General features: G+C 70.7%; 53 protein-coding genes and 1 other RNA gene (2 of these 54 running past the window's edge). 24 read left to right on the forward strand and 30 right to left on the reverse strand.

Annotation, left to right across the window (positions count from 1 at the left end; all coding sequences use genetic code 11):
* The 7 genes from KAK03_RS15040 to KAK03_RS15070 all read right to left on the reverse strand — a co-directional run.
* Positions 1-771, reverse strand: the 5' portion of a protein-coding gene (locus KAK03_RS15040) for a UDP-N-acetylmuramoyl-tripeptide--D-alanyl-D-alanine ligase (protein ID WP_375140986.1). Its footprint begins 612 nt before the window's first position; 771 of the gene's 1,383 nt are visible here — the first part of the coding sequence; the start codon lies at positions 769-771; the stop codon falls past the left edge of the window.
* Positions 768-2,279, reverse strand: a complete 1,512-nt coding sequence (locus KAK03_RS15045) for a UDP-N-acetylmuramoyl-L-alanyl-D-glutamate--2,6-diaminopimelate ligase (RefSeq protein ID WP_210854807.1) — start codon at positions 2,277-2,279, stop codon at positions 768-770. Before KAK03_RS15045 ends, KAK03_RS15040 begins: the two co-directional genes overlap by 4 nt.
* A 1-nt stretch (position 2,280) precedes the next feature.
* Positions 2,281-4,059: a peptidoglycan D,D-transpeptidase FtsI family protein gene (locus KAK03_RS15050; RefSeq protein ID WP_310738617.1), complete on the reverse strand. Its 1,779-nt coding sequence runs from the start codon at positions 4,057-4,059 to the stop codon at positions 2,281-2,283.
* Entirely contained in the window at positions 4,056-4,352 is a 297-nt protein-coding gene (ftsL, locus tag KAK03_RS15055) for a cell division protein FtsL (protein ID WP_210854808.1), read from the reverse strand. The genes KAK03_RS15050 and ftsL overlap by 4 nt, the downstream gene beginning before the upstream one ends.
* Entirely contained in the window at positions 4,349-5,302 is a 954-nt protein-coding gene (gene rsmH, locus KAK03_RS15060) for a 16S rRNA (cytosine(1402)-N(4))-methyltransferase RsmH (protein ID WP_210854810.1), read from the reverse strand. The genes ftsL and rsmH overlap by 4 nt, the downstream gene beginning before the upstream one ends.
* Position 5,303: 1 nt before the next feature.
* On the reverse strand, positions 5,304-5,732 hold the full coding sequence (locus KAK03_RS15065) for a division/cell wall cluster transcriptional repressor MraZ (protein WP_210854961.1): 429 nt from the start codon (positions 5,730-5,732) through the stop codon (positions 5,304-5,306).
* A gap of 326 nt (positions 5,733-6,058) precedes the next feature.
* Positions 6,059-6,964, reverse strand: coding sequence for a LysR family transcriptional regulator (locus KAK03_RS15070; RefSeq protein ID WP_210854811.1), 906 nt, complete (start codon positions 6,962-6,964; stop codon positions 6,059-6,061).
* 74 nt (positions 6,965-7,038) lie between these two features.
* Here KAK03_RS15070 and KAK03_RS15075 point away from each other — a divergent pair, with 74 nt between their 5' ends.
* Complete coding sequence (locus KAK03_RS15075) at positions 7,039-8,031, forward strand: sodium-dependent bicarbonate transport family permease (RefSeq protein ID WP_210854813.1); 993 nt, start codon at positions 7,039-7,041, stop codon at positions 8,029-8,031.
* 16 nt (positions 8,032-8,047) lie between these two features.
* Here the strand turns inward: KAK03_RS15075 and KAK03_RS15080 are convergent, their stop codons facing one another.
* Positions 8,048-10,747: an alpha-1,6-glucosidase domain-containing protein gene (locus KAK03_RS15080; protein ID WP_247661186.1), complete on the reverse strand. Its 2,700-nt coding sequence runs from the start codon at positions 10,745-10,747 to the stop codon at positions 8,048-8,050.
* A 155-nt stretch (positions 10,748-10,902) separates the two neighbouring features.
* Between KAK03_RS15080 and KAK03_RS15085 the strand changes: the two genes are divergently transcribed.
* Genes KAK03_RS15085 through KAK03_RS15095 form a run of 3 tightly spaced genes read left to right on the forward strand, consistent with a single transcriptional unit; the run spans position 10,903 to position 13,441 of the window.
* Complete coding sequence (locus tag KAK03_RS15085; RefSeq protein ID WP_210854816.1) at positions 10,903-12,480, forward strand: alpha-amylase family glycosyl hydrolase; 1,578 nt, start codon at positions 10,903-10,905, stop codon at positions 12,478-12,480.
* 14 nt (positions 12,481-12,494) lie between these two features.
* Positions 12,495-12,962: a hypothetical protein gene (locus tag KAK03_RS15090; RefSeq protein ID WP_210854819.1), complete on the forward strand. Its 468-nt coding sequence runs from the start codon at positions 12,495-12,497 to the stop codon at positions 12,960-12,962.
* The gene (locus tag KAK03_RS15095) at positions 12,959-13,441 is read left to right on the forward strand and encodes an ASCH domain-containing protein (RefSeq protein ID WP_210854822.1); all 483 of its coding nucleotides are present in this window, start codon (positions 12,959-12,961) and stop codon (positions 13,439-13,441) included. The genes KAK03_RS15090 and KAK03_RS15095 overlap by 4 nt, the downstream gene beginning before the upstream one ends.
* A 10-nt stretch (positions 13,442-13,451) precedes the next feature.
* Here KAK03_RS15095 and KAK03_RS15100 read toward each other — a convergent pair whose 3' ends face one another.
* Entirely contained in the window at positions 13,452-14,675 is a 1,224-nt protein-coding gene (locus KAK03_RS15100; RefSeq protein WP_210854825.1) for an esterase/lipase family protein, read from the reverse strand.
* Positions 14,676-15,007: 332 nt separating this feature from the next.
* Here KAK03_RS15100 and KAK03_RS15105 point away from each other — a divergent pair, with 332 nt between their 5' ends.
* From KAK03_RS15105 to KAK03_RS15115, 3 genes are all read left to right on the forward strand, one after another.
* Entirely contained in the window at positions 15,008-15,199 is a 192-nt protein-coding gene (locus KAK03_RS15105) for a hypothetical protein (RefSeq protein ID WP_247661197.1), read from the forward strand.
* 146 nt (positions 15,200-15,345) lie between these two features.
* Positions 15,346-15,558, forward strand: a complete 213-nt coding sequence (gene cspE, locus KAK03_RS15110; protein ID WP_210854828.1) for a transcription antiterminator/RNA stability regulator CspE — start codon at positions 15,346-15,348, stop codon at positions 15,556-15,558.
* 130 nt (positions 15,559-15,688) lie between these two features.
* Positions 15,689-16,699, forward strand: coding sequence for a trypsin-like serine peptidase (locus KAK03_RS15115; RefSeq protein ID WP_210854830.1), 1,011 nt, complete (start codon positions 15,689-15,691; stop codon positions 16,697-16,699).
* Positions 16,700-16,709: 10 nt separating this feature from the next.
* Here KAK03_RS15115 and otnI read toward each other — a convergent pair whose 3' ends face one another.
* The 10 genes from otnI to KAK03_RS15165 all read right to left on the reverse strand — a co-directional run bounded on the left by otnI (position 16,710) and on the right by KAK03_RS15165 (position 26,306).
* On the reverse strand, positions 16,710-17,513 hold the full coding sequence (gene otnI / locus KAK03_RS15120) for a 2-oxo-tetronate isomerase (RefSeq protein ID WP_210854833.1): 804 nt from the start codon (positions 17,511-17,513) through the stop codon (positions 16,710-16,712).
* Between the two features lie 27 nt (positions 17,514-17,540).
* Positions 17,541-18,209, reverse strand: coding sequence for a class II aldolase/adducin family protein (locus KAK03_RS15125; RefSeq protein WP_210854836.1), 669 nt, complete (start codon positions 18,207-18,209; stop codon positions 17,541-17,543).
* Positions 18,206-19,507 (reverse strand): 3-oxo-tetronate kinase, encoded by a 1,302-nt coding sequence (gene otnK, locus KAK03_RS15130; RefSeq protein WP_210854838.1) that lies wholly within the window; start codon positions 19,505-19,507, stop codon positions 18,206-18,208. Before otnK ends, KAK03_RS15125 begins: the two co-directional genes overlap by 4 nt.
* A gap of 14 nt (positions 19,508-19,521) precedes the next feature.
* A complete protein-coding gene (gene denD, locus KAK03_RS15135; RefSeq protein ID WP_210854840.1) occupies positions 19,522-20,526 on the reverse strand; it encodes a D-erythronate dehydrogenase in 1,005 nt (334 codons plus the stop codon).
* Position 20,527: 1 nt separating this feature from the next.
* A complete protein-coding gene (gene ltnD, locus KAK03_RS15140; protein WP_256441010.1) occupies positions 20,528-21,454 on the reverse strand; it encodes an L-threonate dehydrogenase in 927 nt (308 codons plus the stop codon).
* Entirely contained in the window at positions 21,451-22,737 is a 1,287-nt protein-coding gene (locus KAK03_RS15145) for a TRAP transporter large permease (RefSeq protein ID WP_210854847.1), read from the reverse strand. The genes ltnD and KAK03_RS15145 overlap by 4 nt, the downstream gene beginning before the upstream one ends.
* A 2-nt stretch (positions 22,738-22,739) precedes the next feature.
* Entirely contained in the window at positions 22,740-23,252 is a 513-nt protein-coding gene (locus KAK03_RS15150) for a TRAP transporter small permease (protein ID WP_210854850.1), read from the reverse strand.
* Between the two features lie 79 nt (positions 23,253-23,331).
* Positions 23,332-24,315: a TRAP transporter substrate-binding protein gene (locus KAK03_RS15155; RefSeq protein ID WP_210854853.1), complete on the reverse strand. Its 984-nt coding sequence runs from the start codon at positions 24,313-24,315 to the stop codon at positions 23,332-23,334.
* 198 nt (positions 24,316-24,513) lie between these two features.
* Entirely contained in the window at positions 24,514-25,338 is an 825-nt protein-coding gene (locus KAK03_RS15160) for a FadR/GntR family transcriptional regulator (RefSeq protein ID WP_247661187.1), read from the reverse strand.
* A gap of 80 nt (positions 25,339-25,418) precedes the next feature.
* Positions 25,419-26,306, reverse strand: coding sequence for a LysR family transcriptional regulator (locus KAK03_RS15165; RefSeq protein WP_210854854.1), 888 nt, complete (start codon positions 26,304-26,306; stop codon positions 25,419-25,421).
* 103 nt (positions 26,307-26,409) lie between these two features.
* Here KAK03_RS15165 and KAK03_RS15170 point away from each other — a divergent pair, with 103 nt between their 5' ends.
* From KAK03_RS15170 to KAK03_RS15180, 3 genes are read left to right on the forward strand one after another with little or no spacing between them, the layout of a single operon-like run.
* Entirely contained in the window at positions 26,410-27,180 is a 771-nt protein-coding gene (locus tag KAK03_RS15170) for a type 1 glutamine amidotransferase domain-containing protein (RefSeq protein ID WP_210854857.1), read from the forward strand.
* A gap of 17 nt (positions 27,181-27,197) precedes the next feature.
* Positions 27,198-27,824 carry an NADPH-dependent F420 reductase gene (locus tag KAK03_RS15175; protein ID WP_210854860.1) on the forward strand — a complete coding sequence of 209 codons (627 nt, stop codon included), beginning with the start codon at positions 27,198-27,200 and terminating at the stop codon, positions 27,822-27,824.
* Positions 27,821-28,795: a low temperature requirement protein A gene (locus KAK03_RS15180; RefSeq protein ID WP_210854863.1), complete on the forward strand. Its 975-nt coding sequence runs from the start codon at positions 27,821-27,823 to the stop codon at positions 28,793-28,795. The genes KAK03_RS15175 and KAK03_RS15180 overlap by 4 nt, the downstream gene beginning before the upstream one ends.
* Before the next feature lie 6 nt (positions 28,796-28,801).
* Here the strand turns inward: KAK03_RS15180 and KAK03_RS15185 are convergent, their stop codons facing one another.
* From KAK03_RS15185 to KAK03_RS25050, 3 genes are all read right to left on the reverse strand, one after another.
* Positions 28,802-29,059, reverse strand: coding sequence for a hypothetical protein (locus KAK03_RS15185; RefSeq protein WP_210854866.1), 258 nt, complete (start codon positions 29,057-29,059; stop codon positions 28,802-28,804).
* 118 nt (positions 29,060-29,177) lie between these two features.
* Positions 29,178-29,612: an MmyB family transcriptional regulator gene (locus KAK03_RS25045; RefSeq protein ID WP_310738620.1), complete on the reverse strand. Its 435-nt coding sequence runs from the start codon at positions 29,610-29,612 to the stop codon at positions 29,178-29,180.
* Complete coding sequence (locus KAK03_RS25050; RefSeq protein WP_247661188.1) at positions 29,585-29,914, reverse strand: helix-turn-helix domain-containing protein; 330 nt, start codon at positions 29,912-29,914, stop codon at positions 29,585-29,587. Before KAK03_RS25050 ends, KAK03_RS25045 begins: the two co-directional genes overlap by 28 nt.
* Before the next feature lie 109 nt (positions 29,915-30,023).
* On the opposite strand from KAK03_RS25050, the gene KAK03_RS15195 reads away from it, so the two are divergent.
* Entirely contained in the window at positions 30,024-30,308 is a 285-nt protein-coding gene (locus KAK03_RS15195) for a DUF2834 domain-containing protein (protein WP_210854868.1), read from the forward strand.
* On the opposite strand, the gene malQ is transcribed toward KAK03_RS15195, so the two are convergent.
* From malQ to KAK03_RS15215, 4 genes are read right to left on the reverse strand one after another with little or no spacing between them, the layout of a single operon-like run.
* A complete protein-coding gene (gene malQ / locus KAK03_RS15200; protein WP_210854870.1) occupies positions 30,305-31,819 on the reverse strand; it encodes a 4-alpha-glucanotransferase in 1,515 nt (504 codons plus the stop codon). The two genes, KAK03_RS15195 and malQ, sit on opposite strands and share 4 nt — an antisense overlap.
* Before the next feature lie 16 nt (positions 31,820-31,835).
* Positions 31,836-33,941, reverse strand: coding sequence for a glycogen debranching protein GlgX (gene glgX, locus KAK03_RS15205; protein ID WP_210854871.1), 2,106 nt, complete (start codon positions 33,939-33,941; stop codon positions 31,836-31,838).
* A gap of 19 nt (positions 33,942-33,960) precedes the next feature.
* A complete protein-coding gene (gene glgB / locus KAK03_RS15210) occupies positions 33,961-36,150 on the reverse strand; it encodes a 1,4-alpha-glucan branching protein GlgB (RefSeq protein ID WP_210854873.1) in 2,190 nt (729 codons plus the stop codon).
* A 14-nt stretch (positions 36,151-36,164) separates the two neighbouring features.
* Positions 36,165-38,624 (reverse strand): glycogen/starch/alpha-glucan phosphorylase, encoded by a 2,460-nt coding sequence (locus KAK03_RS15215; RefSeq protein WP_210854875.1) that lies wholly within the window; start codon positions 38,622-38,624, stop codon positions 36,165-36,167.
* 262 nt (positions 38,625-38,886) lie between these two features.
* Between KAK03_RS15215 and KAK03_RS15220 the strand changes: the two genes are divergently transcribed.
* From KAK03_RS15220 to KAK03_RS15250, 7 genes are read left to right on the forward strand one after another with little or no spacing between them, the layout of a single operon-like run.
* On the forward strand, positions 38,887-40,002 hold the full coding sequence (locus tag KAK03_RS15220) for an ABC transporter ATP-binding protein (protein WP_210854877.1): 1,116 nt from the start codon (positions 38,887-38,889) through the stop codon (positions 40,000-40,002).
* Complete coding sequence (gene malE, locus KAK03_RS15225; protein WP_210854879.1) at positions 39,999-41,189, forward strand: maltose/maltodextrin ABC transporter substrate-binding protein MalE; 1,191 nt, start codon at positions 39,999-40,001, stop codon at positions 41,187-41,189. The genes KAK03_RS15220 and malE overlap by 4 nt, the downstream gene beginning before the upstream one ends.
* A complete protein-coding gene (gene malF, locus KAK03_RS15230; RefSeq protein WP_210854881.1) occupies positions 41,186-42,688 on the forward strand; it encodes a maltose ABC transporter permease MalF in 1,503 nt (500 codons plus the stop codon). Before malE ends, malF begins: the two co-directional genes overlap by 4 nt.
* Complete coding sequence (malG, locus tag KAK03_RS15235; RefSeq protein ID WP_210854883.1) at positions 42,688-43,578, forward strand: maltose ABC transporter permease MalG; 891 nt, start codon at positions 42,688-42,690, stop codon at positions 43,576-43,578. Before malF ends, malG begins: the two co-directional genes overlap by 1 nt.
* Positions 43,575-44,486, forward strand: a complete 912-nt coding sequence (locus KAK03_RS15240; RefSeq protein WP_210854885.1) for a DUF2268 domain-containing putative Zn-dependent protease — start codon at positions 43,575-43,577, stop codon at positions 44,484-44,486. The genes malG and KAK03_RS15240 overlap by 4 nt, the downstream gene beginning before the upstream one ends.
* A gap of 17 nt (positions 44,487-44,503) precedes the next feature.
* A complete protein-coding gene (locus KAK03_RS15245) occupies positions 44,504-46,060 on the forward strand; it encodes an alpha-amylase family glycosyl hydrolase (RefSeq protein ID WP_210854887.1) in 1,557 nt (518 codons plus the stop codon).
* Between the two features lie 10 nt (positions 46,061-46,070).
* Positions 46,071-47,597: an alpha-amylase family glycosyl hydrolase gene (locus tag KAK03_RS15250; protein ID WP_210854890.1), complete on the forward strand. Its 1,527-nt coding sequence runs from the start codon at positions 46,071-46,073 to the stop codon at positions 47,595-47,597.
* Positions 47,598-47,654: 57 nt separating this feature from the next.
* Here the strand turns inward: KAK03_RS15250 and KAK03_RS15255 are convergent, their stop codons facing one another.
* Positions 47,655-48,716, reverse strand: coding sequence for a carbonic anhydrase (locus tag KAK03_RS15255; protein ID WP_210854892.1), 1,062 nt, complete (start codon positions 48,714-48,716; stop codon positions 47,655-47,657).
* Between the two features lie 147 nt (positions 48,717-48,863).
* On the opposite strand from KAK03_RS15255, the gene yiaA reads away from it, so the two are divergent.
* Positions 48,864-49,298 carry an inner membrane protein YiaA gene (gene yiaA / locus KAK03_RS15260; RefSeq protein WP_210854894.1) on the forward strand — a complete coding sequence of 145 codons (435 nt, stop codon included), beginning with the start codon at positions 48,864-48,866 and terminating at the stop codon, positions 49,296-49,298.
* Positions 49,291-49,596 carry a TfoX/Sxy family protein gene (locus tag KAK03_RS15265; protein WP_210854896.1) on the forward strand — a complete coding sequence of 102 codons (306 nt, stop codon included), beginning with the start codon at positions 49,291-49,293 and terminating at the stop codon, positions 49,594-49,596. Before yiaA ends, KAK03_RS15265 begins: the two co-directional genes overlap by 8 nt.
* 16 nt (positions 49,597-49,612) lie before the next feature.
* Here the strand turns inward: KAK03_RS15265 and KAK03_RS15270 are convergent, their stop codons facing one another.
* The 3 genes from KAK03_RS15270 to rnpB form a co-directional block, all read right to left on the reverse strand.
* Positions 49,613-50,062 carry a rhodanese-like domain-containing protein gene (locus KAK03_RS15270; protein WP_210854898.1) on the reverse strand — a complete coding sequence of 150 codons (450 nt, stop codon included), beginning with the start codon at positions 50,060-50,062 and terminating at the stop codon, positions 49,613-49,615.
* Positions 50,063-50,104: 42 nt separating this feature from the next.
* Entirely contained in the window at positions 50,105-51,313 is a 1,209-nt protein-coding gene (locus KAK03_RS15275) for a multidrug effflux MFS transporter (RefSeq protein ID WP_210854900.1), read from the reverse strand.
* Between the two features lie 21 nt (positions 51,314-51,334).
* Positions 51,335-51,783: RNase P RNA component class A (gene rnpB / locus KAK03_RS15280), an RNA gene on the reverse strand.
* Positions 51,784-51,902: 119 nt separating this feature from the next.
* Here rnpB and cysK point away from each other — a divergent pair.
* From cysK to KAK03_RS15300, 4 genes are all read left to right on the forward strand, one after another.
* Positions 51,903-52,823, forward strand: coding sequence for a cysteine synthase A (cysK, locus tag KAK03_RS15285; RefSeq protein ID WP_210854902.1), 921 nt, complete (start codon positions 51,903-51,905; stop codon positions 52,821-52,823).
* 120 nt (positions 52,824-52,943) lie between these two features.
* The gene (locus KAK03_RS15290; RefSeq protein ID WP_210854904.1) at positions 52,944-53,735 is read left to right on the forward strand and encodes a hypothetical protein; all 792 of its coding nucleotides are present in this window, start codon (positions 52,944-52,946) and stop codon (positions 53,733-53,735) included.
* A 31-nt stretch (positions 53,736-53,766) separates the two neighbouring features.
* Complete coding sequence (locus tag KAK03_RS15295) at positions 53,767-54,549, forward strand: hypothetical protein (protein ID WP_210854905.1); 783 nt, start codon at positions 53,767-53,769, stop codon at positions 54,547-54,549.
* A gap of 183 nt (positions 54,550-54,732) precedes the next feature.
* Positions 54,733-55,038 carry the 5' end (the start) of a hypothetical protein gene (locus KAK03_RS15300; RefSeq protein ID WP_210854907.1) on the forward strand. 489 nt of this gene lie beyond the right edge of the window, so only the first 306 of its 795 coding nucleotides appear in the window; the start codon lies at positions 54,733-54,735; its stop codon lies off the right edge, out of view.

The following is a 55,038-nucleotide window of genomic DNA, read 5'->3' on the forward strand; positions in this document are numbered from 1 at the left end:
GCGCGCCTCGCCGGTGACGTCGGCCGCCGTGTCGAGCGCAAAGCTCAGCGTGCGGCGGGTGCCGGCCAGCTCACGCCAGACGGCGGTGTAGGCGTCGTCTGCAGGGAAGACCGCCACGCCCTCGGCGGGCAGCGCGCTGATCGCGCAGCCGTTCTCGCGCGCCACGGCCTCGACCGTGCCCATGAACTCCTGGTGCTCGCGCTGCGCGTTGTTGACCAGGGCCACCGTGGGCTGGGCGATCGCGGCCAGCTCGGCGATCTCGCCCGGGTGGTTCATGCCCAGCTCGACCACCGCCGCCGCATGCCCGTTCAGGCGCAGCACGGTCAGCGGCACGCCGATGTGGTTGTTCAGGTTGCCGCTGGTGGCCAGCGCGCGCTCGCCATGGGCGGCGCGCAGGATGCTGGCGATCATCTGCGTGACCGTGGTCTTGCCATTGCTGCCGGTCACGGCGATCAGCGGCAGCGTCTGCGTGGCACGCCAGGCGGTGGCCAGGCGCTGCAGGCCGCGCAGGCTGTCGGCCACCTGCAGGCCCGGCAGGCCGGCCTCGGCCAGACCGCGCTCGGCCAGCGCGGCCACCGCGCCGGCGGCACGGGCCTGGGGCAGGAAGTCGTGCGCGTCGAAGCGCTCGCCGAGCAGCGCGACGAACAGGTCGCCCGGCTGCAGCGTACGGGTGTCGGTGTGCACGCGGGCGAAGTCCACGCCAGCGTCGCCCAACAGCGCGGCATCGGCGCCGAGCAGCTGGGCAGCACGACCGAGCGACATCAGCGTCATGCGGTGGCCCTCGCGTGCAGCGCGCCAGCCGCGACCGCGGCATCCGAGAACGGGTGGCGCACGCCGTGCACCTCCTGGTAGTCCTCATGGCCCTTGCCGGCGATCAGCACCACGTCCTGCGGGCCGGCCGCGGCCAGCGCCTCGAGGATGGCCAGGCGGCGGTCCACCTCCACCGTCAGCTTGAGCGTGCCAGCGCCCTCCGACAGGCCGCTGACGATCTGCTCGATGATGGCCTGCGGGTCCTCGGAGCGCGGGTTGTCGCTGGTGACCACCACGCGGTGGGCATAGCGCTCGGCGATCGCGCCCATCAGCGAACGCTTGCCCGGGTCGCGGTCGCCGCCGCAGCCGAACACGCACCAGAGCTGGCCGCCACGCGCCTCAGCCAGCGGCTTGAGCGCGCCCAGGGCCTTGTCCAGGGCGTCGGGGGTGTGGGCGTAGTCGACCACCACTTCGGGGCCGGCGCCCTCGCCCACCACGCGCTGCATGCGGCCGGGCACCGGCGTCACGCGGGCGGCCGCGGCCACGGCTTCGGACAGCGGCACGCCCAGCGCACGCAGCGCGCCGATCACCACCAGCAGGTTGCTGACGTTGTAGTCGCCGATCAGGCCGGTGCGCGCCTCGGCGCGCCGGTCGCCCTCGACCACCGAGAACACCAGGCCGCCGTCTTCCCAGCGCACATGCTGGGCCGACAGGCGCGCCTCACCCTCGACCGACACCGTCCACAGCGCCGGGCCGCGGCCAGCCAGCTCGGCCACCAGCTCGGCGCCGGTGGGGTCGTCGACATTGATCACCGCCGCCTTCAGACCCGGCCAGTCGAACAGCGCGCGCTTGGCGGCGCGGTAGGTGGCCATGTCGCCGTGGTAGTCCAGGTGGTCCTGCGTGAAGTTGGTGAACAGCGCCACATCGATGGCGGTGGCATCCAGCCGGTGCTCGACGATGCCGATCGACGAGGCCTCGATCGCGCAGGCCGCATAGCCGGCGTCGACCATGCGGCGAAAACCCTGCTGCAGCACCACCGGGTCGGGGGTGGTCAGACCGGTGTAGACGATCTCGCCGGCGTCGTCGCCCGGCGTGGGCGGCGTGCCCACGCCCAGCGTGCCGACCACGCCGCAGCGCTGGCCCAGCAGCGACAGCGCCTGGGCCGTCCACCAGGCGGTGCTGGTCTTGCCATTGGTGCCGGTGGTGGCCACCACCCGCAACGCGGCGCTGGGCTGGCGGTAGAAGGCATGGGCGATCAGCGGCGTTGCGGCCTTCAGGCCGGGCAGCACCGCGATGCGGGCGTCGTCGAAACCGAAGGCCTCGATGCCCTCGGCCTCGACCAGGCAGGTCGAGGCGCCGGCCTCCAGCGCCGCCTGCACGAAGCGGCGGCCGTCGGTGGCGTAGCCGGGCCAGGCGATGAAGGCATCACCCGGTCGGACCTGGCGGCTGTCGGTGCGCAGCGCACCGGTGACCCAGGAGCTGAGCCAGCGGGCGGCGGCGTCGGGATTCTTCAGGCGGGTCAGCGGCATCTCACTGCACCTTGTTGGACGTGGTGGCGGGCGCCTGCGCCACCACCTGCGGCTTGACATCCAGATCAGGCGGCACACCCAGCGTGCGCAGCGCCTGCTCAACGACGACCTTGAACACCGGCGCGGCCACCAGGCCGCCGTAGTACACCCCGTTGCTGGGCTCGTCGATCATCACCGCCACCACCACGCGCGGGTGGTCCACCGGCGAGAAGCCGGCGAACCAGGCGCGGTACTTGTGGCTGGCGTAGCCCTTGCCTTCCTGCTTGGCGGCGGTGCCGGTCTTGCCGCCTGCCGAGTAGCCCAGCGGCTGGGCCAGCGGCGCGGTGCCGTCCTTGCTGACCGTGCCGCGCATCATCTGACGCAGAGTGCGGGCGGTCTCGGGGCGGAAGACGCGTGCGGTGGGCAGGGCCTCACCGCCCTTGACCAGGGTCAGCGGCGCCAGTTCGCCGTCGCGGGCGATCGCGGTGTAGGCGCGGGCGATCTGCAGCAGCGAGGCCGACAGGCCGTAGCCATAGGCCATCGTCGCCTTCTCGACCGGCAGCCAGCTCTTCCAGGGCCGCAGCTTGCCGGTGGCGGTGCCGGGAAAGCCGATCTGCGGCTTCTGGCCGAAGCCCACGCTCTGGTAGAGCTCGCCCATGGTGCGGGTGTCGATGCGCTGGGCCAGCTTGACCGTGCCGACGTTGGACGACTTCTGGATGATCTGCGCCACCGACATCTCGGGGCGGCCGTGGTCGCCATCATTGACGCGCAGCGGGCCGACCATGAAGGGCCGGGTGTCCAGCACGGTCTCGGGGCGCACCAGGCCTTCTTCCAGCGCCCGGCCGATGATGAAGGGCTTGACGGTGGAGCCGGGCTCGAAGACGTCGGTGATCGCGCGGTTGCGCAGCTGGTTGCCGCTGAGGTTGCGGCGGTCACCCGGCACATAGCTGGGGTAGTTGGCCAGCGCCAGGATCTCGCCGGTCTGGGCGTCGAGCACCACCACCGAGCCGGCCTTGGCCTTGTGTTGCTGCACCGCGTCGCGCAGGCGCTGGTAGGCCAGGGCCTGGACCTTGGAGTCGATGGTCAGCGTCACGTCGCGGCCGTCGCGCGGATCGACCGGGTCGCCCAGTTCCTCGACCACCCGGCCCAGCCGGTCCTTGACCACCGCGCGCGAGCCGCCCTGGCCCTTCAACTGGCGCTGCAGAGCCAGCTCGATGCCTTCCTGGCCGTGGTCCTCGATGTCGGTGAAGCCCACCACGTGCGCGGCGGCTTCGCTCTCGGGGTAGCGGCGGATGTAGCCGGGTTCGAACTGCAGGCCCTTGATCTTCAGCGCGCGCACCTGCTGGGCCACGCCGTCGTCCACCTGGCGACGCAGCACCGCATAGGCGCCGCCGTCGGCCAGACGCTGGTCGACCTCCTTGAGCGGCAGCTTGAGCAGCGTGGCCAGCTCCTTCTTCTGCTCGCCGCTGGCCTGGAAGTGCTGCGGGTTGACCGCGATGGTGGGCGCATTGACGCTGATCGCCAGGATGCGGCCCTCGCGGTCGACGATACGGCCCCGGTTGGCCGGCAGCGCCACGGTGGACGCATAGCGCTCCTCGCCCTTCTTCTGGAAGAACTCGGACTGCAGCACCTGGATGTAGAGCGCGCGGCCGACCAGCACCACCGAGCCCGCGCCGAACAGCATCACCAGGAAGCGGCTGCGCCAGGGCGGGGTCTTGGAGGCCAGCAGCGGGCTGCTGGAGTAGTTGACGCCACGCACCGACTGCACGCCGGTGCTGGCCGAGCGCTGGAAGAGTTTCACCGCAGGGCCCCCGAGGCACCGGACGCGCTGCGCGCATCACTGACATAGACGGTGACATCCGGGGCCGCCATGCGCATGCCCAGCTTCTCGCGCGCCACGCGCTCGACGCGCAGGTGGGTCGCCTGGGCCTGGCGCTCGGCGTCCAGGCGCTTTTCATCGGCCAGCAGCTGCTTCTCGTCGTTCTTGGCCTTCTCGATCTCGACGAACAGGCGGCGCGACTCGTAGCTGGTGCGCACCAGGTACAGGCCGCTGGCCACCAGCGCGATCAGCAGCAGCACGGACAGGCGCATCATGCGACGAAGCCCTCCGGCGTGCGCTCGGCCACGCGCAGCACCGCCGAGCGGGCGCGCGGATTGACCGACAGCTCGGCCTGCCCGGCGCGAATGCGGCCCAGCGCCTTCAGGCGCAGCGGCCGCGTGGGCGGCGCAAAGGGTGCGCGGCGATCGACCTCGGCCTTGCTCTCGCGGGCGATGAAGCTCTTGACGATGCGGTCTTCCAGCGAGTGGAAGCTGATCACCGCCAGGCGGCCGCCCTCACGCAGCAGTTCCAGCGCGGCACTCAGTCCCTGCTCGAGCTCTTCAAGCTCGGCGTTGACGAGAATCCGTAGAGCCTGAAATGTGCGCGTTGCAGGGTCCTGGCCCGGCTCGCGGGTCTTGACCGTGCGAGCCACGAGCTCGGCCAGCTCGCCTGTGGTTCGAACAGGCTTCCCGCTCGCCCGGCGAGCAGCAAGCGCCTTTGAAATCGGTACAGCAAACCGTTCTTCCCCATAGTCGCGAATCACCTGTGCTATCTGGCGCTCGTCGGCGCGGGCCAAGAAATCCGCGGCGGACTCGCCACGGGTCGGATCCATGCGCATGTCCAGCGGACCGTCGAAACGGAAGCTGAACCCGCGCTCGGGGTTGTCGATCTGCGGCGACGAGACGCCCAGGTCCAGCATCACGCCGTCCAGCGTGCCGGCGCCGCGCTCGGCCAGCAGCTCGACCATCGCGGTGAAGCTGGCGTGGCGGATCTCGAAGCGCGGGTCGGTGATGGCGTTGGCGCCAGAGGTGGCGGCGGCCACCGCCTCGGGGTCCTTGTCGAAGGCGATCAGGCGACCGGCGGGCGCCAGCTTCGACAGCAGCAGCCGTGAGTGACCACCGCGGCCGAAGGTGCCGTCCACATAGCAGCCCTCGGGCCGCGCGAGCACCGCCTCGACGGTCTCGTGCAGCAGCACGGTGGTGTGGGTGAACGGGGCGTCGCTCACGTCACATCACCATGTTGGCCAGGCCATCGGGCATCGGGCCGGCCAGCGTGGCCTCTTCGTTGGCCAGGTAGCGCTCGCGGTCCCAGATCTCCATGCGCGAGCCCATGCCCACCAGCATCAGGTCCTTGCCCAGGCCGGCCCATTGGCGCAGCTCGGGCGACAGCAGCACGCGCGAGCCGCCGTCGATCTCGACATCCATCGCGCTGCCGATGAACAGGCGCCGCCAGGCCTCGGAGCCCATCGGCAGCGCCATCAGCTTGCCGCGGAACTCCACCCAGGCCGGGCGCGGAAACAGCAGCAGGCAGCGGCTGGGGTGCTTGGTCACGGTCATCTGTCCGGCGCACAGGGCGGCCAGCACATCGCGGAAACGGGCGGGGACGGTGACCCGCCCCTTGCCGTCCAGCGTCAGCGCAGACTCGCCTTGGAACACAAAATCGGACACGAGAACCTACAAAAGTGCACTTTCCCCCACTTTACCCCACCACCCACCCAGGGTCAACGCATCCGAGCAAAAAATTCAATGAAATCAGTCACTTACACGCGATTGCAAAGGCAGCGTCGCGTAAATTTCGCTTCACAAACAAGGACTTGGGAAGGGGTTCGAAAGTGAACCCTCAAGACCCATGGGCACCGAAGCTGGATGGAACACCAGCATTGTCGCCGGGCGCAGGCCGCGGTGGTGGACCGGGTCGAGGCGCGACCACGGGTGCGGGCCGCTGACCACCCGGGCCGCCGGGCGCGCCCGGGGCCAGCGGCTCAGGAGTGCGCCTCCCAGCCCGCCGACGCCGCATGCAGGTGGGCGACAAAGGCCTGCGCCGCGGGCGACAGGCGGCGACCCGCGGGCCACAGCACCGACCACGACGAGGGCACCGGAAAGCGCTGTACCGACGGCAGCGCCAGGCCTTCGCGGGCCGGGTCCGCCGCCAGCGCATGGCGCGACACCACCCCCAGGCCCATGCCGGCCGCCACCGCCTGCTTGATCGCCTCGTTGTCGCCCAGTTCCAGCCGCACGCGCGGCTGCAGGCCCAGCGCGGCCAGGTGGGCATCCACCGCGAGGCGCGTGCCCGACCCGTGCTCGCGCAGGATGAAAGGTTCGCCACGCAGTCGCTGCCAGCGCAGCCGCGGCACGGCAGCCAGCGGGTGGTCCAGTGGCGCGATCAGCACCAGCGGGTTGTCCATCAGCGTCTCGGCCTGGTGGGCGATGTCACGCGGTGGTTGCGACAGCAGGTAGAGGTCATCCAGCTGCTCGCGCAGGCGCTGCACCACGCGGTCGCGGTTCAGCACCTCCAGCGTGATGTCGATGCCGGGGTGGGCCTGGCAGAACGGACCGAGCATGCGCGGCAGGAAGTACTTCGCCGTGCTGGCCATGCACACCCGCAGGCGCCCCTGCTCCAGGCCTTTCATCGCGGCGATGCGCTGCTCCAGCGCCTCCCACTCGTCGACCATGCGCTGGGCCGCTGCGGCCACCTCGTGGCCGGCCGCGGTCAGTCGCACCCGACGACCGGCGGCCTCGTGCAGGGGCAGGCCCAGCGCCTCGGACAACTCGCGCAGCTGCATCGACGCGGTGGGCTGGCTCACATGGCAGTCGCGCGCCGCGGCCGTGATGCTGCCGGTGCGCGACAAGGCCAGCAGCAGGCGCAGTCGTCGGAAACTTGGATCCATAGATGATTTGATATGTCCTGAATCCGGATTATCGATTTTTCAACAAGCCCTTGAAGCCCTAGCATCCCGTCCCCATGAACGCTCTGCTGGACCCTGCCCTGCTGTTTTTCGCCCTCGGCGTCGCCGCGGGCCTGATGAAATCCTCGCTGGAGGTGCCGCCCCAGCTCTCCCGCTTCCTGGCGCTGTACCTGCTGATGGCGCTGGGGCTGAAGGGCGGCTTCGCCCTGGCCCGCTCGGGCATGACGCTGGACATCGCGGCGTCCCTGGCCTGCGCCGTGGTGCTGTCGGTGGTGGTGCCGGCACTGGCCTGGCTGGCCTTGCGTCGCCTGCTGCCGCCCTTTGATGCGCTGGCGGTGGCGGCCACCTATGGCAGCGTGAGCGCGGTGACCTTCATCACCGCGATGCACGTGCTGGAGCAGCAGGGCACGCCGGCCGGTGGCCACATGGCGGCCGCGATGGCGCTGATGGAATCGCCGGCGATCCTGCTGGCGGTGGCCTCTGCCCAGGTGCTGCGCAGCCGGCTCGCAGCGGCGCCTGCTGGCGGCGGCACGCCCACGGTGACGACGGGCAGCGGCACGCCGCTGGGCACGGCCGTGCGGGAAGCCTGTACCGACGGCGGCCTGCTGCTGCTGATGGGTTCCCTGCTGGTGGGCCTGGCCACGGGTGACGCCGGCGCGCGCTCGATGACGCTGTTCACCGGCGACCTGTTCAAGGGCCTGCTCGCCTTCTTCCTGCTGGACATGGGCCTGCTGACCGCCCGCCACCTGGGCAGCCTGCGCGGCCTGCCGCCGGCGCTGTGGCTGTACGGCGTGGGCGGCCCGCTGCTGCACGCGACGCTGGCACTGGCCCTGGCCGCGCTGGTGGGTCTGGGTGCCGCCGATGGCGCGGTGCTGATGGTGCTGGCCGCCAGCGCCTCGTACATCGCGGTGCCGGCGGTGCTGCGCCACGCGGTCCCGGAGGCCCGGCCGGCGGTCTACGTCGGCCTGTCGCTGGGCCTGACCTTTCCCTTCAACCTGGTGCTGGGCATTCCGCTGTACACCGCGGCCGCGCGCCAGGTGCTGGGCTGATGACCGCGTGAGCCCCTCAGGGCGATGACGCCCGGGGCAGCACACAGGCCAGCACGCTCTGGGCCGGCACCGTGATGGACCCCTCGGGCCCCGGGGCCGCGCAGAGGGCGCCGCGCTGCAGCACACCAGTGCCGCTGGCCAGTGCGGGGTGCAGGGCCCAGCGTCCTTCGGGCGGCGTGAAGCGCTGCGCCTCGCGGCTGGCATTGACGACCAGCAGCAGCGCGCCGAACACCGCGTCTGCACGGCGGCGCCCGTCGATGTGGACAGCCAGCAGCGCGGGCTCGGTGGGCAGCACATGCACGCGTTGCAGCACCTCGTCGGCGCTGCCCAGGCGCAGCAGCGGCGTGCTGGCGCGGATGCGCAGCAGGTCGATGAAACCCTCACGCACCAGCGCGATCTCGCGCGCCGTCGGTGCGATGCGGGGGTCGGCCAGGCGCTCGCGCATCGCCGGCCAGTCGGCCTGGTTGTCGCCCGCGGGCGGCAGGCCGGTGCCGAAGAAGTTGCCCCGGCCAGTCCAGTCGATGCGGTTGAACCAGTCGCCCGAGTCGAAGCTGTTGCGGTCCAGGCTCTTGCTGCGCATCAGCTCACCCCCGGCGTGGAAGTAGGCCACCCCCTGGCTGAAGGCCACGGTGGCCAGGGCCACCAGCTGGGCGCGCGCACGCACCTCGCGCGGCGTGTCGGGCGGCAGCTTCATCACGCCGTTGTCGAACAGCGTCTGGTTGTCGTGGTTCTCGACGTAGTTGACCACCTCGGTGGGCTGGCTCGCGTAGCCGGCTGGCTGACCGGCGTAGTCGACGGCCTGCGCCTCGCGCACGCTGCCGTCAGGCTGGCGCAGCGGGTACCGGCGCAGGCTGCCGGCGGCGCCGGCGCGCAGCCACAGGGCGGCGCGCTGCAGCTCGGCGTCGTCCGCGCGGCGGTCGGCCAGGCCGAAGGCCCAGCCGGCGCGCTGCAACAGCGCGACGCCGCTGTCGCCGGCACCGCCACCCCGCACGGCGTCACGCAAGCGGTCGTTGAAGCTGCCGATGCCGCTGCCGTTCAGGCTGAGCTGGCTGGCCTGCTCGAAGCGCGTTCCGTTGGCCACCTCGCCGAAGTTCCAGCCTTCGCCGATCAGGGGGATCACACGGTCTGGCAGCTCGCTGCGCAGCCGCTGCTGCAGCCGCTCCATCAGCGCGCGCGGCTGGTGCCCCATCAGGTCGAAGCGGAAGCTGTCGATGTGGTGCGCCCGGGCCCACAGCAGCACCGAGTCCACCAGCAGCTTGCCCATCATACGGTGCTCGGTGGCGGTGTTGTCGCAGCAGGTGCTGCGCTCGACCACGCCGTCGGCGTTCAGGCGGTGGTAGTAGCCCGGCACCACCCGGTCGAGCACCGCGTTGGGGTGCTGGCCCGAGGCCACGGTGTGGTTGTAGACCACATCCATGCCCACCCGCAGACCGGCGCGGTGCAGCGCCATCACCATCTGGCGGAATTCGTGCAGGCGCGACGCGCCATCGGCCGCCCGGCGGCTGTAGCTGCCCTCCGGGGCATTGAACAGCACCGGGTCGTAGCCCCAGTTGAAGCAATCGCGCGCCGCGCTGGCGGCGACTGCGGCCTGCTGCGTTGCGTCGGCCGGGCCGCCGTGAGGAGTGGGCGTGACGCAGCCGGCTTCGGGCACCGCACCATGGTCGAACACCGGCAGCAGGTGCACGTCGGTCAAGCCGGCGCGGGCCAGCGTGCGCAGGTGGCGCATGCCGGCGCTGCGGGCATGGGTGAAGGCGGTGTAGCGGCCACGGTCGCGCAGCGGCACGCTGGCGTCGCCGACCGAGAAGTCGCGCAGGTGCAGCTCATAGACCGTCATGTCGGTGGCCTGGCGCACGGTGGCCGGTGCACGGTCACCGGACCAGCCCCGGGGGGTGACGGCTGCCTCGTCGAGGCCGCTGACGTAGGAGCGGCGCGCGTCGACCCCCGCCGACACCGCATAGGGATCGGCCACCCGCTGGCGCACCAGGCCCGTGCCCGGCACCCACACATCCACCAGGTAGCGGTAGTAGCGGCCGCGGGCATCGCCTGGCAGCGACAGTTGCCAGCTGCCGGTGGCCTCGTCACGTTGCAGCGGATGCTGGCCGACGGCCGGGCCCTGGTTGCTGCGGTACAGGCACAGCGAGACCGCCTGCGCCGTCGGCGCCCACAGGCGCCAGCGGCTCCCGGTGGCGCCCGGATGGGCCCCCAGATCCGCGAGTGACTCGGCCGCGGCATACAGATCATCCAGCGCCCCGGCGATCTGCAGGCCGGCGGCGGCGAGCACACGGCCGTCGTCGCCCAGCCGGACCACGCGTGCGTCACCTCGCAGCACCGCGGGCAGCGCCGCCACGGCGTCGGCGGGCAGCCGGTGCCAGGCGCCGTCGCCCAGGTAGCGCAGGCGCTGGCTGAGGTCGGCCGGCACCGCGCTGGCGGCGGGCAGGCGCCAGCGCTGCACCGCGCCCTGCGGCGCCTGGCCCGGCGGCGTGCGCAGTCCGCCCTGCGGCGCGGCCAGCAACCAGACATCGCCGTCCTCCGGCGCGCCCGCCCAGCGCAGGTGCGAGCGATCGGCCAGCACCGCACGCGCCGGGACCGCCGGCTCGGCCGCCGCGGACAGCACCCGCCACGGGGCCGGGTCGTTGCAGTCGTCGCCGGCCTGGACGGCAGGGGTCCACAGCGCGACATTCAGCGCCCACAGGGCGCGCCAGAGCACAGACGTCATGGCGCCGAATGTACCCAAATTACAATGCTCTGCGCCATCCATGAAACCACTTCCCTTGGCAATTGTCCTGTGTTGTGTCAGCATGCCGGGCCATGCATGTAGCTTTACTACACCATCTTCGCGCAGCTGGCCTGGCGCTGTGCTGCACCTGGGCGATGGCCGCCCCGACACCGGCCTTCGACCGCAGCCCGCAGCCGATGCAGGCGTCTGCCAGCGCCCTGCCGGCCGACTGGCAGCATGGCGTGTTCATGGAAATCTTCGTCCGCGCCTACCAGGACAGCGACGGCGACGGCATCGGGGATCTGAAGGGCCTGATCAGCCGCCTGGATGATCTGCAGGCGCTGGGCATCCGCGGCCTGTGGCTGATGCCGATCACCGCCAGCGCCGACCACGACCACGGCTACGCCACCACCGACCACCGCGCGGTGGAGCCGGCCTATGGCACGCTGGCCGATGTCGACACGCTGCTGCGCGAAGCACACCGCCGCGGCATCGGCGTGGTGATGGACTACGTGGTCAACCATGCCTCGTACCAGCACCCCGCGTTCCAGGCGGCGATCAGCGACCCGAAGAGCCCCTGGCGGGACTGGTTCGTCTTCAGCGAAGATGCGCCCAGCGGCTGGCGCATCTGGGACGCCAACCCCTGGTACTGGCTGCCCAGCCGGCCCTGGGAGCATGGCGATCCGAAGACCCAGCCGCCGGCACCCGCGGGTGCGAAGGACCACTTCTTCGCCACCTTCGGGCCACACATGCCCGACTTCAACCTGCGCCGCCCCGAGGTCTTCGACTACCACCTCGATTCGCTGCGCTTCTGGCTCAACCGCGGCCTGGACGGCTTCCGGCTGGATGCGGTGCCGCACCTGATCGAGAACGACGCGGTGCGCTGGAACGACCAGCCTGAGAGCCGCGCGCTGACCAAGCGGCTGCAGGACACGATCCTGGCCTACCCGAACCGCTTCGTGGTCTGCGAAGCCACCGCCGAGCCCCAGGCCTACGGCGACCCGGCCGTCTGCGGCGGCGCCTTCGCGTTCGGCTACCAGCACCACTTCGTGCAGGCTGCCAAGGGCGAGGCCGCGTCGGTGGCCGCACTGGCCAGTTACTACCGCAGCGCGTCGCCGCGCATGGCCACCTTCACCAGCAGCCACGACATCTTCGCCGGCCTGCGCCTGTGGGACCAGGTGGGTGGCGACGACGCCCGCTACCGCCTGGCCGCCGCCGGCTACCTGCTGCAGCCCGGCACGCCGTTCGTGTATTACGGCGAGGAAGTGGGACAGGCCAGCCTGCCCGGTCTGCCGGGCGACCGGCCGGTGCGCGGCTCGATGAGCTGGAGCGCCGAGCCAGGCAGCGCCGGGTTCAGCCCCCGGGGCCCGTACAACGGCCGCGCGCCGAACGCCGACACCCACCACCTGGCGGCGCAGCGCGCCGACCCGACGTCGCTGTGGCACTTCTACCGCCAGCTGATCGGCCTGCGCAACGCTCGGGCCAGCCTGGCCCGCGGCGACTTCGCGCACAGCAGCGCCGACGGCCTGGTGCTGGCCTTCCAGCGCCGGCTGGGCAGCGAGCGCACGCTGGTGCTGATCAACTACGGCACCAGCACCTCACAGGCCCGGCCCGAGGGCCTGCCTGAGGGCGTGCGTCCGCGGCTGCTGTGGCGCAGCGCCCCGGGCCCGGCCGATGCCGGCGCCTTCATGCTGGCGCCGCAATCGGTGGCGGTGTTCGCGATCGACGGCTGACCGAGAATGGCGCGATGAGAACCGCGCCCCTGCTCCTCGCTGCCACGCTGTGGCTCACCGCCTGCGCCAGTGCCGACCAGACCAAGCTCAGCGGCGCCGCCGTCACGCCATTGAACGACCTGAACCTGGTCAATGCCCCGATCCCCGAGGCGCTGCAGCAGGCCCAGAAGGCGCCTTACGCGCTGCTCGCCGATGCGCGCTGCGACACCCTGGCCGCCGACATCCGCGCGCTGGACGAGGTGCTGGGCCCCGACCTGGATGCCCCCGCCACCGAGGCCAACCCGGGGCTGATCGAACGCGGTGGCCACCTGGCGGCCGACGCGGTGCAGCGCACGGCCGAGGGCATCGTGCCCTTCCGTGGCTGGGTGCGCAAGCTCACCGGGGCCGAGCGCTACTCGCGCCAGGTGGCCGCCGCGATTGCCGCCGGCACTGTGCGCCGGGCCTTCCTCAAGGGCGTGCGCCGGGCACGCGACTGCGCATGATCGACACCGCTGCCGTGCTGCGCACGCTGGCCGAGCGCGGCGTGGTCCTGCCGCCCGGCCGGGTGCGGGTGGACGGCTACGGCGACTCGCCCGCGTTGTCGCGGGAACTGCTGGCGCTGATCATCAGCGGCCGCAAACGCGCCGGCACCGGCCTGCTGTGGGCGACCCTGCACGACGGCGAGGACCTGCCGCAGGTGGGTGATATCGAGGTGGTGATCGACCACGCCGGGCGCCCGGCCCTGGTCACGCGGCTGACCGAGGTCGACATCCGCCCCTTTGACCAGGTGGACGCACGCTATGCCGCGATCGAGGGCGAGGGCGATGGTTCGCTGGCCTTCTGGCGCCAGGCGCACCAGGCCTTCTTTGCTCGCGAGTGCGCCCGCATCGGCCGCACGCCGGCGCCGGACATGCCGGTGGTGTGCAGCGTGTTCGAGCTGCTGCACGTCCTGCCGGCCTCGCCGGACGACGCGCCCGGCTGAGCCGCCGCCCTCAGGCCAGCCAGGCCTTCAGCTGCGCGTACACCGCCGGCGAGGACAGCAGGTCCAGGTGGCCGGTGTCGTGGACGATGGCCAGGTCCTCGGGCGCGAAGTCCAGGCTGCGTGCGGGGTCGGGATCCTGGCCCAGCGCGCTGGCCACCGGCACCAGGCCATCGCCCAGCAGCCGGCCCTTCAGGCTGCCACCCGCCGGCCCCAGGCAGGCCGCGATCGCGCGGCAGTGCACGCCGGGCGGCAGGCCCACGGCCGCTGCGCGCTGCGCGTCGTCCTCGGCCGCCGAGGCGCCAAGGATGCTGCCGCGCCGCAGGTCGTTGATGCCGGCACTGCGCAGCTTGCCGATACGCGCCAGCGGCGCGGCGTAGGGCGCCGCGCCCAGCAGCACATCGACACCATGCCCGGCGCGCTCCAGCGGCGCCCCCAGGTGCGGTGTGCCCAGGCAGACCAGGTCGTCGAGCCGGCCGGGCCAGCGCAGCCCGCCGCGCTGCATCAGCGCGGCGTGGTAGATCGCGCTGCGTGCCACCAGTCCGCCCATGCTGTGGCCCAGCAGGGCCAGGCGCTGGACCGGCACCGGCCAGGCATCGAACAGGCGCTCCAGCAGCGGCGCCAGGATGCGCCCGTTGGTGGAGACACTCAGGCCGCTGTTGTAGTGCAGGTAGACCGGCGTGTAGCCCAGTTCACGCGCCAGCGCCTCGCCGTGGTCGTGGCCGTCGCGCTGCCACTGCAGGTCGTTCATGCACAGGCCGTGCAGCAGCACCAGCAGCTTCGGTGTGGCGCCCGGCACGCGAGCGCGCAGCGAGGGCCGGTCCAGCGGCAACGCGCGGCCGCCTTGTCGAAAGGCCATGGCCAGCGCCAGGGGGTTGTCGGTGGCGGCCAGGTGATCGCCCAGCACGCCGTTGAGGGCAGCGACAAAGGCCTCGCGCTCCGGGCGTGGCGCCCGCAGGGGCTGCGGATCGGCCATGGCCAGCGCAAGCCAGCCCAGCAGGTGTTCGGTGCTGCCACCCACCAGGTGGGTCACACCGCGCACCGTCTTGTAGACCAGGCCGGTCAGGCCGCGGGTGCGTTCATCCCCGGGCACGGCACCGCCCAGGCCGGGCAGCCAGGGCGGGCTGGCAATGCGGGCGTGCATCGCTTCGACCAGGCTGGCGAGGCCGACCACCGCATCGGTGGTCAGGCGCGTGGCGCCGCGCAGATCGGCGGCTTGCAGAAGCGGTTGCGTCATGGACCAGTGTGGCACGAAAGAACCCACCGCGCTGCGGCAGGACGTGCTAGACTGGCTATCTTGTTTTGGTGGCGGCTCCCAACCGCACCGAGATCACCCGCTGATCTCCATCCCCTGCCAGACTGTCTGATCGCTTCGGCTGTCTCTCTTCTCTGGCTGCCTCCGGCCCGCCGCGAACGACCCCGCGGGCCAGACGCCGGACAGAGCTCGACCGACGCCCGCGCCACCGCTGCGCGCCTCACCCCAGACAGTCATGACATCGCCGCTTCAGTGACGGCGAGGTCCTCCAAGGAATCCTCATCCAAGCATCTCTACAGGTCGGCAAGTACCTCGTGTCTGCCCTCCCCCGCCCGCTGATCGGCGGCCGCTTCGGCGCTGGCGTGTCCATCCGCAGCGGCAGCGGCAGCATGACGCACGACCGCATCATGCGCTTCATGCCGGTGTTCGACAGCCCCGACCAGGCCTCGCAGTTCGCAATCGACCAGGCCCTGGTCTGGATCGACACCCACGGCCCGCGCCAATGAGCACCGCCGTGACCCGCCTCGACCCCAGTGCCTGCACCGGCCTGGGCCCGACCCCCACCGTATTCAGCCTCCATGTCCGGAGGCTGCTGACCCGCACTGGCGAAAGCTGGGGCATCTTTTCAACGCATCCAGCAAGGATAGACATCATGACGACTGAAACCGGCACCGTGAAGTGGTTCAACGAAGGCAAGGGCTTTGGCTTCATCGCCCCCGACAGCGGCGGCAAGGACCTGTTCGCCCACTTCAAGGAAATCCAGGGCAGCGGCTTCAAGACGCTGACCGAGAACCAGCGCGTGGAGTTCGAGGTGACCCAGGGCCAGAAGGGCCCGCAGGCCTCGCGCATCCGCTCGATCGGGTGACATTCCCCCCGGGGCCGTGAAGCGCCAGCCACCGCTGGCAGTTCACCCCGCCCCAGGCACCGAGAGCGCGGCCCAGCCGCGCTTTTTTCTTGGCCCTGGCCGTTGCCAGAGGCCTGCGGAGGGACCGGCGATGAAGAACCTGCAAGAGGCGACCGAGCGCATCTGCGAACTCAAGGGCAGCCAGGTGGCCCTGGACGCCCTGGTGCCGGCCCTGATCGACGCCCTGCCGCCCACGCTGCGCGCCCGGCTGCGGGACTCCTTCGACAGCCACGCCGAAGTGGCCCGCACCGTGATGCTGCATGCCGACATCTCCGAGCTGGTGCTGTCGACCTTCGAGCGCGACGTGGCCCGCATCGCCGCGCGGCTGCGCGCCGCCCCGGCCGAGTCGGCCAGCGCGCCACCGGCCGGACCGGCCGAGACCCTGCTGCTCACCACCACCCAGATCACCACCTATGTCGGCTACCAGGTGCTGACCAGCGCCAGCGGGTTCTTCTTCCGGCGCGACGGCCGACTGTTCCTGGTCAGCAACCGGCATGTGTTCTCCGAGGAGGCCAGCGGCCACCAGCCCGACCGCCTCGAGGTGCTGCTGCACACCGACGCGCGCGACCTGAGCCGCTGCACGGTGCTGAGCCTGCCGCTGTACCGCAACCGCCTGAGCCAGTGGCGCGACGCCACCGACAGCGGCGGACCGGTGGACGTGGCGGTGATCGAGATCGAGACCGGCCTGCTGCCCGCCAACGCGGTGCTGCAGGCCTTCGACCGCAGCCACCTGGATCCGCTGGACGAGGACATCGCCATCGGCGATGCCCTGACCATCGTCGGCTACCCGCTGGGCTTCCACGACACGGTGCACCACCTGGCCGTGGCGCGCAACGCCTCGGTGGCCTCGGCCTACGGCATCCGCTTCCAGCGCCAGGGCTGTTTCCTCACCGATGCGCGCACCCACCGCGGCAGCAGCGGTGCGCCGGTGCTGCGGCGCCGGCGCCTGAGCGGCCCGGGCGACGCTGGCCTGCCCTGGCAACTGGTGGGCGTGCACTCGACCCGCATGGACATGAGTTCGCGCGATCGCCTGCAGGACGAAACGCTGGGCCTGAACCTGGCGTGGTATGCCGATGTGCTGAACACGCTGACCGCGGCCTGAGGCGCCGCTCTCAGCAGCGCATCCAGCCCAGCCCATCACGGGTGCCGCCGGGTACTGCACCGCGCTGCGGCCGGTACTCGCAACCCACCCAGCCCTGCCAGCCGCTGGCCAACGCGACCTCGTCGATGACATCGAACAGGTACGGGTGGTGCAACTCGCCCAGGTCCGGCTCGTGGCGCATCGGCACACCCGCAATCTGGAAGTGGCCGACGCGCCCGGTGGGCAGGTACTGCCGGATCTTCATCGCTACGTCGCCTTCGACGATCTGGCAGTGGTAGAGGTCGAACTGCACCTTCAGGTTGGGTGCGCCGACAGCCTGCACGGTGCGGTGCGCCTCGTCCTGCCGATTGAGAAAGAAGCCGGGGATGTCGCGCGGGTTGATCGGCTCGATCAGCACCTCGCGTCCGACGGACTGCGCCTGCGCTGCCGCCCAGGCCAGATTGGCCTCGTAGGTGGCCTGCAGCGCCGCGCGCTCCGCACCGGCCGGGGCCAGGCCGGCCATCACGTGGATGCGCGGACAGTCCAGCTCCTCGGCATAGACCAGCGCCTGCGCAAAGCCGGCGCGGAACTCGGACTCGCGCCCGGGCAGGCAGGCCAGTCCGCGCTCGCCAGCCTCCCAGTCGCCCGGCGGCGCGTTGAACAGCACCTGCTGCAGGCCATGGTCGCGCAGCCGTGCCGCGATCTCCTGGGCCGGGAAGGCGTAGGGAAACAGGTACTCAACGCCCAGGAATCCATCGGCCGCGGCGGCGGCGAAACGGTCCAGAAAGGCATGCTCGTTGTAGAGCATCGTGAGGTTCGCTGCGAATCGGGGCATGGGCGTCCTGTCGGGCAAGTGAAGGGTTCACCAGGCGGCGCCGAACTGCTGGCGCAACTCGTCGATCTGGTCTGGGGTCAGCGGTGCGGCGCCGGTCAGCAGCCAAAGCCTGGCGGTTTCCTCCAGCTCTTCCAGCACAGCGCTGGCCTCGGCCGGACTGCCGTGCCACACGGTGGGGCCCAGTCGCTCCAGCATGACGGCCCGAATCGGTATGCCGGCAGCCTGCATCCGCGTCATGCGCTGCGCCACCAACTCACCCACCACGGGGTCGCCCGGGCGGTGGTAGGGAATCATCGGCACATGACCGACCTTCATCACGAAGTAGGGCGTGATCGGCGGCAACAGATCGTCAGAGGTCGGTGTGTCAGCACCCCAGCGCGGCGCCAGCGACAGCGCGACCAGGTGGGTGGAATGGGTGTGGATCACGCAACCTGCCTGCGGGTCGGCGCCATAGATCCGGCGGTGCAGGGTCAGGGTCTTGGAGGCGCGGTCGCCCGCTGTCTGAACACCCTCTGCATTGACATGGGCCAGGCGCGCGGGATCCAGCGTGCCCAGGCAGGCGTCGGTCGGTGTGATCAGGTAGCCACCGTCCGGCAGGCGCACGCTGATGTTGCCCGCCGTCGCGTGTACATACCCGCGCGCGAACAGCGACTCGCCCACCCGGCAGATCTCGTCACGCAGTGCTGATTCGGTCATGGCTGCGATGCCAGTTGTGCGAAGGCCTTGGTGAAGAAGTCGGGACTGCCGAAGTTGCCTGACTTCAGCGCCATGTGCACCGGCTCGCCCGGGCACAGCGGCGTGTCCGCCGCTGTCCACGGGACGCCAGGGTCGATTTGCAGGCCGATCGTCATGCGCTGCACGCCCAGCGCCTGCACCACGGCGCCGGAGGTCTCGCCGCCAGCCACCAGCAGCTGGCGCACGCCGCGCTGCACCAGCCCGGCGGCGATGCGTGACAGCGCGTGCTCCACCATCTCACCAGCCCGGGCCACGCCCAAGCGCTCCTGCACCGCCCGGACTGCAGTCGGCTCGGCCGTGGCGTAAACGAGCACCGGGCCGGAAGCCAGCAGCGGCTCGGCCCAGGCCAGCGCCTGGGCGACTACATCCTCGCCCGCCGCCATCGCCAGCGGGTCGATGCCCAGGCTGGGGCGACCGCTGCGCCTGAACGCCAGCACCTGGGCGTTGGTGGCCACCGAGCAACTGCCCGAGACCACGGCCTGCCAACCCCGTGCCGGGGGCAAAGCGTCGGCCGGTGATGCGGCGGTCCGGCCTTGCAGCTGCGGCCAGTTCTGCGGCAGGCCAATGGCAATGCCGGAGCCGGCGGTGACCAGGGGCATGCCCGCCAGCGCCTGGCCGATCTGCATCAGATCCTGATGGCTGATGGCGTCAACCACCGCCACGCCCGCACCCTCGGCCTGCAGGCAGGTGAAACGATCACGGATCGCCTGCGGACCGGCGACCACGACGTCATGGGCCACCAGTCCTACCTGGCGGCGGGTCTGCGACTGCATCACGCGCACCAGGTTGGCGTCGGTCATCGGGGTGAGCGGATGGTGGCGCATGCCGCTGTCGGACAGCAGCGCGTCACCCACGAAGAGGTGGCCCTTGAACACCGTGCGCTGATTCTCCGGAAAGGCGGGGCAGGCGATCGTGAAGCCCCGACCCGCGCCGTGCAGCGCGTCCATCAGCGCCTCGGTGACCGGACCGATGTTGCCCTCGGCGGTGGAGTCGAAGGTGGAGCAGTACTTGAAGTAGATCTGCTGCACGCCCTGCGCCTGCAGCCAGCGCAGCGCCGCCAGCGACTGCGCCACCGCGTCAGCGGCCGGCACGGTGCGCGACTTGAGCGCCACGACCAGGGCGTCGGCCTGCAGCTGCACATCGCCTTGCGGCACGCCGATGGTCTGCACGCAGCGCATGCCGGCGCGAACCAGGTTGTTGGCCAGGTCGGTGGCCCCGGTGAAGTCGTCGGCGATGCAGCCGAGCAAGGGGAGGCTCATGGGTGTCTCTCAGCTCAGGGCCACTGGACGGCGGATCGGTTCTCGCGCACGTACTGGGCCAGAAGTTCGTCCACGCTGGCGTCGGGCGACAGACCCAGCGCGTGGGCGCGGGCGGTGTCGAAGCGGCTGGGCCAGGCGCTGACGATCGCGCCGATGCGCGCGTCAGGCACCCAGTCCAGCAGCGCCAACGCCGCCGGGCCGGCCAGGCGGCCCAGGGCCCCGGCGATCTCACCAACGGTGGTGCTCAGTGCCGGCAGGTTCAGGGCGGTGCGGGGACCCCAGTCCCGGTGCGAGCAGGTCAGCGCGGCCAGCAGGCCGGCGATGGTGTTGCCAGGCGAGGCCAGGGCCACCGCGGTGTGCGGAGGCACCGGAACGCTCGCGCGCAAACCAGCCAGGGGCTCGCGCACCATGCCACTGAGGAAACCCGAGGCGGCGCCATTGGGCCGCCCCGGGCGGATCGCCACCGTCATCAGCCGAAGCGTGCGCGCCCGGACCAGCCCGCGCCGGCCGTAGTCGGCGACCAACTGCTCGCCGATGAACTTCTGGACGCCGTAGCTGCCCTGCGGCACGGGCAGGGTGTCGTCGCGGATCAGCGCGGGCAGCGGCTGACCGGGCTCGCCGCCGAACACCGCCACCGAGCTGGCATAGACGAACAGCGGCGCATGGCCCGCCGCCCGCGCCGCCTGCAGCAGTGCGCGGGTGGTGTCGATGTTGCTGCGCAGACCCAGGTCCAGATCGCGCTCGCAGTCGCCGCTGACCGCCGCGGCCAGATGCACCACCGCATCCTTGCCGCGCAAGCTCAGCGTGCCGCTGTCCAGCAGGTCCAGCAGATCACCGCTCAGCACCCGCACCCGTGGGTCCTCGCACAGGTCCGCCGGCGGCGGCACCTGGTCGGTCAACCACAGCTCGGTCAGGCCGCACGGCTCGTCACCTCCCCAGGCCAGCTGGGGCGACGCCAGCAGCTCGCGCGCCAGCCTCGCCCCCAGAAAGCCGGCGCCACCGGTGATCAGCAGACGCATCTCAGGCTCCGGCCGCGCCGGGTGGCAGCGTGATGCCCGGGAAGATCTTGATCACCGCGGCATCGTCCTCGCGGGCGTAGCCCGCCGTTGAGGCCTGCATGAACATCTGGTGCGCGGTGGCAGACAGCGGCAGCGGAAACTTGGTGGCGCGTGCCGTGTCAAGCACCAGGCCCAGGTCCTTGACGAAGATGTCCACGGCGGAGAGCGGCGTGTAGTCGCCAGCCAGCACATGGGCCATGCGGTTCTCGAACATCCAGCTGTTGCCCGCGCTGTGGGTGATGACGTCGTAGAGGTCTTCGGCCTTCACGCCCTCTCGCAGGCCCAGGGCCATGGCTTCAGCGGCCGCGGCGATGTGCACGCCCGCCAGCAGCTGGTTGATGATCTTGACCTTGCTGCCGTTGCCTGCACGCTCGCCCAGCCGGTAGACCTTGGCCGCCATCGCCTCCAGAGCGCCGCCGGCCTTGGCGTAGGCCGCTGGCGTGCCGGCCGTCATCATCGTCATCTCGCCCGAAGCGGCCTTGGCCGCGCCGCCGGAGATCGGCGCGTCCAGGTACAGCACACCCTGCGCGGCCAGGCGTGCCTCGAGCTGCACCGACCAGTTCGGGTCGACGGTCGAGCACATGATGAACAGGCTGCCTGGCTTCATGTTCACGGCGGCGCCGCCGTCACCGAACAGCACGGCCTCCGTCTGCGCGGCATTGACCACCACACTGACGATCACCTCGCACTGCGCCGCCAGTTCGGCCGGGCTGCCACAGGCCACGCCGCCCTCGGCGGCAAACGCCTGGGCGGCCTCCGCGCGGACATCGCAGACATGCACCCTCCAGCCTGCGCGCCGCAGGGAGGCGGCCATGCCGCGGCCCATGGCGCCCAGGCCGATCACACCGATGCTCTTATCACTCATGGGGTTCGGTCGTTCTTGGTTCATTGGAAGCCCAGCGCGTGCGGCGCCCAGGTGCTCAGGCCCGGCCAAAAGGTCAGCAGCGCCAGGATCACCGCATGCGCCACCAGGAAGGGCTTGAGCTCGCGGGTCAGCGCAGCAAGGGGTACCTTGGACACATTGGAGGTGACGAACAGCAGCCCCCCCACGGGTGGCGTGATCATCCCCAGCGTGAGGTTGAAGATCACCACCATCGCGAAGTGGATCGGGTCGATGCCCAACTTGGCGGCCACCGGCGCCAGGATGGGCACCAGCACCATCACACCAGGCAGCGGCTCGATGAAGATGCCGAAGATCAGCAGGAAGATGTTCACCGCGATCAGGAAGCCCATCGCGCTGAGCTGCTGAGCCGCCATCCATTCGGCCAGCGTCAGCGGCAGACCGTCGACAGTCAACACCCAGGCGAAGGCGTTGGACATGCCGATGATGATCAGCACCGACGCTGTCAGCAACGAGGAGCGCGACAGGATGTCGGGCAGCGCCTCCCAGCGCAGCGTGCGGTAGATCCACTTGCCACACACCAGCGCGTAGAACACCGCCACCACCGAAGCCTCGGTGGGGGTGAACCAGCCCGCCCGCATGCCGCCCAGGATGATCACCGGCAGCATCAGTGCAGGCAGCGCGCGCCAGGTGGTCTGCAGCTTGTCCTGCCAGGTGGCGACATCCTCGTCGCCACGGTAGTTGCGCTGGGTGGAGACGCGCCAGTTGACGGCCGCCATGCCGGCGGCGATCAGCAGCCCGGGAATGAAGCCCGCGACGAACAGTGCACCCACCGACACGCGCTCGTCCTGCAGCGCGTAGATGATCATGATGATCGACGGTGGAATGATGGGCCCGACGATCGCGGTGGCGGCGGTCAGCGCGGCGGCGTAGGCGCGGTCGTAACCGGCCTTGTCCATCATGCGGATCATCATCGAGCCCGGACCGGCCGCATCGGCCAGCGCCGAGCCCGAAATGCCCGAGAAGAAAGTCAGCGAGACCACATTGGTATAGCCCAGCCCGCCTCGGCGGTGGCCGACGAACTGCGCGGCGAATTTCAGCAGCACCTCTGTCAGCGAGCCACCGCTCATCAGCTCGGCCGCCAGGATGAAGAAGGGCACTGCCATCAGCGGGAAGCTGTCGACGCCCTCGTAGGTCTGCTTCAGCATCGCGATCAGCGGGAAGTCGCTGCCCAGCATCACGGCGCACAGGGTGGACACCCCCAGCGCGAAGGCCACGGGCATGCCGATCGCCAGCAGTCCGCAGGCGCTCAGCAACAGGATCAGGCTCATGCTCATAGGGAAGCGCTCGCGTTGGCGTCAAAGTGGTCGTCGGCCGCCATGCGACGTTCGCCGACATAGCCGCGCAGCACCAGCGCCAGATGCAGCGCCAGCAGCAGCCCGCCGACCGGGATGGCGGCGTAGACCCAGGACATCGAGATCTGGGTGGTGGGTGTCATCTGGTACTGCGCACGCTCCACATAGAGCAGACCGAACCAGACCATGAAGCCGAAGAAGGCGAACAGCATCGAGGCGATCAGCGCACGCAGCGCTACCGCGGCGCGTGGCGGCAGTGCATCCTGCAGGTTCTCAACCGCGATGTGCCCGCCGTAGCGCAGCACCGGACCCGCCCCCAGAAAGGTGAGCCACACCATCAAGTAGCGCGCCACTTCCTCGGCCCATTCGATGGACTCGCTGGTGGTGTAGCGCAGCACCACGTTGGCAAAGATGATGACGGCCATGGCCGCCAGCAGCAGCACCAGGGCGCCACGGTTGAGCCGCATCAGGGCGTTCTCGAAGGTCTGCATGGCAGTAGCCTCGGACAGGGTTCGGGGAGGCGCCCGCCGGTTCCTGCGCGCAGTGCGGCGGAACCGGCAGGGCACGGACTCACTTGATCGCCTGGATGGCGGCGATGCGCTCGGCGCCGAACTCCTTGGCGTAGTTCACATAGGCGGGCTTGGTGGCGTCCCGGAAGCTGGCGCTGTTGACCTGCCGGACGACCTGCATGCCTTCCTTTTCGAGCTGCGCAATGCCGTTGGCCTCGTCATCGTTGACCTTCTTGCGGGTAGCGGCGACGCTGGCCTTGGCGGCGTCGGAGAAGACCTTCTTGTCGGCGTCGCTGAGCTTGTTCCAGACCCGCGGCGAGGTCAGCAGCAAAGCAGGCGAGTAGACATGGCCTGTCAGCGACAGGTGCTTCTGCACCTGGGAGAACTTGGACGCCAGGATCACCGGGATCGGGTTCTCCTGGCCGTCGACCACGCCCTGCTGCAGCGCGCCGAAGACCTCGGGGAAGGCCATTGGGGTGGGCAGGATGCCGAAGGTCCGGTAGCCCTCCATGTGCACCTTGTTCTCCATCGTGCGCATCTTCAGGCCGGCGGCATCGGCAGCGTTGACGATGGGGCGCTTGTTGTTCGTCATGTGGCGAAAGCCGTTCTCGCTCCAGGCCAGCGCGACCAGGCCATGGGCCGGGAACCGGGTCAGCATCTCCTGACCGATCGGGCCGTCCAGCGTCTTGCGTGCATGGTCATAGTCGCGGAACAGGAAGGGCACATCGACGACCTTGATTTCGGGCACGAAGTTGCCGACCGGGCCGGTGGAGGTGAGCACGAAATCCTGCGTACCGAGTTGCACCGCCTCGATCTCCTCGCGCTCGCCGCCCAAAGAGCTGGCCGGGTAGACCTGGCACTTGTAGCGCCCGGCCGTGCCCTTCTCGATCTCTTCACAGAACTTGACCGCGCCGACGTCGTAATGCGAGCCCTTGGCCAGCACGTGGCCGAGCTTCAGGACGGTCTGTGCCGAGGCGGGGATCGCGGCGATCAGCAGGGCGGCGCCCAGGACGGGCGCGAGCCGCAGGAGGGAACGCTTGGACATCGGGGTCTCCTTCTGGATGGATTCGAGGCGCAACCCGATTGCTGTCATGTCGTCAGGTTGTCATACAAATATTAGGAGATCGCGCGATGGTCTGGCGAGCGGGTTTTCCCTTGGCGTTCGGTGGCGCGGTGGTGGCGCGGCGGTGGCCGGCGGGACACACAGAGCGGCGGTGGCGGCAGCGCGACTGCCGCCGAAGTGTCAGCGTCGGCGCGACGCAGCCGCTGGCTGGGGCTGGCCCAGTTCGGCACGCAGGCGGTCGGCCAATTGCTGGCCATGACGCGCCCAGAATGCCGGGTCGGCCTGGCCGATGCGGCGCGCCGCATTGACCATGTGTGCCGCGCCGGCCTGGCGCGCCGCGGCCACGTCGCCTGCATCGATGGCGGCGACGATGGCGCTGTGCTCCCGGTGCACCTCGGCTTCGAGGTCGGCGCGGGTGGCCTCGTTGGCCCGGGTGACGCGCGTGGCGTCCAGAAGGAAACGATTCAGGTAGGCCAGCGTGGCCAGCAGGAAGGGATTGCGCGAGGCCTGGGCGATCGCGGTATGGAAGGCCACATCCTCCTGCACACCATCGCCGCCCTGGCGCACGGCCTTGGCCAGGGCCTGCAGGGCCTGCCTGATCTGCTTGACCGACTGGGGCGTGCGGCGCGCCGCGGCGAGCGCGGCCGATTCGGCCTCCAGTGCGCGGCGCACCTCGACCATCTGGATCACCGCGTCGAGCGATCCGTCGGGCTCGAACGCCAGTTGCGACAGCGCCTGCGGCGAGGCGGTCTTGATGTAGGCTCCCGACCCCTGGCGGGATTCGATCAGCCCCAGCGTCTTGAGCCGTGAGAGGGCTTCGCGCACCACCGTGCGGCTGACGCCGAAACGCTCCACCAGCGCCTGCTCGGTTGGCAGCTTCTGGCCAGCGCTGAGTTGACCGTCGCGGATGCTGAGCGCCAGCGCGTCGGCCAACTGCTCCGACAGACGGGCGCCCACGCGCAGGGCTGGCATATTGCCGAAGGGCTGGTCAGCAGTGGTGGGCATGGTGGGAGCGGCCTGGAGGCTGTATGACAACAATATAAACCTTGTGGACAGGCTTCCCACCCGTGGCGGAGACACTGCGTTCAGACCGGCCCGCCAAACTGCTGCGCCGCCAGGTCGATGAAGGCCCTCACCTTGGGCGTCAGGTAGCGCGCACTGGCGAATACCGCGTGCACCGGCACCTCGGGCGCCGCCCAGTCGGGCAGCACGCGCTGCAGCAGCGCGCGCTGGCCGTCCGGCTCGGCCACGCGGCGCGGCAGCAGGCCGATGCCCAGACCACGCTGCAGCGCCTCGCGCGCGGCCAGGCTGGTGTTGACGCGCAGGCGCGGCTGCAGCTTGACGCGGTGGCTGTCGTCGCCGCGCGTCAGCATCCACTGGCCCTGCGGCGCGGCGCCTGCATACACCACCTGCGCGTGCTGCACCAGCGCGGCCGGGCTGTCTGGCCGACCCTGCCGGCGCAGGTAGGCGGCCGACGCATACAGGCCGTAGTCCAGCGCCCCCAGGCGGCGTGCGGCCAGCGACGAGTCGGCCAGCGGGCCCACGCGCACCGCCAGGTCGAAGCCTTCGTGGACGATGTCGACCACGCGGTTGGTGTAGTCGGCCTCGACCTGCACCTGCGGGTAGGTGGCCAGGTACTCGGCGATCCAGCCGCCCACCGCCACCAGACCGAACTCCACCCCGCAGGTCAGGCGCAGCGTGCCCTGCGGCTCGCCGCGGATGCGCTGCATCGCCTGGCGCGCCTCGTCGACCGAGCCCAGGATGGCGTGGGCACGCTCGAAGAACTCGCGCCCGGCCTCGGTCAGCGACAGCGAGCGCGTGCTGCGCTCCAGCAGGCGCACGCCCAGTTCGCGCTCCAGATCGCTGACCACGCGCGACAGGCGCGCCTTGTGCGTCTGCAGCGCATCGGCCGCGCGGGTGAAGCTGCCGGTCTGGACCACCTTGACGAAGGCTTGCAGCGAGGAGAGGTCCATTGTTGCCCCGTGTGTCAACAGTACGTCTCATTGTGATGGATTGATAGCCACGCCGCCAGCGACCAGACTGCCAGCCATCGCATCCACCGACCAGGAGACCCCGATGAGCCTGCAGGACCCCAATGTGCTGAACCCCCAGCGCCGCCAGCGCGTGGCGATGGTGATCGCCAACCCCGCGGTGTCCACCACCACCGGCTGGCCGGTCGGCTTCTGGTGGAGCGAGCTGACCCACCCGTACCACGCCTTCGTCGAGGTGGGTTACGAGGTCGAGGTCTTCAGCCCGATGGGCGGCGCCTGCACCGCTGACGCGATGAGCGACCCCAACGACCCCAGCGGCTACAGCCAGACCGACCTGATCAGCCAGGGCTTCCTCCACACGCCCAAGCTCAAGGCGCTGGTCGAGCAGACCCGGCCGGTGGCCGAGATCGACATCGCGGCCTTCGACGCCATCGTCGTGGCCGGTGGCCAGGCGCCGATGTTCAGCTTCGAGGGCGCGACCGAGCTGCACCGGGTGTTTGCCGCCTTCTTCGAGGCCGGCAAGGTGGCCGCCGCGCTGTGCCACGGCAGCGCGATTCTGGCCTATGCCCGTGACAGCCGCGGCGAGTACATCGCCAAGGGCCGCACCGTCACCGGCTTTGCCAACATCGAGGAAGACTTCGCCGACAACGCCGTGTGGTCCTACGGCCTGCTGCCGCGCGACAAGCATGTGATGCCCTGGCGCATCGAGGACCGCCTGAAGGCCCTGGGCGCCAATTACGTGCAGGCAGGCCTGTGGCGCAGCTTCGCGGTGCGCGACGGCAACCTGATCACCGGCCAGCAGAACTTCTCGGGCGGCGAGACCGCGCGCCTGGTGATCGAGGCCCTGGGCCGCTGAACCGGCAGGAGACGACGATGACAATCAGCATCCTCGGCGCCGGCAACGTCGGCATGGCCCTGGCCCGTGCGCTGCTGCGCGCCGGCCAGCCGGTGACCCTGGGCGTGCCCGAACCCGCCCGCTACGCCGATGCGGTGGCGGCGCTGGGGCCGCAGGCGCGCCTCACCGGCAGCGCCGCGGCCATTGACAGCGGCGGCCTGGTGATCCTGGCCGTGCCCTATGCCGCCGCGCTGGCCATCGCGGCCGAGCGGGCGGACTGGCAGGGCCGCGTGCTGGTGGACGCCACCAACCCGCTGGCACCGGGGCTGTCGGGCCTGAGCCTGGGCACCACCACCAGCGGCGCCGAGCAGATCGCCGCGCGGGCCCGCGGCGCCCGCGTGGTCAAGGCCTTCAACACCACCGGCGCCGAGAACATGGCCGACAGCCATTACGCACAGGGCGCGCCGATGATGCCGGTGGCCGGCGACGACGCCGCCGCGCGCCAGCAGGTGCTGGCGCTGGCCACGCTGATCGGCTTCGACGCCGTGGACATGGGCCCGCTCAGTGCCGCCCGCTACCTGGAGCCCCTGGCGATGGTGTGGATCCACCTGGCGTTCAAGCAGGGCCAGGGGCGGCAGTTTGCCTTTGCGCGGATGAGCCGATGAGCCACCAGCCCGATGCATCCGACGCCCTGCCCCCGCTGGTGCATGCGCGCAAGGCCACCTGGTTCGAACTGTTCTTCGACCTGGTGTTCGTGGTGGCGGTGGCGCAGCTCTCGGGCCACTACGCCCACCACTTCGATGCGGTCGGCGCTGCCGGCAGTGCGCTGCTGCTGATGGCGATGTGGTGGTGCTGGCTGGGCCACACCTTCCATGCCACGCGCTTCGACCAGCAGCGAGCCGACCAGCGCCGGCTGGGCCTGGCGCAGATCCTGGCCGTCTGCGTGATCGCCTACGGCGTCAGCGATGCCTTCGGCGAGCGGGCCGCCGGCTTCGCGCTGGGAATGGCAGCCTTCAAGGCCCTGCTGGTCGTGGCCTACCTGGCCGAGCGGCGCTGGCGCGGCGCGCAGGGCCTGATCCGTGCCTATGGCGGGCTGTACGGGCTGCAGGCGCTGCTGTGGGCGGTCTCGGCGGCGCTGCCGCCGATGCCGCGCCTGGCGCTGTGGGGGCTGGCACTGGCGCTGGACATGGCCTCGCCGTGGTGGGTGGCGCGCTACACCGCCGCGGTGCCGCCGCACCCCGAGCACCTGCCCGAGCGCTTCGGCCTGTTCACGATCATCCTGCTGGGCGAGGGCATGGCCTCGGTGGTGCATGCGCTGGACCATGGGCCGGCGCTGCACGGCACGGCCGTGGCGGCGGCGCTGCTGGGCGCGGCGCTGGCCTTCCTGACCTGGCTGGGCTACTTCGAGGTGACGCGCGCCCACGACGAGCGCGTGGTCGACGGCGCGGCCGGCGGCCGCCAGCTGCGGCGGTGGGCCTATGGCCATGTGCCGATCTACCTGGGCGTCTTCTGCCTGGCCGCCGGCACCGTGGCACTGGCGGGCGACGCGCCCTGGACGCCGGCGCAGTGGCTGCTGTTCGTCAGCGGCGTGGCGCTGATCCCGCTGGGGCTGGCGCTGCTGCGCCGGGCCCGCTGATGCGGCTCAGTGGCGCACGCGCGCCAGCCGCTGGTGGTCGATCACCGCGGCGTGGTCCTGCTCGTCAAGCAGCAGGCCGGCGGCGATCACGCCCAGGTCGCGTTCGTCGCGGCTGCGCGCCTGGCTCCAGGTCTGCACCGCCAGGCGAAGACGCTGGTTGTAGTCGGTCACCGTGGTGGGCGCGGGCTGACCGGGGCCGGTCAGTGCCTCGAAAAGGCGCTGGTCGACGGCCGACAGCCGGATGGAGTGCTTGTGGCGGAGCATGGTCTCACCTTCGCATGAATCGCATGCCCGCACTATCGGCGCAAATGCCGACTGACTGAGGCGAAACAACGGGCCAAAGCCGGCACTGGACCGCCGATGCGCCGATCTGGTGCGCCCCTCAGCCGTGCAACAGCGCCGCCGTCGCGGCATCGGCCGCCCACAGGTGCTCGATGCGCAGCGACGCCAGCGTCACATCCAGCGGTGCCCCGAAGCTGCTGAACATCGAGAACAGCCGCAGTTCGCCCGCACTGGAGCGCAGCCGGGTCAGCAGCAGCGGGGTGTGGGCGGTGGGCATCGGCCAGTCGGGCAGGTCGGCCGACAGGTGCTGCAGCCGCGCCGCCAGCGCCGGCAGGTGCTGGGCCTCGCGCCGCGCGCGGTGCAGCACCTCGCCGCAGGTCTCGGCCTCGTTGAGCAGCCGGCTGCGCAGGCCCTGCGGGCCCAGCATCCAGTCCAGCAGGTTCAGCGGACCCTCGGGCAGCGAGAGCTCCAGCAGCGCCAGCAGGCGCTGCACGCCGGCGTTGGCCATCAGCAGGTTCCACTCGGCGTCCAGCACCAGCGCCGGCGGGCTGCCGGGGCGTGCAGCATCTGCCGCACCGCATCCAGTGCCGGGGCCAGCTGGGGCGCGTCCAGCGCGTGCTGGGTGTAGGCCGGCGCCAGGCCGGCGGCCAGCAGCGCGGCATTGCGCTCGGCCAGCGGTGCGTCCAGCGCATCCAGCAGGGCCAGCAGCGTGGCGCGGGTGGGGCGGGCGCGCCCGGTCTCGATGCAGCTCAGGTGGCGCTGGGACACACCGGCGCGCAGGCCCAGCTCCATCTGGCTGACGCGCCGCTCGCGGCGCAGGGCGGTGAGGGGGTGCATGGGCGCGAGCATAGGCCAGCCGGGTGATGGTGCCGATGACCTGGCAGGTCATTGCGGCGGTGCGCTGGCGGGCCGACAGTGGCGGACATCCCAACCCAAGGAGCCGGTCATGTCCCCCCTCAAGCCCATCCTGTGGATCGTCACCGCGGCCTTCGGCGCCTTCTCGCTGTGGGTCATGGCCCAGGTGGGCTACCTGGGCATCTGGCGCGAGGGCTTCGCCGGCCCGGGCAGCACGCAGATCACGATCGACCTGGTGCTGGCCTGCGGCGTGGCCCTGGGCTACGTCGTGCCCGAATGCCGCGCGCAGGGCCGCCCCGCCTGGCCCTGGGTGGCGCTGACGCTGGTGGGCGGCTCGCTGGGCCTGCTGGCCTACCTGCTGTGGCGTCGACCCTAAGCCGGCAGTTTCAGCAGCTCGAACGGGCCGCGGCCGGCCGCCGCGGTGATCAGGCCCAGCACGCGGGCCGGCTCGGGGCCCAGCATCTCCCAGCCGAAGCGCCAGCTCCAGTTGTGGTCGCCCAGGCTGCCCGGCAGGTTCATGCGGTGCTCGGGGCCCAGACCCAGCACGTCCTGCAGCGGAAACACCGCCAGGTTGGACACCGAGTTGGCGGCGGCGCGGATCATGCCCCAGTGGATGTCGTGCTCGCCGCAGGCCATGTAGCAGCAGGCGTACTCGCGCTCGCGCGGCGTGGCCGTGGCCCACCAGCCGCGCACCGTGTCGTTGTCGTGGGTGCCGGTGTAGACCACGGTGTTGGGGTCGTAGTTGTGCGGCAGGAACTCGTGCGTGCCGTCGTCGCCAAAGGCGAACTGGACGATCTTCATGCGCGGAAAGCCGGTGGCTTCGAGCAGTTCGATCACGTCGGGCGTCACCAGGCCCAGGTCCTCGGCAATGATCGGCAGCGGGCCCAGCGCGCGCTCGATGGCCTCGAACAGGGCCTTGCCCGGACCGGGCTTCCAGGTGCCCTCCACCGCGGTGGGGCAGCTGGCCGGGATCTCGTAGTAGCCGGCGAAGCCGCGGAAGTGGTCGATGCGGAACACATCGGCCTGGTCCATCGCACGGCGGATGCGCGCGCTCCACCAGGCGAAGTCCTCCTTCTTCATCTTCTCCCAGCGGTACAGCGGATTGCCCCAGCGCTGGCCCAGCGCGGTGAAGACATCGGGCGGCACGCCGGCCACCACGGTGGGCTGGCACTGCTCGTCGAGGTAGTACAGCTCGGGGCGGGCCCAGCAGTCGGCGCTGTGGTGGGCGATGAAGATCGGCAGGTCGCCCATCAGGTGCACGTCGCGTGCATTGGCATAGGCCTTGAGCGCCGCGGCCTGGGTGTCGAAGCACCACTGCACCCAGGCCCAGAAGCCGATCTCGGCGGCGTGCTGCGCCCGCGCGGCGGCCAGCGGCTTCTTCAGGCGGCGGCGCAGGCCGTCGTCCCAGGTCCACCAGGGCTGGCCGCCGTGCGCCGTCTCCAGTGCCATGAACAGCGTGTAGTCGTCCAGCCAATGGGCCTGGGCGGCCTGCCACTCGGCCAGGGCGGCGCGGTCGCTGGCCAGCGCCTGGCGCTCGAAACCGGCGAAGGCTTCGCGCAGGCGGTCCATGCGCCACGGCACGATGCGGCCGAAGTCGACGCGGCTGGCGTCGAAGTCAGGCACCGTGTCCAGGCGCAGCCAGCCGCGCTCCACCAGCGGCTCCAGCGCCACCATCAGCGGGCTGCCGGCGAAGGCCGACACGCTCTGGTAGGGCGAGTTTCCCGGGCCGATCGGCGTGGTCGGCAGCCACTGCCACAGGCGCTGGCCGGCGCTGGCCAGCCAGTCGACGAAGCGGTAGGCGTCGGGGCCGAAGTCGCCGATGCCGTGCGGGCCGGGCAGCGAGGTCACATGCAGCAGCACGCCGCTGGCGCGTTGGTTCAGGTTCATGGGTCGTGTGTCTCCGTCAATCAAGGCTGCGCAGCACGACCAGCGCATGCGCAGGCACCATCAGCGGCGCACCGCGCGGCGGCTCCAGGCCGCGCAGCAGTTCGCCGCAAGAGTCCAGCGCCACCTGCCAGCGCCCGGGGGGCAGCGTGAAGCGGGTGGGCAGGATGTCGGGGTTGAAGGCCAGCATCAGCCGGCGCTCGTCGGCGGGCGCATCGGCGCCGGGCAGGATCTTGCAGGCGAAGGCGTGGCTGTGGCTGTCGTGCCAGTCGGCCACCTGCATCTCGTGGCCATTGGGGGTGAACCACATCAGGCTGCGCTCGCCGGCCGCCGCTGGCGCGTGCTGGAACCAGCGGTCGTGGTGCAGCGCTGGTTCACTGCGGCGCAGCGCGATCAGGTCGGCCACCACCTGGGTCAGCGCGTCATCGGCGCGTGTCCAGTCGTGCCAGGTCAAGGGGCTGTCGTGGCAGTAGGCGTTGTTGTTGCCCTGCTGGGTGCGGCCGGCCTCGTCGCCGCCGCCGAGCATCGGCGTGCCCTGGGCCAGCAGCAGCGTGGCCAGCATCGCACGCTGCACCCGGCCGCGCAGCGCGATCACCGCCGGGTCCTCGCTCGGACCTTCGGGGCCGAAGGGGGCGCAGGGTTCGCCGTCACGGCCGTCGCGGTTGTCCTCGCCGTTGGCCTGGTTGTGCTTGCCGGCGTAGCTGACCACATCGGCCAGCGTGAAGCCGTCGTGTGCGGTGATGAAGTTGACACTGGCGCTGGGGCTGCGCTGGCCGTGGTGGAACAGATCGGACGAGGCGGTGAAGCGCCGCGCCAGCTCGCCCCGGCGCACGCTGCGGTCCAGCCAGTAGCGGCGCACGGTGTCGCGGAACTTGTCGTTCCACTCCAGGAAGCGGCCGGGAAAGCGGCCCAGCTGGTAGCCGCCCCAGCCGGCATCCCAGGGCTCGGCGATCAGGTGCACCTGGGCCAGCAGCGGGTCCTGGCGCAGCGCGGTGAAGAACGCGGCCTGCGGGTCGAAGCCGTGGCGGCCACGGCCCAGCACCGGCGCCAGGTCAAAGCGGAAGCCATCCACCCCATAGGCCTCGACCCAGTGGCGCAGGCTATCGAGCACGAACTGCGTGACGCGCGGGTGCGACAGGTTCAGCGTGTTGCCGCACCCGGTGTGGTTCTCGCAGTGGCTAGCATCGTCGGCGCGCAGCAGGTACCAGGCGGCGTGGTCCAGGCCGCGCCAGCTGATCGTGGGGCCGGCCTCGCTGCCCTCGGGCGTGTGGTTGTAGACCACGTCGAGTACCACCTCCAGCCCAGCCTCGTGCAGCGCATGGACCATGGTGCGGAACTCCTCGCGCACCAGCGCCGGGTCGTGGCGCGCGGCGGCGCTGGCCAGGCGTGGCTCGGGGGCGAAGAAGCCCACCGTGTTGTAGCCCCAGTAGTTGGTGGCGCCGCGCTCGGCCAGGTGGGACTCGTCCAGGCGCTGCTGCACCGGCAGCAGGCTCAGCGTGGTCACGCCCAGGCGCCGGAAATGGGCAATGCTGGCCGGGTGGGCCAGCGCCGCGTAGCTGCCACGCAGCGCCGGCGGAATGGCCGGGTGCTGCTGGCTGAAGCCCTTGACATGCACCTCGTAGAGCACCAGGTCGGCGGCCGCGGTGCGCGGCGCATTGGCGCGGCCGGGCGCCGGGCCGATGGCCTCGGGCACGCGGGCCTTCAGCGCGGTGACGGCGTTGTCGCGGCGGTCGAAGCTGCGCGGCCCCTCGGGGTGGCCCACCTCGTAGCCGTGGTGCTCGTCGGACCAGTGGAAGTGGCCGACGATCTCGCGCGCACAGGGATCGAGCAGCAGCTTGTGCGGGTTGAAGCGGTGGCCCTGTTCGGGCTGGTAGGGGCCGTGCGCGCGCAGGCCGTAGACCAGGCCCGGCCCGACGCCGGGCAGGAAGCCGTGGAAGACCTGGTCGTGCGGCCCATGCAGCCGGTAGCGCTTGAGCTCGCGCGTGCCGCTGGCGTCGAACACGCACAGCTCGATCGCCTCGGCGTGCTGCGAGAACACGGCGACGTTCACGCCGCCATCGCGCGCCAGCGCGCCCATCGGCTCGGGGCGGCCAGGCTGCACCTGGGTGGGGAGATGCACGTTCATGCGCAGCGTCGTGCAAGCCTCATGCCGGCAGCAGGACCAGCGTGGCCAGCGGCGGCAGCGTCAAGCTGATCGAGCGGGCGCGGCCCTGCGCCGGCTGGTCCTGCACCGCCAGCGCCTGACCGCCGTTGCCCAGGTCGCTGCCGCCATAGACGGCGGCGTCGCTGTTGAGCGCCTCGCGCCAGGCGCCAGCGCCGCCCGTCACGCCCAGTCGGAAGCCCGGCCGCGGCACCGGCGTGAAGTTGCACACCACGAGGGCCTCGCGGCCCTGGCCATCGCGGCGCACCCAGGCGAACACCGACAGCTCGCGCTCGTCCACCACCAGCCATTCGAAGCCGGCGCCATCGCAATCCAGCGCATGCAGCGCCGGCTGTTCGCGGTAGAGGCGGTTGAGGTCGGCCACCCAGCGCTGGATGCCGGCGTGGCGCGGCTGGGCCAGCAGGCCCCAGGGCAGCTCGGCGTCGTGGTTCCACTCGGTGGGCTGGCCGAACTCCTGGCCCATGAACAGCAGCTTCTTGCCAGGGTGGCCCCACATGAAGCCGTAGTAGGCGCGCAGGTTGGCGGCCTGCTGCCAGGCGTCGCCCGGCATCTTGGTCAGCAGCGAGCCCTTGCCGTGCACCACCTCGTCGTGCGAGAGCGCCAGCACGAAGTGCTCGCTGAACGCGTAGACCAGGCCGAAGCTCATCTTGTCGTGGTGCCAGCGCCGGTTCACCGGGTCTTCGCGCAGGTAGGCCAGGGTGTCGTGCATCCAGCCCATGTTCCACTTGTAGTGGAAGCCCAGGCCGCCGTCGAAGGTGGGCGCCGACACCTTGGGGAAGGCGGTGGACTCCTCGGCGAACAGCAGCGCGCCGGGCGCTTCCTGGCCCAGCACCTCGGCGGTGCGGCGCAGCAGCGCGATCGCCTCCAGGTTCTCGCGGCCGCCGTGCAGGTTGGGCACCCATTCACCCGCCGGGCGGCTGTAGTCGCGGTAGAGCATCGAGGCCACCGCGTCGACCCGCAGGCCGTCGATGCCATAGCGCTCGACCCAGTACAGCGCGCTGCCGACCAGGAAGTTGCGCACCTCCACCCGGCCGAAGTTGTAGATCAGCGTGTTCCAGTCGCGGTGGAAGCCTTCGCGCGGGTCGGCGTACTCGTAGAGGGCGCTGCCGTCGAACTGCGCCAGGCCGTGGGCGTCGGTGGGAAAGTGCGCTGGCACCCAGTCAAGCACCACGCCCAGGCCATGCGCGTGGCAGGCGTCGACGAAGCGCTGAAACGCTTCGGGGCCGCCAAAGCGTGCGGTGGGCGCGTACAGGCCCAGGGTCTGGTAGCCCCAGCTGCCGTCGAACGGATGCTCGGAGATGGGCAGCAGCTCGATGTGGGTGAAGCCCAGCCCGGCCACGTAGCCGGGCAGCGCGGCGGCCAGCTCGTCCCAGTCGTGCCAGCGGCCATCAGGGTGGCGGCGCCAGCTGCCGGCGTGCAGCTCATAGACGCTGATCGGCTGGCCGCGGGTGTCGGCCACCTGGCGCTCGGGCGCGCGCTCGCGCCGCGGCGGCAGCGCGGCAACCACGCTGGCGGTGCCGGGGCGCAGCTCGGCGGCGCGCGCATACGGGTCGGCCTTGAGCGGCAGCACCTGGCCGGCGGCACCGAGGATCTCGAACTTGTAGCGGTCGCCCACGCCGGCCGCGGGGATGAACAGCTCCCAGACGCCCGAGCTGCCGCGCGAGCGCATCGGGTGGCGGCGGCCATCCCAGGCGTTGAAGTCGCCCACCACGCTGACGCGGCGCGCGTTGGGCGCCCAGACCGCAAAGCGGGTGCCCGCCAATGCGTGCGGCCCCTCGCCCAGTGTCAGCGGCAACGCACCCAGCATCTCGAAGGGGCGCAGGTGGGTGCCTTCGGCGAAGAAATGCAGGTCGGCGTCACCCAGCAGCGGGCCGATCGCATACGGATCGGCCAGGACGCTGCTGCCGCCATGGTCCCAGGTGATGCGCAGGCGGTAATCGAAGCGCTGCCGGCGCCGGGGCACCGGGCCCTCGAACAGCGGCGTGCCGCCGCGGGCGGCCAGCGTGGCCACGCGCTGGCCGGTGCCCACCGCCACCACCTCCACCGCCACCGCGCCTGGCAGCAGCGCGCGCACCCACAGCCGCCCGTCGGCGTCGGCGTGCAGGCCCAGCACGGCGAAGGGGTCGGGGTGTTCGGCGCGCAGCAGCGCCTGGGCGTCGTGGTCGGTGAGCATGGTGGGGTGTGTCCTCAGCGGGCCGGGGGAGCCCAGACCTCGCGCAGATAGTCGCCGATGGTACGGTCGCTGCTGAACCCCCCCATGCCGGCGATGTTGCGCAGGGCGCTGGCGGCCCAGGCCGCCGGGTCGCGCCACAGCGCATCGACGCGCGCCTGGGCCTGCAGGTAGCTGTCGAAATCGGCCATCAGCAGGTAGGGGTCATGCTGCAGCAGCGGCTGCAGCAGCTCGCGGTGGCGCTGCGGGTCGCCATGCGCAAAGCTGCCATGGGCGATGGCGTCGATCACCTGCTGCAGCACACGGCTGCCCTCGATGTACAGGCGCGGGTCGTAGCCCAGCGCCTTGATGCGGGCCGCCTCGTCGGCGCGCAGGCCGAAGACGAACATTTCGTCGACGCCCATCGCCTCGGCCATCTCGATGTCGGCGCCGTCCCAGGTGCCCACGGTCAGCGCCCCATTGAGCGCGAACTTCATGTTGCCGGTGCCGCTGGCCTCGGTGCCGGCGGTGCTGATCTGCTCGGACAGGTCGGCCGCCGGGATGATCAACTCGGCCAGGCTGACGCTGTAGTTGGGCAGGAAGACCAGCTTGAGCCGGTCGCCCACGCGCGGGTCGGTGTTGACCACCCGCGCCACGTCGTGGATCAGCGCGATCACGCCCTTGGCGGCACGGTAGGCCGAGGCCGCCTTGCCGGCGAACACCACCACCCGCGGCACCCAGTCGGCGCCGGGGTCGGCGACGATGGCCTGGTAGCGCGCGATCACCTGCAGCAGGTTCAGCAACTGGCGCTTGTACTCGTGGATGCGCTTGACCTGGACGTCGAACAGCGCGTCCTCGCGCACCACCAGGCCCAGCTCCTCGCGGATATGCGCCGCCAGGCGCGCCTTGGCGGCACGCTTGACGCGCAGGAACTCGGCGCCGATGCGCTTGCCGCCGGCCTTGGCGCGCAGCGCGCCCAGCGCCGACAGGTCCTGGCGCCATTCGGCTCCGATGTGCTTGTCCAGCAGCCCGGCCAGGCCGGGGTTGGCCTGCACCAGCCAGCGCCGCGGCGTCACGCCATTGGTCACGTTGAGGAAGCGCTCGGGCCACAGCTGCGCATAGTCGGCGAACAGCGTGTCGACCATCAGCTGCGAGTGCAGTGCCGAGACCCCATTGACCTTGTGCGAGGCCACCACCGCCAGCGCCGCCATGCGCAGCCGGCGCTCGCCACCGTGGTGGGACTGGCCTTCGTCGAACAGCGACATGCGCGCGACGCGCGCCTCGTCGCCGGGGAAGCGCGCGCGCACCTCGTCCAGGAAGCGGTGGTTGATCTCGTAGGCGATCGCCAGGTGACGCGGCAGCAGGCGCTCGACCAGATCCAGCGGCCAGGTCTCCAGCGCCTCGGGCATCAGGGTGTGGTTGGTGTAGCTGGTGGCCTGGTGGGTGGCCTGCCAGGCGGCGTCCCAGTCCAGGCCGTGCTCGTCAAGCAGCAGGCGCATCAGCTCCAGCGGCGCGAGCGCGGGGTGGGTGTCGTTCAGGTGCACCACATTGGCGCGGCCGACCTGGTGGATGTCGCCGCCTTCGCGCAGATGGCGCGCCAGCAGGTCCTGCAGCGAGGCGCTGACCAGCAGGAACTCCTGGCGCAGCCGCAGCTCGCGGCCGGCAGGCGTGCTGTCATCGGGGTACAGCACCCAGTTCAGGCGCTCGGCGGCCAGACGCTGCTGGCCGGCCTGGGCGTGGTCGCCGCGGCTGAAGGCGGTCAGGTCGATCGGCTGCGCGGCCTCGGCCTGCCACTGGCGCAGGGTGCTGACGCGCTCGGTGCCATGGCCCGGCACGATGAAGTCGATCGCCTGCGCCGCCACCGTCTCGGCCGGCTCCCAGCGGTGCTGGCCGCCCTCGAAGCGCACATGGCCGCCGAAGCCCACGGTGTAGCGCAGCTCGGGACGCGGCAGCTCCCAGGGGCTGCCCGCCTCGAGCCAGGTGTCGGGGCGCTCGATCTGGCGGCCGTCCTGGATGGCCTGGGCGAACATGCCGTGGCGGTAGCGCAGGCCATAGCCGAAGGACGGCAGGCCCAGCGTGGCGAAGCTGTCCAGGAAACACGCGGCCAGGCGGCCCAGGCCGCCGTTGCCCAGCGCGGCGTCGGGCTCATGCTCAAGCACCTCGCCCAGCGGCGGCGCGCCCTCGGGCAGGGCCGCCTGGGCGGCGTCCTGCAGGTCCAGCGCCTGCAGCGCATTGCCCAGCGCGCGCCCCATGAGGAACTCCATCGACAGGTAGTGCACCCGGCGGGTGCGGCCGCGGCGGGTATCGGCACGCTGGGTGGCGGCCCAGCGCTCGGCCAGCAGTTCGCGGGCGGCACTGGCCAGCGCGGTCCAGCAGGCATCGCCCGCGGGCGCGTCGCTGCGCTGCGCCAGCGCGCGGCGGGCCAGCGCAGGCAGTTCGGAGCGCTGCGGCGCGGTGCGCCCAGCGGCGCGGGTGGCGGGACGGGTGGCAGTGGTCATCACGATCCTCCAGGCAGGGATGGCGCCAGGACCGCGGTGCGGCCGCCATCGGCGCGATGGAGCCAAGTATCACCAATTTCCGCCCGTTTGTGTAGTTTGACTACATTCCTTGTCGCCAAAACAGCGCAATACAAGGCCCTCTTACATAGGTACATGACCGGGAAAACCCCGGCATGGAAGCCGATCGATGGGGACGACTGGCAATGTATATTCGCTACATCCTGACCGGCCCAGCCCGGTCGCAGATCCCCCGGAGACCGACATGGCAGAAGTCAAGCTCGTCAATGTGCAGAAGGCCTATGGCGAGGCCGTGGTGCTCAAGGACATCAACCTGCAGGTGCGCGACGGCGAGTTCATGGTCTTCGTCGGCCCCTCGGGCTGCGGCAAGTCCACGCTGCTGCGCTCGATCGCCGGGCTGGAGGACATCACCGGCGGCGAACTCAGCATCGGCGGCCGCGTGGTCAATGACGTGCCACCCGCCGAGCGCGGCGTGGCCATGGTGTTCCAGAGCTACGCGCTCTACCCGCACATGGACCTCTACGAGAACATGGCCTTCGGCCTGAAGCTCGCCAAGGTGCCCAAGGACGAGATCGACCGCGCGGTGCACTCGGCCGCCAAGATCCTCAACATCGACCACCTGCTGCACCGCAAGCCCAAGGACCTGTCGGGCGGCCAGCGCCAGCGCGTGGCCATCGGCCGCGCCATCGTGCGCAAGCCCGAGGTCTTCCTGTTCGACGAGCCGCTGTCCAACCTCGACACCGCGCTGCGCGTGAAGATGCGCTACGAGTTCGCCAAGCTGCACGAGGACCTGAAGACCACGATGATCTACGTCACCCACGACCAGGTCGAGGCGATGACGCTGGCCGACCGCATCGTGGTGCTGTCGGCGGGCAAGATCGAGCAGGTGGGCTCACCGCTGGCGCTCTACGAGCACCCCGACAACCTGTTCGTCGCCGGCTTCATCGGCTCACCGGCGATGAACTTCCTGCCCGGCACGATCGTCAGCGCCAGCGGCGCCGACGCGGTGGTGCGCCTGGGCACCGGCGAGACGGTGCGCTGCGAGGTGGATGCCGCCCGCGCCCAGGTGGGTGATGCGGTGACGCTGGGCATCCGCCCCGAGCATTTCGTGGTGGGCCATGCCGACAACCGCCTGCAGGCCCAGGTCACCTTCGTCGAGCAGCTGGGCAGCGCGACCTTCGCCTACGGCAGCCTGCCGGGCACCGAGGTGACGCTGACCTGCGAACTCGACGGCGCCCTGCGCCTGAAGAGCGGCGAGCCGCTGATGCTGGGCGTGCCCGCAGGTGCCTGCCACCTGTTCGACGCCCAGGGCCTGGCTTTCCGTCGCCACGCCGCCCAGGACCTGCGTCAGGCGGCATGAAGCAGCGTGCCGCGCTCGCGCGCCGCGGCCTCGCGGCGCTGTGGCTGGCTGCCTGCGCGGGCGCGCTGGCCGCGCCGCCGCGCCTGCTGGTCTGGATCAATGGCGACAAGGGCTACAACGGCCTGCAGCAGGTGGGCGACGCCTTCACCGCGGTCTCGGGCGTGCCGGTGGTGGTACAGCACCCGGAAGGCGCACCCGACAAGTTCCAGGCCGCCGCCGCCGCCGGCAAGGGCCCGGACATCTTCTGCTGGCCGCATGACCGCGCCGGCGAATGGGCGCGCTCGGGCCTGATCGTGCCGGTGCACCCGTCGCCGGCGGTTCGCGAGGGCATCGACGACTTCGCCTGGAAGGCCTTCGTCTACCGCGGCAAGACCTGGGGCTACCCGCTGGCGATCGAGGCGATCGGCCTGGTCTACAACAAGGCGCTGGTGAAGACGCCGCCGGCCACGGTGGACGAGCTGATCGCGCTGGACCGCCAGCTGCAAACCCAGGGCCGGCATGCGCTGCTGTGGGACTACAACAAGAGCTTCTTCACCTGGCCGCTGCTGGCCGGCGCTGGCGGCTTTGTCTTCGGCCGCAATGCGCAGGGTGAACTCGACCCCGCGCAGATCGGCGTCAACACCCCCGGCGCGGTGCGCGGCGCCCAGGCGCTGGCGCGCCTGATCGAGGGCGGCCACATGCCGCGTGGTGCGCGCTACTCCGAGATGGAAGCCGGCTTCGCGCAGGGCAAGGTGGCGATGATGATCACCGGCCCCTGGGCCTGGGACAACGCGCGCAAGGCCGGCATCGAGATCGGCGTGGCGCCGCTGCCCGCGGTGGTGCCGGGCCAGCCCAGCAAGCCTTTCGCTGGCGTGCTGGGCTGCATGATCGCGGCGCCCAGCCCGAACAAGGACATCGCGCGCCTGTTCATCGAGGAGCACCTGCTGCGCGTCGACAGCCTGAAGACCATCTCGGCCGACGTGCCGCTGGGCACGCCCGCCAACAAGGCCTACTACGCGGAGCTGGCGGGTGACGTGAAGATCGCCGCCACCATGGCCAACGCCCGCGCCGGCGAGCCACTGCCCAACATCCCGGAGACCGGCCGCTTCTGGCCGGCGATGGACGCCGCCCTGGAAGCCATCACCCAGGGCCGCCAGTCCCCGAAGGAGGCGCTGGACGGCGCCGCAGCCCGGATGCAGGCCAAATGACGCCCCGTCGCTGGACACTGGCCGCCAGCGTGCTGGCCGAGTTGACCCTGCTGTGGCTGGTCACCGGCATGATGCGCGCCGGCAACCCGCTGTGGGCGGTGGCCGTGCTGGTGCTGGGCAGCTCGGCAATTGCCACCTACGGCCTGGGCCGCTCGCTGGCCTGGCGCTACCTGTACCCGGGCGTGGTGGCGATGGTCGTCTTCATCGCCTTCCCGCTGCTCTACACGGTACAGATCGGCTTCACCAACTACTCGTCGAACAACCTGCTCACCGAGGAGCGCGCCCGCGCCTACCTGCTGGAGCAGGCCGAGGTGGCCATGGAGCGCGCCCTGCCCTACACCGCGCACCGCGACGCCGACGGCCAGGTGCGTCTGGTGTTCACCACCCGCGATGGCGCCCGTCTGGCGGCCACCGTGCCGGACCAGGTGCCTGCGGCGCCGCTGCCCCTGCAGCCGCTGGCCGGCGAGGTGGGCACGGCCCTGGACCTGCGGGCGCTGATCGCCGTGCGTGAGCGCCTGCGGCCGCTGAAGGTGGCCCTGCCCGAGGGCGCCGTGCTGGCCTATGCCGGCCTGCGCGAGTTCGCCCCCTTCACGCCATTGTGGACGGCCGCCGAGAACGGCGCGCTGACCCAGACCGGCAGCGGCACGCGCTACACGCCTGACCGCGACAGCGGCTTCTTCACCGCGCCCGACGGCACGCGCCTGCAACCGGGCTTCCAGGTCAACGTCGGCTGGGGCAACTACCAGCGCCTGTTCGGCGATCCGGACATGCGCGGTCCCTTCGGCTCGATCTTCGTCTGGACCGTGGCCTTTGCCGGCCTGACGGTGCTGTTCTCGGCGGCCATCGGCGGCACGCTGGCGGTGGTGCTGAACTGGGAGGCGCTGAAGTACCGCACGCTCTACCGCACGCTGCTGTTCCTGCCCTATGCGGTGCCGGGCTTCATCTCGATCCTGGTGTTCAAGGGCCTGTTCAACCAGAACTTCGGCGAGATCAACGCCATCCTCGACCACCTCTTCGGCATCAAGCCGGCGTGGTTCGCCGACCCGGCGCTGGCCCGCACGATGATCCTGATCGTCAACACCTGGCTGGGCTACCCGTACTTCCTGGTGCTGTGCACCGGCCTGATCAAAGCGATTCCGTCGGACCTGTATGAGGCCTCGGCGATCGCCGGCGCCAGCCCCTGGGTGAACTTCCGCCGCATCACGCTGCCGCTGATCATCCGTCCGCTCACGCCGCTGCTGATCAGCGCCTTCGCCTTCAACTTCAACAACTTCGTGCTGATCAGCCTGCTCACCGATGGCCGGCCCGACTACCTCAACACCAAGCTGCCGGCCGGCACCACCGACATCCTGGTCAGCTACACCTACCGCATCGCCTTCACCGACGCCGGCGCCAACTTCGGCCTGGCGGCGGCCATCTCCACGGTGATCTTCGCGCTGGTGGCGGTGCTGTCGCTGCTGAACCTGAAGCTCACCCAGGCGCAGGAAGGAAAACGCTGATGCCCATCGTCACCGGCAAGAGTCACCGCTGGCGTGTCATCGCCACCCATGCGGCGCTGTGGGCGCTGATCGCCGTCACGCTGTTCCCGCTGCTGGCCATCATCAGCATCTCGCTGCGGCCGGGCAATTTCGCGATCGGCCAGCTGATCCCCGAGCGCATCAGCTTCGAGCACTGGCAGCTGGCGCTGGGCATCCCCGTCACGCAGCCCGACGGCACCGTCGTGCAGCCGCCCTTCCCGGTGCTGCTGTGGCTGTGGAACTCGATCAAGGTGGCCTTCATCTCGTCGGCCGGCATCGTGCTGCTCTCCACCACCGCGGCCTATGCGTTTGCGCGGTTGCGCTTCCGTTTCAAGGCGCCGCTGATGAACAGCCTGCTGCTGCTGCAGATGTTTCCGGTGGCGGTGGCGCTGGTGGCGGTCTACGCCATCTTCGACGCGATCGGCCGCTGGGTGCCCTGGCTGGGGGTGGAGACCCACGGCGGCCTGATCCTGGCCTACCTGGGCGGCATCGGCATGCACGTCTGGACGATCAAGGGCTACTTCGACACCGTGCCGGCCGAGATCGAGGAATGCGCCAAGGTCGACGGCGCCACCAGCTGGCAGGCCTTCTGGCGCGTGCTGCTGCCGATGGCGGTGCCGATCCTGGTGGTGGTCTTCGTGCTGGCCTTCATCGGCACGATCATCGAGTACCCGATCGCCTCGGTGCTGCTGCGCGAGGAGCCCAATCTCACGCTGGCGGTGGGCTCCAAGTACTACCTCTACGATCAGAAGTACCTGTGGGGCGACTTCGCCGCCGCGGCGGTGCTTTCGGGCCTGCCGATCACCGCGGTGTTCCTGCTGGCCCAGCGCTGGATCGTCTCGGGCCTGACCTCGGGCGGGGTCAAGGGATGAAGCGCGCGGTCTGTGCCGCGCTGCTGCTGGCCCTCGCGCAGGTCGGCGCCTGGGCGGCGCCGGCGCAGGCGCTGCAGGTCGACGACGCCGAGCGCTTTGCGGCGCTGCTGGCCGATGGCCGCCTGCCGGATGCCGACACGCTGCAACGCGCCTACCTGACACCGGGCAGTGCCGGCGTGGCGCTGTTCACGGCCGGGCGCATCGAGTCGGCGCAGAACCTGGCGCAAGCGCTGCAGGCCCACCCGCAGGCCTACCGCAAGGCGATCGCGCTGTGCCTGCCGGCCGCCCGCGCCGTGGCGCAGGAGGCCGGCGCTCTGATGGTCGAGGTGGCGCGCCGGCTGGGCCAGCCCGCCGAGGCCGCGCCGGCCTTTGCCCTCTTCGGCGCGATGAACTCCGGTGGCACGGCCAAGGCGCAGGGCCTGGGCCTCGGCCTGGAGGTGCTGTGCCAGAGCGTGGACACGCCCCAGGACGCGCGCGCCCTGCTGCTGGACTTCGTCGCCCACGAGATCACGCATGTGCACCAGCACCGCCACCTGCCGGCCAAGCTCGACTTCAACCTGCTGTACGCCACGCTGATGGAAGGCTTCGCCGACTACATGATGGAGCAGGCCCGCGGCGCCTCCAGCGGCCCGTCGGCCGACCGCGAGCGCTATGGCCTGGCCCATGAGGCCGAGCTGTGGCGGGCGTTCCAGGCCGACGTGGCGCGCGGTGCCGGCTTCGGCGACTGGCTCTACAACGCCCGCCCGGCGCGTGCGGGTCAGCCGGCCGACATGGGCTACTGGCTGGGCAAACGGCTGTGCGAAGCCTTCGTCGCGCGCGCCCCCGACCGTGCCCAGGCCCTGACCACCTTGCTCCTGCTGCGTGATCCGGCCGCGATCGTGGCCGCCAGCGGCTACGCACCGAGATGAACCCACGCCGACGTTGCTTGCATGCCGCCGCCCTGCTGGCGGCCCTGAGCCCGCTGACCGCCCTGGCAGGGCCCAGCGCCTATGACCAGCGCGAGCGCGACTGGCGCAATGGCGCGGTGGTCTACCAGGTCATCGTCGACCGCTTCGCGCCCAGCGCCAACCTCGAGGCCAAGCGAGCCCTGTACCCTGCGCCGAAGCGCCTGCGCGGCTGGGACGAGGTGCCCGCGGCCGGCGTGCAGCTCCCCGAGTACAAGGTCAATTCGGCCGAGCTGGACTTCTGGGGCGGCGACCTGGCCAGCACCAGCGCCCACCTGTCGCACCTGCGCGACCTGGGCGCCGACGTGCTGTACCTGAACCCCATCCACCTGGCCTGGACCAACCACAAGTACGACGCGCTGGACTACCAGGCCATCTCGCCCGAGTACGGCACCCGCGCCGACTTCAAGCGCCTGGCCGCGCAGGCCCATGGCCTGGGGCTGAAGGTGGTGCTCGACGGCGTGTTCAACCACATGGGCCGCAACGCGCCGATCTTCCAGCAGGCACTGGCCGACCCGAAGAGCCCCTACCGGAACTGGTTCGCGATCGGTCCGCAGTACACCGGTGGCGCGCGGGTGTGGACGGGTTTCCAGAACCATCCCGAGCTGAACCTCGAACACCTGCCGGTGCGCCGCCACCTGTGGCTGGACCGTGATTCGGTGGTGCGCAGCTACCTGCGCGACGGCGCCGACGGCTGGCGCCTGGACACCGCCTATGAGCTGGGCCCGCGCTTCCTGCGCGAGATGACCGACGCCGCCCACCGCGAGAAGCCCGGCTCGCTGGTGGTGGGCGAGATCGTCAACTGGCCTGACCGCTGGCTGCAGTCGCATGACGCGGTGATGGGCTTCACGCTGCGCCTGATGCTGTTCGACCTGGCGCGCGGCCAGGTCAGCGGCGGCGCCACCGGCCGGCGCATCGACGCCCTGGTGAAGCGTTCGGGGATCGAGCCCACGCTGCGCTCCTGGACCCTGCTCGACAACCACGACCTGCCGCGCCTGCACACCGAGTTCCCCGAGGTGGCGCCGCGCCGTCTGCTGCAGGCGCTGCAGTTCACGCTGCCCGGTGCGCCCAACCTGTACTACGGCGTGGAAGTGGGCATGGAAGGCGGCCCCGACCCGGCCAACCGCGGCCCGATGCGCTGGGACCGCGTGCAGGCCGGCCACCCCGAGCTGGCCTGGGTGCGCCAGTTGACCGCCCTGCGCCGCGAACACCGCGCGCTGCGCATCGGCGACCACGTCGCGCTGGATGGCGAGCGCCTTCTGGCCTTTCTGCGCCACACCGACCGGCCGATGGACAGCCGCGTGGTGGTGGCCAACCCCACCCGCGAGCCGGTGAAGGAGCGCCTGCCGGTGCCCGACGCCTGGCTGATGGACGGCACGCCGATGGTCGACGTCCTGAACAGCGCCGGCGGCACGCCGGCGCGCTTCACGCTGATCGCCGGTCTGCTGGAGGTGGAGGTGCCGCCGCAGACCGTGCTGGTGCTGCAGCCCCGCCCCGAGCCGATGGGCGGCTATGACCGCTACAAGCGGGTGCCCTGACCCTGCCGCCATGGACCACGCCAACCGACACGACCGGGCCCTGGCCGGCACTTTCGAGCGCCGCGAGGCCGACTGGCGCTGCGGCGCCATCGTCTACCAGGTGCTGGTCGACCGCTTCGCGCCCAGCGCCGACCTGGACACCAAGCGCCACCTCTACCCCGCGCCCAAGCGCCTGCGGGCCTGGCATGAGCAGCCGCGCGCCGGCGAGTACCTGCCGGACGCCAAGGTCTGGAGCCACGAGATCGATTTCTGGGGCGGCGACCTGGCCAGCACCGCCAGCCGCCTGGACCACGTGCACGGTCTGGGCGCCGACGTGCTCTACCTGAACCCGATCCACGCGGCCTGGACCAACCACAAGTACGACGCTCTCGACTGGACCGCGGTGTCCCCCGAGTTCGGCACCCGCGACGACCTGCGCACCCTGGCCGACGCGGTGCATGCCCGCGGCATGAAGCTGGTGCTCGACGGCGTGTTCAACCACATGGGCCGCAACGCCCCGGCCTTCCAGCAGGCCCAGGCCGATCCGGCCGCACCCACCCGCGCCTGGTTCGACTTCAACGACGCGCTGCCCGGCGGCGCCCGCGCCTGGTTCCGCGCCCAGAACCTGCCCGAGGTGGTGATGGAACACCCGGCGGTGCGCGAGCACATCCATGCCGGCGCGAACTCGGTGGTGCGCCAGGCGCTGCGCGATGGCGTCGACGGCTGGCGCCTGGACGTGGCGCACGACATCGGCTTCAACCTGCTGGAAGACCTGACCCGCTCGGCCCACGCGGAAAAGCCAGGCTCGCTGGTGGTGGGCGAGACCTGGAACTACCCCAAGGAGTGGTTCCCGTCGCTGGACGCGGTGATGAACTTCACCGTGCGCGAGGTGCTGCTGCGCACGATGCGCGGCCAGATCCCCGGCCCGGTGGCGGCGCGGATGATCCAGCGCGTGGTCGACGAGGCCGGCATCGAGAACATGCTGCGCAGCTGGCTGATGCTGGACAACCACGACACCATCCGCCTGGCCACCGCGCTGCCCGACCCCGCCGCCCGCCGCCTGGCCCAGGTGCTGCAGTTCGCGCTGCCTGGCGCGCCCAACCTGTACTACGGCAGCGAGCTGGGCCTGGCCGGCGGTGACGACCCGGAAATGCGCGCCCCGATGCCCTGGGACCTGGTCCACGACGGGCACCCTGAACTGCGCTGGACGAAGCAGCTGATCGCGCTGCGCCGCGCCCACCGCGCGCTGCGCGTGGGTGAATTGCGCGAGATCACCAGCGCCCGGCTGCTGGCCTTCGAGCGCCACACCGACCGCGTCGCCGACACCGTGCTGGTGCTGGCCAATCCCAGCGACCAGCCGGTCGAGGACCACGTGCTGGTGGCCAACTCGAAGATCATGAACTTCTCGGCGCTGCGCGACCTGCTGACCGGCAGCCCCTCACCGGTGGTGCCGGTCGCCGGCCTGCTGGGCGTGACCGTGCCGCCTTGGGGCGTGCTGGTGCTCAGCCCGGACACCGCGCCCAACGAGGGCTACACCACCTACAAGCGGGTGCAGTAGCGCGCGGCCCAGCGGCCCGGGCAGCCCACGACCGCGCCGGGCGGCCTCAGGTGCGGCTCACTGCCCTTCCTTGATCATCCGGCCCGCGGTCTTCTGGATCGGCCGGGCGTTCATCGGGTACAGGCGCGCGAAGATGCCGATCTGCTGCGGGCTCAGCTGCACCGGCTCCTTCATCACCATCCACAGCACGCCCTCGCTGCAGGGCGGCGTGGTCAGCGAGCCCATGTAGGTGTAGTAGCGGCGGTCCTTGGGCAGCAGCTGGTTCAGGTCCAGCGTGGTCGGGGCCGGCTCGGCCACGCCCTTTTCCAGCGGCAGCGCGTTCCACACCGCCTGGATCAGCGGGTGGGCGCTGCCGCGGTCCAGCATCACCGCCACCACCGCCAGGCGGCCGTCCAGGTCCTTGTGGACCAGGTGCACCACCATGTCGAACTGGCGGCCGTTGATGCGCTCCTCCGACGGGCGGTGGAAGTGGAACTGCAGCAGCTCGAAGCGTTTGCCCTGCACGCTGATCGCGTTGCCCTGGGGGACATTGACCTGGACGGTGTGGCCGTTGTCGATCACCGAGAAGCCGGTGGGGATGTAGGCGAACTCGATCGGCTGCAGCTCCAGCGGGATGCCGTCGCGGATGTCGATCGGGCTTTGCCGCTGGCCGCTGGCGCAGGTGGCGAACTCGGGCTTCAGCGAACCCCAGGACTGCGGGCCGTTCGCGCCCTCGTACGCCCAGTGCGGATCGTGCGCGGCGTGCGGCAGCAGCTGGGCCGCGGCGCCCGCGCCGCCGTGGCCGCCATGGCTGTCGGCGGCGGGCTCCGCCGCTTTGGGTGCCGCGCGGCGCACCGGCTCCGACGGCGCCTCGGCCTTGTTCGTCACCCGCATCACGTAGTTGCTCTTGGCCTCGGGCGATTTGGTGGCGCCCAGCCGGGCGGCCAGCCGCTCGCGCAGCTCGTCCATCGAGATGCTTTCCTTGCCGTTCGCGGCCTTGGGCTCGGTCGCGGGCTTGGCGGCGGGCTTGGCCGCAGGTTCGGCGTGGCCATGCTCACCGCCGGCCCAGACGGGCACCGAGGCCAGGGCAAGGGTGGCGAGCGCAAGACTCAGGCGGAGCCTGCGAGGGGCGTGGGGCATGGCGTTCTCCTGTCCGACCAGTGCGGATGTCAACCCGCTCTATCGGAACACCGGCGCCCGACTTGAGCCCGGCGCGGGGTCGCGATGGCATCATCGGCCCGTGCCACGGGCGACCGGCGCACACCATGACCACTCAGGGAGACCACCATGAACACCCTCACCGCGCAACGTCCGACCGGCGCCTTCGTCGGCGCCTCCTGGGCAGCCCTCTTCGTGGGCGCCGTGACCTATGTCACCGGTCTGTGGAACGCGCAGATGGCGCTGAACGAGAAGGGCTACTACTTCACCGTGCTGGCCTTCGGGCTGTTCGCTGCGGTGTCGCTGCAGAAGACGGTGCGTGACCGGCTGGAGGCCATCCCGGTCACCGGCATCTACTACGGCCTGTGCTGGGTGGCGCTGGGTCTGGCGCTGCTGTTACTGACGGTGGGCCTGTGGAATGCGACGCTGACCGGCAGCGAGAAGGGCTACTACGCGATGGCCTTCCTGCTGGCGCTGTTCGGTGCGGTGGCCGTACAGAAGAACATCCGGGACATTGCGCTGTTCGAGCGCCTGAACCCCGCCAGCTCGGAGGCCGATGCCTGAGCCGGACCGCCTGGCCGAGCTGCCCGGTCTGGGTCCCCGCTCCGCCGAGTGGTTGCGCGCGGCAGGGATCGATTCGGCCGAGCAACTGCGCCGGCTGGGCGCGGTGGCGGCCTACGCCCAGGTGCGGGCGCGGCAGCCGCGCGCCAGCCTGAACCTGCTGTGGGCGCTGGAGGGCGCGATCAGCGGCCTGCCCTGGCAGCAGGTCGCGCGGCAGCACCGCACCAGCCTGCTGCTGGCCCTGGAGGAGCACCTGCGGCGCCACCCGCCCGCGGGTAGCGCCCCAAAAGGCCAGGGCTGACGGCCGCCCGCCGGGGTCAAGCGGCCGCAGGCGGCGCCGCCTGCAGCTTCTTCCAGGCCTGGAAGCCCCCCGCCACCGACAAGGCCTTGGGGTAGCCCAGCGAGCGCAGCAGGCGCGCTGCCGCCAGGCTGCGCCGGCCGCTGTTGCACACGCACAGCAGCAGGTGGTCGCGCGCGTGGTGCAGCTGGTTGATCATCGTGAAGAAGGTCTTGGCGTCGATGTCCTTGGGCGTGCCGGCGTCGAGGATGTCCTGCTCATCCTCGGTGAGTGCATCGCCCAGCATGACCTTCACCTCGAACATCGGGATGTGCACGGTGCCGGGGATGGCGCCCTTCATCTCGATCTCGAAGGACTGGCGGATGTCGATCAGCGTGGCCAGCTCCAGCCGGCACAGCTCCAGCGCGGCGGGCAGCGAGATCTCCAGACCCTGGGCATCGGTCTGATCGGGGGTGTCGGCGGCGTCCATCGGGTCTCCAGCGGGTACGGGGTGATTGTCGCCGCGACGCGCTCAGGCCGGCACGCGGCGCCGCACCCAGTGCCAGGCCAGCAGGCCAATGCCCATCAGCCCCAGCGAGGTCAGCGCCAGCGCCAGCGCCGAATGCATCACCAGCGGCGCGATCACCCCCGCCACGAAGGCGTTGGCCACGCTGCCCAGGCAGGCCTGCAGCGAGCTGGCCATGCCGCGGCGCTCGGGCACCTGGTCCAGCACCAGCAGCGTGACCACCGGCACCATCAGCGCCCAGCCGAAAGCGAATACCGCGATCAAGGGCAGTGCCCAGGCCGGATGCGGTGTCAGCAGCGCATTCATCGCCACGTTCAGCAGCGACACGCCGACCATGATGCGAAAGCCCCGGCGGATCTGCCGGCTGCGCTCGATGCGCCCGGCCAGCCGGCCGGACCACCAGGCGCCGCCCATGATGCCGCCGATGGTCAGCAGGAAGAACCAGAAGAACTCGGTCGGGCCCAGGTGCAGGATGTCGCCCAGGAACACCGGCGCCGACAGCACATAGAGGAACATGCCGTTGAACGGCACGCCCGACGCAAAGGCCAGCGCCAGGAAGACCGGGTTGCTGACCATCTGCCAGTAGCCCTGCATCAGCGGCCGCGCCTCAAAGGGCTGGCGCTGGCTGGGGTGCAAGGACTCGGGCAGCATGCGCGCCATCGTGACCATCAGCACCAGGCCGACGCCCACCAGGAACCAGAAGATCGCGTGCCAGCCCAGGTGCACGTACAGCCAGCCGCCGATGATCGGCGCCACCGCCGGCGCCACGCCGAAGTAGATGGTGACCTGCGACATCACCTTCTGCGCCTGATCCGGGTGGAAGAGGTCGCGGATGATGGCCCGCGAGACCACCATGCCCGCACCCGCCGACATTCCCTGCAGCGCGCGGAACAGCACCAGCTGCCCGATGTTGAGTGACAGCGCGCAGCCCAGCGAGGCCAGCGTGAACACCGCCAGCCCGCCCAGCACCACCGGCCGCCGGCCGAAGCTGTCGGCCAGCGCGCCGTGGAACAGGTTCATCAGCGCGAAGCCCAGCAGGTAGGCCGACAGCGTCTGCTGCATCTGCACCGGCGTGGCGCCCAGGCTCTGCGCAATGCCGGTGAAGGCCGGCAGATAGGTGTCGATCGAGAAGGGCCCGAGCATGCCCAGGCCGGCCAGCAGCGCCGCCAGCATCCAGCGGGGACCGCGCCAGACGCGCGAGGCTTCAGGGTTCATCCGGTGAATGCCATGGAAAAAAAGTGAAGTCGACCGATAGGCCGGATTCTGTGCGGCGGCGCCTCTTGCGAGACCCGCCGTGACCGCCATTCCTCTGGGCCGGGGTGTTGCCACCCTGGCTCGATGCCACCTACCCGCCGGCTCAGCGAGCCGCTTCAATGCCGGCCTATTTGGTGTTGCTGCGCGTAGAGATTGCCGCGTTTCACCCTTGACGGGGCGGTTGCCCCGTCAAGGGCGGCTGCTCGGTTCGGGCTGCGCCCGAGGCCGCCGGCTTGCGCCGACGGCCAGCCGGCTTGCGCCGGCCCCTCGCTGAGCACCCCCGTTGGGACCCCCGGCAAGACTCGTCTCTGTGGCTCTGATCCGCACCTCGCGGTGGACGGGCGTTACCCGCTACGCTGCTCTATGCAGTCCGGACCTTCCTCCAGTGCGGCCTTTCGGCACCATGCACCAGCGGCGGTCTGGTCGGCTTCACGGCCTGCATTGTCCCATGGACGCCGTGTCCCTGCCCGAGGCATGAGAAGCGGTCAGAAGCTTATGCCGGCAGAGCGGGACGGTCTGGGGCATCATCGACGGTTCACAGGAGATGACCATGAAGGCTGCCAACGTCCTGGCCACCATCGGCCGCACCCCACACATCCGCGTCAACCGCCTGTTCGGCGACACCCACGAGGTCTGGGTCAAGTCCGAGCGCAGCAACCCGGGAGGCTCGATCAAGGACCGCATCGCGCTGGCGATGATCGAGGCGGCCGAGGCCAGCGGCCAGCTGAAGCCCGGCGGCACGATCATCGAGCCCACCTCGGGCAACACCGGCGTCGGCCTGGCCATGGTGGCCGCGGTCAAGGGCTACAAGCTGGTGCTGGTGATGCCCGACAGCATGAGCGTCGAGCGCCGCCGCCTGATGCTGGCCTACGGCGCCAGCTTCGAGCTGACCCCGCGCGAGAAGGGCATGAAGGGCGCGATCGCCAAGGCCGAGGAGCTGGCCGCCGCCACGCCCGGCGCCTGGATCCCGCAGCAGTTCGAGAACCCGGCCAACATCGACGTGCATGTGCGCACCACCGCCCAGGAGATCCTGGCCGACTTCCCCGACGGCCTGGACGCGATCATCACCGGCGTGGGCACCGGCGGCCACCTCTCGGGCGTGGCCACCGTGCTGAAGGCCCAGTGGCCGCAGCTCAAGGTGTTTGCGGTCGAGCCCAGCCAGTCGCCGGTGATCTCGGGTGGCGCGCCCAGCCCGCACCCGATCCAGGGCATCGGCGCCGGCTTCATCCCCAAGAACCTGAAGACCGAGCTGCTCGACGGCGTGATCCAGGTCGAGGCCGAGGAAGCCCGCGAATACGCCCGCCGCAGCGCCGCCCAGGAGGGCCTGCTGGTGGGCATCTCCAGCGGCGCCACGCTGGCCGCCATCGCCAAGAAGCTGCCCGAACTGCCGGCCGGCGCCAAGGTGCTGGGCTTCAACTACGACACCGGCGAGCGCTACCTGTCGATCGAGGGCTTCCTGCCCGCGGCTTGACCGCCGTCAAACTAGGGGGTCATCGGGCATTGTGTGGATGACCTCCGCCACGTCGGTCGGAACAATCGTTTTCGACCGGTCGTGGTGTTCACGCTCCGGCAGCAGTCCCTGGAGGTGAACATGGAAAGCAGAATTCCCCGGCAGGTCGCCGCGCTGGCCGCGGTGGCGCTGGCCGGGTCGGCCTGGGCCGTCAAGGTGCCCACGCAGGACGATTTCAGCACGCCGGGCCTCAACCGCGCGCTGTGGATCGAGAGCGAGCAAGGCCGCTTTGTCCAGGCCAAGCAGCTGCGCCTGGGGCGCTTCACCTATGGTGGCGCCGCCAGCGACAGCGGGCTGGTCGCCGACACCTTCAACGAGCCGCTGATCGACACCACGGCGCCCAAGTCGATGGGCGCCGACATCACCGTCGTCGACGTCAAGACCGACGAGACCTGCGCCGCCAACCCCTTCAACACCAACGCCCGGGTACGGCTGATCGCCGCCTATTTCAACCAGCGCCCGGGTGGCCCGGTGCCGGGTGACCGCACCGGTGATGTGCTGGCCCAGATCCGGCTGGGCCGCCTGAGCGACACCACGCTGCCGGCAGGCCAGGTCGATGTGCAGGGCATCCTGTCGACCTGCAGCAACGCCGACTGCAGCGCCTCGACCGCGATCGGCGTCGTCAATTTCGCGCCGGTGGCGCTGGGCACCAAGGTGATCAGTCGCGTCGACTGGGCCAAGAAGGCCAAGACCTTCGACTTCACCGCCAATGGGGTGACGCAGACGGTGTCCTACACCGGCTCGAGCGCCACGCCGCCGGTGCTGGGCTTCGTACAGCCCAGCATCCGCAATGAGGTGGCCAACTGCCTGAGCACACCCAAGGTGAAAGCCGGCATCGTCGCCGATTTCGACAACGTGCGCTTCAGCTACTGAGCCGCGCCGCGACATCACACAGGAGTCCATGATGACGCACACGAAGCGCCTCTTCGCCGCCAGTGCCCTGGTGCTGGCCAGTCTCTCTGCCGTCGCCGCCGTGGTGGGCGACAACTTCAACCTGCCCGAGATCGACAACACGCGCTGGTCCGCGCCGGAGAGCTACCGTTTCATCGACAACGGCCGTTTGGCCCTGGGCCAGTGGGGTTTCGGCAACACGACCAGCAACAGCGGGGTCACGGTGACCCAGCTGAGCACCAGCCAGACCGATGCCTCGCCCTCCCGCGCGGTGAAGGTGACGATCTCGGTGGACGACGTCGACCATCTCGACGGCTGCGCCGCCAACACCACGCCCAGCACGGTGCGGGCGCGGGTGATCGGCAACTACTTCAGCACGCGCGCTGGCGGCCCGGTGGCCGGTGACTTCACCGGCGACGTGCTGGCCCAGGCCTGGCTGCGCCGCTCCTCCAACTCCACCGACGCCCCCGGCGTGCTGCGGGTGGCGGGCGGCGTGCCGCAGTGCACCAACGCCGATTGCTCAACCTCGAACAACCTGGGCGGTGTCGACCTGGGCACCGCCAACGTCGGTGACAAGGTGACGCTGCAGATCGAATGGGACGCGGCGAACAACCAGTTCCTGTTCATCCGCGACGGTGGCGCACCGGTGGCCGTGCCCTACACGGTGACCATCACCGGCACGCCAGGCCGACCGTTCAACAACGTGTCGGCCCGCGCCGAAGTGGCCAACTGCATGGCCGGCCGTGCCAAGGCAGGCATCGGCGCGCAGTTCGACAACTACGGCATCGTCCGCTGAGCCCAGCCGCCAGCACGCACACGGCCCGGTCGTGAAACGCTTCACGCCGGACCATCTGGCGTTCTAGGGGGCCTCGCCGCGCCGACACTTTGAACGGCAGGCGAGGCTGACCACAATCGATGCGGTGGCGCCTGCGCCCCTCAAGACATCCACAACCATACCCACACGCTCTGGAGCTGTACCGTGAAGTTTCACCTGATCCCTGCCGCCGTTGCCAGCCTGCTGGCGCTCAACGCCCACGCCGCCGCCGTCAAGTACGACGACTTCAACGTGACCACCGGCATCGACCGCGTCAAGTGGGGCGAGAGCGAGGCTGGGCGGTTCATCGACGGCAACAAGCTGACGCTGGGCCGCTTCCTGTACGGCAACACCGCGTCGGACACCGGCCTGACGATGGAGTCCTGGAACATGAGCATTCCCGTGACTGCGCCGGTCAAAGGCCTGCGTGCCGATGTGACGATCGACGACATCAAGCAGGACGAGAGCTGC

The sequence above is a fragment of the Ideonella alba genome (assembly GCF_018069845.1).
Lineage (GTDB): Bacteria > Pseudomonadota > Gammaproteobacteria > Burkholderiales > Burkholderiaceae_C > Ideonella > Ideonella alba.

Coding starts and splice junctions, on each gene's coding strand:
- malF (WP_210854881.1), top strand. CDS start 41,186: ATGACGCCCCGTCGCTGGACACTGGCCGCCAGCGTGCTGGCCGAGTTG.
- KAK03_RS15275 (WP_210854900.1), bottom strand. CDS start 51,313: ATGAACCCTGAAGCCTCGCGCGTCTGGCGCGGTCCCCGCTGGATGCTG.
- glgX (WP_210854871.1), bottom strand. CDS start 33,941: ATGAACGTGCATCTCCCCACCCAGGTGCAGCCTGGCCGCCCCGAGCCG.
- glgB (WP_210854873.1), bottom strand. CDS start 36,150: ATGCTCACCGACCACGACGCCCAGGCGCTGCTGCGCGCCGAACACCCC.
- KAK03_RS15165 (WP_210854854.1), bottom strand. CDS start 26,306: ATGGACCTCTCCTCGCTGCAAGCCTTCGTCAAGGTGGTCCAGACCGGC.
- KAK03_RS15075 (WP_210854813.1), top strand. CDS start 7,039: ATGAACGCTCTGCTGGACCCTGCCCTGCTGTTTTTCGCCCTCGGCGTC.
- otnK (WP_210854838.1), bottom strand. CDS start 19,507: ATGAGCCTCCCCTTGCTCGGCTGCATCGCCGACGACTTCACCGGGGCC.
- malE (WP_210854879.1), top strand. CDS start 39,999: ATGAAGCAGCGTGCCGCGCTCGCGCGCCGCGGCCTCGCGGCGCTGTGG.
- KAK03_RS15095 (WP_210854822.1), top strand. CDS start 12,959: ATGATCGACACCGCTGCCGTGCTGCGCACGCTGGCCGAGCGCGGCGTG.
- KAK03_RS15195 (WP_210854868.1), top strand. CDS start 30,024: ATGTCCCCCCTCAAGCCCATCCTGTGGATCGTCACCGCGGCCTTCGGC.
- KAK03_RS15240 (WP_210854885.1), top strand. CDS start 43,575: ATGAAGCGCGCGGTCTGTGCCGCGCTGCTGCTGGCCCTCGCGCAGGTC.
- cysK (WP_210854902.1), top strand. CDS start 51,903: ATGAAGGCTGCCAACGTCCTGGCCACCATCGGCCGCACCCCACACATC.
- KAK03_RS15290 (WP_210854904.1), top strand. CDS start 52,944: ATGGAAAGCAGAATTCCCCGGCAGGTCGCCGCGCTGGCCGCGGTGGCG.
- KAK03_RS15100 (WP_210854825.1), bottom strand. CDS start 14,675: ATGACGCAACCGCTTCTGCAAGCCGCCGATCTGCGCGGCGCCACGCGC.
- yiaA (WP_210854894.1), top strand. CDS start 48,864: ATGAACACCCTCACCGCGCAACGTCCGACCGGCGCCTTCGTCGGCGCC.
- KAK03_RS15090 (WP_210854819.1), top strand. CDS start 12,495: ATGAGAACCGCGCCCCTGCTCCTCGCTGCCACGCTGTGGCTCACCGCC.
- KAK03_RS15080 (WP_247661186.1), bottom strand. CDS start 10,747: ATGACGTCTGTGCTCTGGCGCGCCCTGTGGGCGCTGAATGTCGCGCTG.
- KAK03_RS15255 (WP_210854892.1), bottom strand. CDS start 48,716: ATGCCCCACGCCCCTCGCAGGCTCCGCCTGAGTCTTGCGCTCGCCACC.
- KAK03_RS25050 (WP_247661188.1), bottom strand. CDS start 29,914: ATGCACCCCCTCACCGCCCTGCGCCGCGAGCGGCGCGTCAGCCAGATG.
- KAK03_RS15170 (WP_210854857.1), top strand. CDS start 26,410: ATGAGCCTGCAGGACCCCAATGTGCTGAACCCCCAGCGCCGCCAGCGC.
- KAK03_RS15185 (WP_210854866.1), bottom strand. CDS start 29,059: ATGCTCCGCCACAAGCACTCCATCCGGCTGTCGGCCGTCGACCAGCGC.
- cspE (WP_210854828.1), top strand. CDS start 15,346: ATGACGACTGAAACCGGCACCGTGAAGTGGTTCAACGAAGGCAAGGGC.
- KAK03_RS15115 (WP_210854830.1), top strand. CDS start 15,689: ATGAAGAACCTGCAAGAGGCGACCGAGCGCATCTGCGAACTCAAGGGC.
- malG (WP_210854883.1), top strand. CDS start 42,688: ATGCCCATCGTCACCGGCAAGAGTCACCGCTGGCGTGTCATCGCCACC.
- KAK03_RS15265 (WP_210854896.1), top strand. CDS start 49,291: ATGCCTGAGCCGGACCGCCTGGCCGAGCTGCCCGGTCTGGGTCCCCGC.
- KAK03_RS15085 (WP_210854816.1), top strand. CDS start 10,903: ATGGCCGCCCCGACACCGGCCTTCGACCGCAGCCCGCAGCCGATGCAG.
- KAK03_RS15250 (WP_210854890.1), top strand. CDS start 46,071: ATGGACCACGCCAACCGACACGACCGGGCCCTGGCCGGCACTTTCGAG.
- KAK03_RS15160 (WP_247661187.1), bottom strand. CDS start 25,338: ATGCCCACCACTGCTGACCAGCCCTTCGGCAATATGCCAGCCCTGCGC.
- KAK03_RS15175 (WP_210854860.1), top strand. CDS start 27,198: ATGACAATCAGCATCCTCGGCGCCGGCAACGTCGGCATGGCCCTGGCC.
- denD (WP_210854840.1), bottom strand. CDS start 20,526: ATGCGTCTGCTGATCACCGGTGGCGCCGGCTTTCTGGGGGCGAGGCTG.
- KAK03_RS15045 (WP_210854807.1), bottom strand. CDS start 2,279: ATGCCGCTGACCCGCCTGAAGAATCCCGACGCCGCCGCCCGCTGGCTC.
- KAK03_RS15295 (WP_210854905.1), top strand. CDS start 53,767: ATGACGCACACGAAGCGCCTCTTCGCCGCCAGTGCCCTGGTGCTGGCC.
- KAK03_RS15215 (WP_210854875.1), bottom strand. CDS start 38,624: ATGACCACTGCCACCCGTCCCGCCACCCGCGCCGCTGGGCGCACCGCG.
- KAK03_RS15125 (WP_210854836.1), bottom strand. CDS start 18,209: ATGACCGAATCAGCACTGCGTGACGAGATCTGCCGGGTGGGCGAGTCG.
- KAK03_RS15180 (WP_210854863.1), top strand. CDS start 27,821: ATGAGCCACCAGCCCGATGCATCCGACGCCCTGCCCCCGCTGGTGCAT.
- ltnD (WP_256441010.1), bottom strand. CDS start 21,454: ATGAACCAAGAACGACCGAACCCCATGAGTGATAAGAGCATCGGTGTG.
- KAK03_RS15270 (WP_210854898.1), bottom strand. CDS start 50,062: ATGGACGCCGCCGACACCCCCGATCAGACCGATGCCCAGGGTCTGGAG.
- malQ (WP_210854870.1), bottom strand. CDS start 31,819: ATGAACCTGAACCAACGCGCCAGCGGCGTGCTGCTGCATGTGACCTCG.
- KAK03_RS15150 (WP_210854850.1), bottom strand. CDS start 23,252: ATGCAGACCTTCGAGAACGCCCTGATGCGGCTCAACCGTGGCGCCCTG.
- KAK03_RS15070 (WP_210854811.1), bottom strand. CDS start 6,964: ATGGATCCAAGTTTCCGACGACTGCGCCTGCTGCTGGCCTTGTCGCGC.
- KAK03_RS15220 (WP_210854877.1), top strand. CDS start 38,887: ATGGCAGAAGTCAAGCTCGTCAATGTGCAGAAGGCCTATGGCGAGGCC.
- KAK03_RS15155 (WP_210854853.1), bottom strand. CDS start 24,315: ATGTCCAAGCGTTCCCTCCTGCGGCTCGCGCCCGTCCTGGGCGCCGCC.
- ftsL (WP_210854808.1), bottom strand. CDS start 4,352: ATGATGCGCCTGTCCGTGCTGCTGCTGATCGCGCTGGTGGCCAGCGGC.
- otnI (WP_210854833.1), bottom strand. CDS start 17,513: ATGCCCCGATTCGCAGCGAACCTCACGATGCTCTACAACGAGCATGCC.
- KAK03_RS15145 (WP_210854847.1), bottom strand. CDS start 22,737: ATGAGCCTGATCCTGTTGCTGAGCGCCTGCGGACTGCTGGCGATCGGC.